Consider the following 57,671-nt stretch of genomic DNA (forward strand, 5'->3'; position numbering starts at 1 on the left):
GCAGCAGCCAAATCGGCTTTGCTGCCGAGTGTGGACTTGAGCCTTCAGGGCAGTTATACGGGCAACGCCTTCATGCTGTCGCGAGGCTTTTCGGGCAATGGAACGACCGATTACATTGTACCGGGCGTGGGAACTGTCCCCGTGGCAAACGGCAAGCAGGACACTCCCCATTGGGGAAACAGTTTTACGGCCCAGGTATCACAGGTTGTATATGCCGGCGGTGCTATCCGTTCGGGTATCCGAATGGCGGAACTGGGCAAGGAAATGGCGGAACTCGATGTAGAAAAAAACCGCCAGGAGGTACGTTTCTTGTTGACGGGTTATTATCTTGACCTCTGCAAGCTGGACAATCAGATAGAGGTGGTTCGCCAGAATATCGCACTGACGAAGAAGGAGATTGAGCAAATGAAAGCCCGTCGTGAGGAAGGTACAGTTTTGCAGAACGACATCACCCGCTATGAACTTCAGTTACAGAGTCTCGAACTCACACTGACAAAGCTCACCGATGCTTCTACCATCATCAACCATCAGTTGGTCACGACACTTCATTTACCGGAACAGACAGTTATAGCCCCCGATAAAAATGAACTTGACACCGAAATTAATGCGCTCTCGGCAATCGCGGCCCAAGAGACATGGCAGCAGACAGCAGCAGAAAACAACCTGGGCATCCGTCAGGCAACAGTTGCCACCAATCTGGCGGAACAGAAAGTGAAGCAGGTCAAAGCGGAATCATTGCCTTCGGTAGCCGTTGTGGCAGAGAATCAGCTCTATGGACCCTATACGCAAGACCTTATTCCGAAAGATTGCAATGTAAACGTGTGGTTTGTCGGGATAGGTGTAAAATTCAGCCTTGGCAGTCTCTGGAAGAATAAACACAATATCCGCAAGGCACGTATCGAACACCGGCAGTCGCAGGAAGCACTCGCCCTGGCACATGAAGAGGTGGAGAATGGAGTGCAGGCAAACTACACCAACTTGCTGACATCCTACACCGAGGTGAAGACACAGCAGAAGCAGGTGGAGCTTGCCAATCAGAATTACTCCGTGGTGCAAAACCGCTATCAGAATGATCTTGCACTCCTTACCGATATGGTTGATGCTTCCAACATGAAACTCTCTGCCGAAATGGCACTGGTCAATGCCCGAATCGGTATGCTTTATAACTTCTACAAACTCAAATACGTAACAAATACTTTATAATAATGGAAAAGAACAAGATATACGTTTATTTATATAATGCACTCATTGTGCTTTGCCTTCTGGGCGGAGCAGTTTATGTGTTCAGTCAGTTTATGCACTTCGGCAGTGGAGAATTTACCGACAATGCCCGTGTCCGCCAGAATATCGTGTCCCAGAGCAGCCGTGTACAAGGTTTTATCCGTGAGGTGCGCTTTACCGATTTCCAGCAGGTAAAGAAGGGAGACACACTCGTTATCATCGAGGATGCAGAATTCCGTCTGCGGCTGGCTCAGGCCGAAACAGACCTTCTCCGTGCGGAACAGGGCTCGAAGGGGACGGCAAGCAGCATCGTCACCACCAGAACAAGCATGACCGTTACCGAGGCAGGTATCGAATCGGCACGTGCGCAGATGGAGAATGCCATGCGTGAGGACAACCGTTTCAAGAACCTACTCAGTCTGGATGCCGTCACCCCACAACAATATGACAAGGTACATACGGCTTATCTGAGTGCCAAGGCTACCTATGAACAGGCGGTTCGTTCACGCCAGATGCAGTCGGCCGTTGTAGCCGAACAGGGACATCATCTTTCTGCTTCGGAGCAGGGAATCGAACTGGCCCGCCGTGCTGTCGACCTTGCCCGCCTTAATCTTTCTTATTGCTACATCATTGCCACTTGCGACGGTACTGTCGGCACGAAGGATATCCATGCAGGACAACTTGTCAATCCGGGTCAGACACTGATGAGTATCGTCGACAAGGATGAACGTTGGATTGAGGCGAACTACAAGGAAAGTCAGTTGCCGCATATCAAGGTGGGCAATAAGGTGGAGATTACAGCTGATGCCGTTCCGGGGGTGGAATATACGGGCACGGTGGAACGTATTTCCGATGCTACCGGCAGTGCCTTCTCACTGATTCCTATCGACAATGCCACCGGCAATTTTGTGAAGGTAGAACAGCGTGTTACCGTACGCATCAAGCTCGACACCGACCGTAATGTCACCAAGCTAAAGGGTGGTTATAATGTGGAATGTATCGTTAAGGAGTAATGCGCAATGGGACAATTAACTGAATTTTTTATGAAGAGTGCCGGCGGTCCTCCTCCCGGCATGGGCTTTTCCATGCCGATGATGAAAGGATGGGTACCTCGCCGTATCCAGCCCTGGCTGTACGTGCTGACCGCCCTTTGCTTTCAGTTCAGCGGGGGCGTTTACCTCGGTGCACTGGATGGTATCCGCGGCACCACCAACTTCATGATTGAGGATGTACTCTTCCTGCTTTATGCCACCCTTGCGGGCATGGCCGTGTATTTCCCTATGCTCTTCCGCATGAAGTTCCGTTTCACCAACCAGCAGTTGCTTTGCAGTTCTGCCATTGTTCTTGGCGTATGCAATGTGCTGACAATGCATTGCCAGTCGATGCCAGTACTGACGGTAGTGTGCTTCATTGCCGGAATGGCCAAGATACAAGGAACGTTCGAGTGTATGAGCAACATCCAGCTTTGGATTACGCCCCGGCGCGATTTTGCAGTCTTCTTTCCCGTACTTCACATTATCCTGCTCACAGCGATTGAAGGTAGCGGATGGCTGGCAGCCTGGTTCGGACATCATTTCACCTGGCAGATGATGCACGTCTTCACTATAGGTACCATGCTGTTCGTGCTGCTTACGCAAACCGTCTTCTGCCGCCCGTTCTGTCCCATGCCCCAGCGGCTGTCACTCAAGGGAATTGACTTTCAGGGAGCGTTGCTCATCTGCGGACTGATGCTGGTGGTGTCGTACATCGTGGTGTACGGCGACTATTTCATGTGGTTGGACACGTTCCACATCCGCCTCCTGACAGGTATTGCCATTGTGCTTTCCGGCATCGTGCTCTACCGTCTGCACTACTACCGCTACCCATACGTCGAGCTGAGTCTTTTCACACGACGCAACGTTGTTCCCATTCTCATTGTTACTTTCTTTGCCGAACTTGCCTTCGGTGCTGAACACACAATGGAAGAGATACTTTACAGTGAAGTCATCCGGCTGGATGAACTCACCAAAGAGGCGCAGTATATGTGGGTGCTTCCCGGTATGTACGCCGGCATCCTGCTGGACCTCTATTGGCTGAAAGTCAGGAAATGGAAGATATGGAAACTCTTCGGAACCGCTTTTATCTGCATTGCGTTCTATGGCATGTTGATGTACTTCACGCTGGACATGAATGCCAACATCGAGCAGTACCGGCTTGCCATATTCCTGCGGGGATTTGCCTATGCCATACTTGCCCCCGCGTTGATGTGGGCCTTAGACGAATCGGTACCCAGCCTTGAACAGTTTTTCATGGGCCTGTTCGTGTTCAACATCCTACATATGTATCTGGCCGGGGCGGCTGGCTATGGCATTTATACCACCATCTTCTCGCACTTTATGAACGAAAACATGATGAGCTACGGACAGCAACTCACCCTTACCCACCTGGATATGGCGCACTTTGATTTCGGCGGGTACATCGGACACGACTTCCTGCACTCCATGATGATGGTGGCTATAAAACAGGTATACGGCTATGTCATCTGGTTTGCCCTGGCGCTTGCAGCCCTCTTCCTGCTGTGCGACATCCCCACTGTCCGTACAAATATCCGGAAAGTGCCACGCTGGCCGGTTTATGCCATCGAGTATCTGGCAAGGAGGAAGTAAGAGGCTATGCACTATATGGCATTCCCGACATGGGCGACATCAACAGTCGCAAGGGACGGCCATTGAAATCATCCGTAAACAAAGAGGCTGCATCAAAATAGAGGTATCTGAAACTCTCCTCCTTCTGGAAGGAGGGGAGTTAAAATAGCCTCACTTCATTTTGATGCAGCCTCTTATGCAATCGAGCCTAAATCCGTTACCTGCTTATTTATATTCCGCCCACGACTTGATGCGCAGGTCGTCGACCGACATCGTGCAGAAGGCATTGATGAAGGCGCTGGCCAGACGGGCGTTGGTGATGAGCGGGATGTTGAGGTCGATGGCCGCACGGCGTATCTTGTAGCCGTTGCTCAGCTCGCCCGCCGTCAGGTTCTTGGGGATATTGACCACCATGTCGATTTCCTTCTTGTGGAGCATGTCGAGCGCCTGGGGCTGGCCGTCCTCGCTGGGCCAGTAGACGCGGGTGTTCTCCACGCCGTTCTCGGTGAGGAACTTCGACGTGCCGCCCGTGGCGAAGAGCTTGTAGCCCTTGCGCTGCAGCTGACGGGCCGCCTGAAGCATGTCCACCTTCTGCTTTGTGGAACCGGTGGACAGCAGGATGTTCTGCTTCGGGATGCGGTAGCCCACGGAGAGCATGGCCTTGAGCACGGCACACGAGGTGTCGTCGCCGATGCAGCCCACCTCGCCCGTAGAGGCCATGTCGACGCCCAGCACGGGGTCGGCCTTCTGCAGGCGGTTGAAGGAGAACTGCGAGGCCTTGATGCCCACGTAGTCCAGATCGAAGAGGTTCTTGTCCGGCTTCTCCACGGGGATGCCCAGCATGACCTTCGTGGCCAGCTCGATGAAGTTGAGCTTCAGCACCTTGCTGACGAAGGGGAACGAGCGGGAGGCGCGGAGGTTGCACTCGATGACCTTGATGTCGTTGTCGCGCGCCAGGAACTGGATGTTGAAGGGTCCGGAGATGTTCAGCTCCTTGGCTATCTCGCGGCTGATGCGCTTGATGCGGCGCACGGTCTCCACGTAGAGCTTCTGCGGCGGGAACTGGATGGTGGCGTCACCCGAGTGCACGCCGGCAAACTCGATGTGCTCGGAGATGGCGTAGGCGATGATTTCGCCGTTCTGTGCCACGGCATCCATCTCCACCTCCTTGGCGTGCTCGATGAACTGGCTCACCACCACGGGGTGTTTCTTCGATACGTTGGCCGCCAGCTGGAGGAAGCGCTCCAGCTCTTCCTGGTTGGAGCAGACGTTCATGGCGGCACCGCTCAGCACGTAGCTGGGACGGACGAGCACGGGGAAGCCTACCTTCTGGATGAAGGCATTGATGTCTTCCATCGACGTCAGCGCACTCCACTCGGGCTGGTCCACGCCGATGCGGTCGAGCATGGCGGAGAACTTGTCGCGGTCTTCGGCATTGTCGATGCTCTTGGCAGAAGTGCCGAGGATGCGGACCTGCTGCGCGTCGAGGCGCAGGGCCAGGTTGTTCGGTATCTGACCGCCGGTAGAGACAATGACGCCGTGCGGGTTCTCCAGGTCGAGGATGTCCATGACACGCTCGAAGGTGAGCTCGTCGAAGTAGAGGCGGTCGCACATGTCGTAGTCGGTGGAGACGGTCTCGGGGTTGTAGTTAATCATCACACTGCGATAACCCTCCTTGCGGATGGTGTTCAGGGCCTGCACGCCGCACCAGTCGAACTCCACGCTGGAGCCGATGCGGTAGGCGCCCGAACCGAGGACGACGATGCTGCGATGGTCGCCCAGGTAGCGGACGTCGTTGGCCGTGCCGCTGTACGTCAGGTACAGGTAGTTGGTCTGCGCCGGATATTCGGCGGCCAGCGTGTCTATCTGCTTCACCACGGGCACGATGCCGCGCTCCTTGCGGTGGCGGCGCAGGGTGACGATGGCGTCTTCCATCTCGCCCTCCATGCCGATGGCGCGGGCCACCTGGAAGTCGGAGAAGCCCTGACGCTTGGCCTTGCGCAGCAGGTCGTCCGGCAGGTCGGCGAGCAGCTTGTGGTTGCCCGCCCACTCGTGCAGCTCCTTGGAGGTGCGCATGATGTTCATCAGCTTCTCCAGGAACCAGCGGTCAATCTTGGTCAGCTCGTGCACCTGATCCACGGTGTAGCCGGCGCGGAAGGCTTTCGAGATGACGAAGATGCGCTTGTCCGTCGGCTCGCGCAGGGCCTTGTCGATGTCGGGGATGACCAGCTCCTTGTTCTCCACGAAGCCGTGCATGCCCTGGCCAATCATGCGCAGGCCCTTCTGGATGGCTTCCTCGAAGGTGCGGCCGATGGCCATGACCTCGCCAACGGACTTCATCGAGGAGCCCAGCTCCTTGTCCACGCCGTGGAACTTGCCGAGGTCCCAGCGCGGTATCTTGCACACCACGTAGTCCAGCGCGGGCTCGAAGAAGGCCGAGGTGGTGCGGGTGACGGAATTCTTCAGGTCGAACAGGCCGTAGCCCAGGCCCAGCTTGGCGGCCACGAAGGCCAGCGGATAGCCCGTGGCCTTGGATGCCAGTGCCGACGAGCGGCTGAGGCGGGCGTTGACCTCGATGACGCGGTAGTCTTCGGACTGGGGGTCGTAGGCATACTGCACGTTGCACTCGCCCACGATGCCGATGTGGCGGATGATGCGGATGGCCAGCTCGCGCAGCTTATGGTAGTCGGTGTTCGACAGTGTCTGGCTGGGGGCGATGACGATGGACTCGCCCGTGTGGATGCCCAGCGGGTCGAAGTTCTCCATGTTGCAGACGGTGATGCAGTTGTCGAAGCGGTCGCGCACCACCTCGTACTCCACTTCCTTCCAGCCGCGGAGGCTCTTCTCGACGAGCACCTGGGGCGAGAAGGAGAAGGCCTTCTCTACCAGCACGTTCAGCTCCTCCTCGTTATCGCAGAAGCCCGAGCCCAGTCCGCCCAGCGCATAGGCAGCGCGGACGATGACGGGATAGCCCAGCGCGGCGGCGGCGCGGCGGGCGTCTTCGGCGTTCTCCACGGCCTCGCTCTTGATGGTCTTCACGCCGATTTCATTCAGCTTCCCGACGAACAGCTCGCGGTCTTCCGTGTCGATGATGGCCTGCACGGGGGTGCCCAGCACCTGGACGCCGTACCGCTCGAGCACGCCTTCCTTGTAGAGGGCCACGCCGCAATTCAGCGCCGTCTGCCCGCCGAAGGCCAGCATGATGCCGTCCGGCCGCTCCTTCTCGATGACCTTCTCGACGAAGTAGGGGGTGACGGGCAGGAAGTAAATCTGGTCGGCCACGCCCTCCGAGGTCTGCACGGTGGCGATGTTGGGGTTGATGAGGACGGTCTGGATGCCCTCTTCCTTGAGGGCCTTGAGTGCCTGCGAACCGGAGTAGTCGAACTCGCCGGCCTCGCCTATCTTCAGCGCGCCGCTTCCGAGCAGCAGGACTTTGCGTATGTTACTTTCTTTCATTGTCTTCTATTTTTTAAGATTCGATATGCCGGTACACGGGCGGCCGGCTTCCGCCTTGCGGGAGGTGGCCTCCCGATTTGCAAAAGGTAACCTTTTGAAGTGCAAAAGGTGGCCTTTTGGAGTACAAAAGGTGGCCTTTCGGAATGCAAAAGGTGGCCTTTTGCGCGGAGCGGGTCCAGCTCCCCGTCAGAGCAGGCGGACGAACTCGTCGAAGAGGAACTCCGTGTCCGTGGGTCCCGAAGCAGCTTCGGGGTGGAACTGGGCGGAGAACCAGGGGTTACGCTTGTGGCGGATGCCCTCGTTGGAGCCGTCGTTCATGTTGACGAACAGCGGTTCCCAGTCGGCGCCCAGCGTGTTGTTGTCCACCGCGTAGCCATGGTTCTGGCTGGTGATGAAGCAGCGGTCCGTGCCCACCATGCGCACGGGCTGGTTGTGGCTGCGGTGTCCGTACTTCAGCTTGTATATCCGCGCGCCTCCGGCCTTGGAGAGGAGCTGGTTGCCCATGCAGATGCCGAAGATGGGGAGCTTTTCATTGGCCATAGCTTTACGGATGTTCTGCACGGCGGCGTCGCACGTGTCGGGGTCGCCCGGCCCGTTGGAGATAAAGAGGCCGTCGAACTGCAGCCCGTTGAAGTCGTAGTCCCAGGGCACGCGGATGACCTCTACGCCGCGGCGCAGGAGGCAGCGCAGGATGTTGGTCTTGACGCCGCAATCCACGAGGACGACCTTCTTGAGTGGAGAGTTGAGAGTGGAGAGTTGAGAGTTGAGTTCTTCCTTCGGGGTGGAGACGGGGAAGGTCTTGCTCTCCCCTGCGGCGTAGACGATGATGTCCTTGCAGGAGACGCGGTCCACGTAGTTCACCTCTCCGTAATTATCCATTTTCCATTCTCCATTATCCATTGCGTCGTCGAAGACGATGCGCCCCATCATGACGCCATGCTCGCGCAGCACCTTGGTCAGCTCGCGGGTGTCGATGCCCGTGATGCCGGGCACGTGTTCGCGCTTCAGCCAGTCGGCCAGGCTCTCCACGGCGTTCCAGTGGCTGTAGTTCTCGGAGTAGTCGCTCACGATGATGGCCTCGGCGTGGATGCGCCCGCTCTCCATGAAGGTGGGCAGTCCGTTGCCTTCGATGCTGAAGGGCGGCACGCCGTAGTTGCCCACCAGCGGGTAGGTCAGGGTCATCAACTGGCCGGCATACGAGGGGTCCGTCAGGCTCTCGGGATATCCCGTCATGGCCGTATTGAACACCACCTCGCCTGCTACCGGCTTTTCATAACCGAACGACTGGCCGCTGAAGCGGGTGCCGTCGTCGAGGATAAGGGTTACGTTTCTCATATCTGTCTGTTGTCTATACTTGAATTCCTTACTTACAATTATCAATTATCAATTATCCATTAGAACTGATAGATCTGCTCGATGTAGTCGATGAAGGCCTTGTTGAGCAGCTTCACGCCGCCGGGCGTGGGATAGTTGCCGCTGAAGTACCAGTCGCCCGGATGGTTGGGGCAGGCCTCGTGCAGCCCTTCGAGGGGCTGGTAGACAATCTGCACCTTGGCACGGACGCTCTCGGGCTTGAGCAGCTCCACCATCTTGGCCGCTATCTCGTCGTCGGTAAAGGGGGCGTAGATGTCCTTCACGTAGTTCACCATCTGTTCCTTGGGCAGGTCGGCCTGCGCCTTGGCCTTGCGGTAGGCGGCGGCGATGACGTCCTTCATGTCGCGGTCGCGCAGCAGCTCGATGGCGGCACGGAAGGCGATGAACTCGCTCATGCGCGACATGTCGATGCCGTAGTAGTCGGGGTAGCGCACCTGCGGCGACGAGCTGACGATGACAATCTTCTTCGGGTTCAGGCGGTCCAGGATGCCGATGATGCTCTGCCGCAGCGTGGTGCCTCGCACGATGGAGTCGTCGATGATGACGAGGTTGTCCACGCCCGCCTCCAGGCTGCCGTAGGTGATGTCGTAGACGTGTGCGGCCAGGTCGTTGCGCGTGTTGCCCTCGGCAATGAACGTGCGCAGCTTGATGTCCTTGATGGCCACCTTCTCGCTGCGGATGCGGCGCGAGAGGATACGCTCCAGCTCGTCGTGGCTGGGGTTGTGGCCCAGGGCGGCTATCTGTTTCACCTTCTCCTCGTTCAGGTACTCGTCCAGCCCCTGAAGCATACCGTAGAAGGCCACTTCGGCCGTGTTGGGGATAAAGGAGAAGACGGTGTGGTCGATGTCGTAGTTGACGGCCTTCAGGATGCTGGGCACCAGTTTCTCGCCCAGCAGCTTGCGTTCGCGGTAGATGTCCATGTCGCTGCCGCGGCTGAAGTAGATGCGTTCGAAGGAACAGGGACGCAGCTCGCGCGGCTTGTTGATCTGCACCGTGCGCAGGCGTCCCGCCTTGCTGATGAAGACGGCCTGTCCCGGCTGCAGTTCGCGGATGCCGGCGGCAGGCACGTTGAGCACGGTCTGTATCACGGGACGCTCGCTGGCCAGCACAGCTATCTCGTCGTCCTGATACCAGAAGGCGGTGCGGATGCCCCACGGGTCGCGCACGGCGAAGCTCTCGCCGCTGCCCGTCAGGCCGCACATCACGTAGCCTCCGTCCCACTCCCGGCTCGACGTGCGCAGCACGTTGGCCAGGTCTATATGTTCTTCTATATAATGGGTGATGTCCATGCCCGTCAGTCCTTCGGCCTCGGCCAGGTTGAAGAGGCGTTCCACCTCGCGGTCCAGGCGGTGGCCCACCTGCTCGAGCATGATATAGGTATCGGCATACTTGCGGGGATGCTGCCCCATGGCGGTGATGCGGGCAAAGATTTCGTCCACGTTGGTCAGATTGAAGTTGCCGCAGAGAGCCAGGTTCTTGGCCCGCCAGTTGTTGCGGCGCAGGAAGGGGTGCACATACGTCAGGCCGGACTTGCCGGTAGTGGAGTAGCGCAGGTGGCCCATATAAACCTCACCGGCAAAGGGAAGGCATTTCTCGGCATAGCCGGCATCGGCCAGCTGCTCGGGCGTCAGGTCCTTGAAGTGGCTCTGCACGGTGGAAAAGATCTCGGTGATGGCTCCCGAACCCAAGGCACGCTCGCGGAACATGTATTCCTCGCCGGGATTGGCGGCCAGCTTGACACAGGCCAGTCCGGCTCCCTCCTGTCCGCGGTTGTGCTGCTTCTCCATCAACAAATAGAGCTTGTTGAGCCCGTACATCCACGTGCCATACTTCTTTTGATAATAGTCGAGCGGCTTGAGAAGGCGTATCATCGCCACGCCGCATTCATGTTTTAGTGGTTCCATATCGCTATCTGGATTGTTCTGTTGTCTTTTCCTGAATTCGGTTGCAAAGATAACGCTATTTTCAGACATATTGTCACGCTTTAATTGATTAATTCATCATATTTACACAAAACAGGCGGATATTCTATCAATATTGATCCCATTTATTATTCTTGCAGCCACTACAAACTTTCAATTTATAACATTTATCAATAAATATATTACAAATAAAAACAATACAGCATATATTCAGTTTCAATATAAAACAAGACGGCATCCGGCAGAATATTTGTCGGAACAAAGAGCGGAAACAGAAACGCAAATAGAAAGAATAATGCCTATATTTGCAATCAAATAGACACAATTAACAAGATTATAACATAAATACGAAAGATATAATGACAAATCAAGAGCATTTAAACAAATCACCCAAGAACATTCTGAAAGGAACCGATTACCGACAGCACGGATTGTACGCACCAGCCTACGAACACGATGCCTGCGGTGTGGGAATGATTGTCAACCTGAACGGCAGCAAATCGCACGAACTGGTGGATTCTGCCCTGCGGGTGCTGGAAAACATGAAGCACCGCGGAGCGGAAGGAGCCGACAACAAGACCGGCGACGGCGCCGGCATCATGGTACAGATACCCCACGAATTCATCCTGCTGCAAGGCATCCCGGTACCCGAGAAAGGCAAGTATGGTACCGGCCTCATCTTCCTGCCCAAAGATCCGAAAGAACAGGAACACATCCTGAGCATCGTCATCGAGGAGATAGAACGTGAAGGGCTCACCTTGATGCACCTGCGCGCCGTGCCGGTAAATCCGGATGTCCTGGGACAGAGCGCACGCGAGACGGAACCGGATATCAAGCAGGTGTTCATCACCGGAACCACCCAACCGGAAAATCTGGAACGTACGCTCTACATCATCCGCAAGAAGATAGAGCGGCGCATTCACCACAAGGATTTCTACATCGTGTCCCTGTCCAGCCGCACCATTATATATAAAGGTATGCTGTCGTCCACCCAGGTGAGGACATACTTCAGCGACCTGACACAGCCCTACTTCACCAGCGGACTGGCTATCGTCCACTCGCGCTTCAGCACCAACACCTTCCCCACATGGAGCCTGGCCCAGCCCTTCCGCCTGCTGGCCCACAACGGCGAAATCAATACCATCCGAGGCAACCGCGGATGGATGGAAGCCCGCGAAAGCGTACTTTCTACCCCTACACTGGGTAATGTGAAAGATATCCGTCCCATTGTCCAACCGGACATGAGCGACTCGGCCTCGCTGGACAACGTACTGGAATTCTTCGTCATGTCCGGCCTGAGCCTGCCGCACGCCATGGCGATGTTGGTGCCCGAGTCGTTCAACGACAAGAATCCCATCAGTGAAGACCTGAAGGCCTTCTACGAATACCATTCCATCCTGATGGAGCCCTGGGACGGCCCGGCCGCCCTGCTCTTCAGTGACGGGCGCTATGCAGGCGGTATGCTGGACCGCAATGGTCTGCGCCCCGCCCGCTACCTCATCACGCACGACGGCATGATGGTAGTGGCCAGCGAAGCAGGTGTCATCAGCTTCGAAGCCGAAAAAATCAAGGAAAAAGGACGGCTGCAACCGGGCAAAATTCTGATGGTGGACACCGAGGAGGGACGCATCTATTACGACGGCGAGCTGAAGGAACAATTGGCAGCCGCCAAGCCCTATCGTCAATGGCTTTCGGCCAACCGTATCGAACTGGATGCCCTGAAGAGCGGACGCAAGGTAGCCAATACCGTGGACGACTACAACCGGCGTCTGCGCGCTTTCGGCTATACTTGCGAAGACGTGGAGCGCATCCTCGTGCCCATGTGCAGCAACGGCGTGGAGCCTACGGCCTCCATGGGTAACGACACGCCTTTGGCTGTGTTGAGCGACCAGCCACAACTGCTGTTCAACTACTTCCGCCAGCAGTTTGCCCAAGTGACAAACCCTCCCATCGACCCCATCCGCGAGGAACTGGTGATGTCGCTCACGGAGTACATCGGTGCCGTAGGCATGAACATCCTGCTGCCCAGCGAGACGCACTGCAAGATGGTGCGTCTGCCCCATCCCATCCTGAACAATACGCAGCTGGACATCCTCTGCAACATCCGCTACAAAGGCTTCAACACCGTGAAGCTGCCCATGCTTTTTGAAGCTGCACGAGGCAAAGCAGGCCTCCAAGAAGCAATTGACCGCTTGTGTAAGAGTGCCGAACAGGCCGTGACGGACGGTGCCAACTACATCATTCTGTCTGACCGCGGCATCGACACCCGGCAGGCAGCCATCCCCTCGCTACTGGCCATCAGCGCCGTACACCATCACCTCATCAGCGTGCAGAAGCGTGTACAGACAGCTCTTATCGTGGAGAGCGGCGAGATACGCGAAGTGATGCACGCCGCCCTGCTGCTGGGCTACGGTGCCAGCGCCATCTGCCCCTACATGGCTTATGCCGTGCTGGACGACCTGGTGAAGAAGGGCGAGGTACAGATGAACTACGAGACAGCGGAGAAGAACTACATCAAGGCCATCTGCAAAGGACTTTACAAAATCATGAGCAAGATGGGTATCAGCACCATCCGCTCCTACCGCGGTGCCAAGATATTCGAGGCGGTGGGTCTGAGCGAGGAACTGCTCAAAGGCTACTTCGGAACCTCCACCTCCACCATCGGCGGCATCCGTCTGGAAGAGATTGCCAAAGACTACATCACCTTCCACAACAACGGCTTCACACCCGCAACGACAGATCCGCTCCTGCCTTATATCGGACAAATGTCCTATCGCAAAGACGGAGAACACCACGCCTGGAATCCGGAAACTATCAGCGCCCTGCAATTGGCCACCCGCACAGGCAGCTACAAGAAGTTCAAGGAATTTACCCGTGCTGTAGACGAAAAGCAGAGTCCCATCTTCCTGCGCGATTTCTTCGGCTTCCGCCGCAACCCGATTGACGTCGAACAGGTGGAGCCGGTGGAAAGCATCGTGAAACATTTCGTTACGGGCGCCATCTCGTTCGGTGCCATCAGCAAAGAGGCACACGAAGCACTGGCACTGGCCATGAACGAACTGGGCGCACGCAGCAACACGGGCGAAGGTGGCGAGGACAGCACGCGTTTCCACGACACGATGGACGGCATCAGCCTCTCCAGCAAGACGAAGCAGGTGGCATCGGGACGTTTCGGCGTGACGGCAGAGTATCTGGTAAACGCTGAGGAAATACAGATCAAGGTGGCCCAGGGTGCCAAGCCGGGTGAAGGCGGACAGCTGCCGGGCTTCAAGGTAGACAAGGTCATTGCCCGCACACGCCACTCCATTCCGGGTATATCGCTTATCTCACCCCCACCTCATCACGATATCTATTCCATCGAAGACTTGGCACAGCTCATCTTCGATCTGAAGAACGTGAACCCGCGCGCTGCCATCAGTGTGAAACTGGTAGCCGAAAGTGGTGTAGGTACCATCGCCGCCGGTGTGGCCAAGGCGAAGGCCGACCTCATCGTCATCTCGGGTGCCGAGGGAGGTACGGGTGCATCACCGGCCTCGTCCATACGCTATGCGGGAATCTCACCGGAAATAGGTCTGAGCGAAACACAGCAGACACTGGTACTGAACGGCCTGCGCGGACAGGTACGCCTGCAGACCGACGGCCAGTTGAAGACCGGCCGCGACATCATCAGCATGGCCCTGCTGGGTGCCGAGGAATTTGCTTTCGGCACCACAGCCCTCATCGTACTGGGCTGCGTAATGATGCGCAAATGTCATTCAAACACCTGCCCTGTGGGTGTGGCAACCCAAGACCCCAAGCTGCGGGCCCACTTCCGCGGACACTACAAATACGTTGTAAATTACTTCCGCTTCCTGGCACAGGAAGTACGCGAGTATCTGGCTGATATGGGCTTCACCCGTCTGGAGGATATCGTGGGCCGTACCGACCTCATCGAACTGCATCCCGCTGCCAAAGGCACGAAAGCCAGCCTGCTGGATTTCAGCCGCATGCTATGCCATGTAGGTAGCAACGCCGCCCTGCACCATTGTACCGAACAGCAGCACGACATCGCCCACGTGAAGGACGTGGAGATACTGGTAGCTGCCGCGCCCGCCCTGGAAAGCCGCCGCGAAGTGTCGCTGGAATATGCCATCGGTAATACCGACCGCGCTGTAGGTGCCATGTTATCAGGAGCCGTAGCCACCCGGTATGGTAACGATGGCCTGCCCGACGGTACCATCAGCGTGAAGTTCAAGGGGTCGGCCGGACAGAGCTTTGGCGCCTTCCTGGCCCACGGAATCAGTTTCAAGCTGGAAGGTGAAGCCAACGACTATCTGGGCAAGGGCCTGAGCGGAGGACACATCGCTGTGTTACCACCCGTACGCAGTAACTTTGCCGCCGAACAGAATACCATCGCAGGCAATACTCTGCTCTATGGAGCCACCAGCGGTGAAGTCTATATCAACGGACGGGCAGGTGAACGCTTTGCCGTGCGTAACTCGGGAGCCATTGCTGTCGTCGAGGGTGTGGGCGACCACTGCTGCGAGTACATGACTGGAGGCCGCGTCGTGGTGCTTGGACAAACGGGACGCAACTTTGCCGCAGGTATGAGCGGCGGTGTGGCCTACGTATGGGACCCGAAAGGAACCTTCGACTACTTCTGCAATATGGATATGGTGGAACTATCGTTGCTCGAAGATTCCACTGCCCGTAAGGAATTGCACGAACTTATCCGCCAGCACTATCTCTACACCGGCTCGGCCTTGGCCCGCACCATGCTAGACAACTGGCCGCGCTACGTAGAAGAATTCATCCAGGTAACACCTATTGAATACAAGAAGGTATTGGCCGAGGAACAGATGCGCAAGCTGCAACAGAAGATTGCAGAGGTACAGAGAGATTATTAAATAACAAAGGAGTTAGAGAAGTTAAAGAAGTTAGAGAAGTTAAAAGCCAATACTTTTGTCAGTGTTTTTCCCCCTCAACCGCAAAACTATCGGCTTTAACTTCTATAACTTCTAACGAAGTGATAACTCCTCTAACTTCCTCAACCACGAATGAAGTGATAACTTCCTATTAAAATCATAACAATATGGGAAACCCGAAAGCATTTCTCACCATTCCGCGCCAGGAAGCGGGATACAGACCGATACACGAACGCATAAACGATTATAGCGAAGTAGAACAGACACTGAATACCAGCGAACGCAAGCTGCAGGCCAGCCGCTGCATGGACTGTGGCGTCCCTTTCTGTCACTGGGCCTGCCCCTTGGGTAACCGCCCGCCCGAGTTTCAGGATGCTCTGTGCAAAGGCGAATGGCAGAAAGCCTACGACATCCTGAGCCGTACGAACGACTTTCCTGAATTTACGGGGCGTATCTGCCCTGCCCTGTGCGAGAAATCGTGCGTGCTGAAACTCTCGTTCGACGCCCCTGTCACCATCCGTGAAGACGAGGCCGCCATCATCGAAGCTGCTTTCCGTGAAGGATATATCCAACCGAAGCAGTACGAACGCAACGGACGCCGCGTGGCCGTCATCGGTTCGGGACCAGCCGGACTGGCTGCCGCCAACCAACTGAACCGTCGTGGCTACGAGGTAACCGTTTTTGAACGGGACGAACAGGCTGGCGGTCTGTTACGTTACGGCATCCCCAACTTCAAACTGGGCAAGAACATCATCGACCGCCGCCTGCAGATTATGGAGGCCGAAGGCATAAAGTTCCAACTCAATACCTCCATTGATCTGGCCTGCCTGCCCGAAGGTTTCGATGCTTATGCTGTCTGCACCGGCACACCCCAGGCACGCGACCTCGCCATCCCCGGACGCGACCTCGCTGGTATCCACTTTGCCATGGAGATGCTGGCACAACAGAACCGCATCCTGGCCGGGCAGACATTCGACGCGAAAGAGCGCATCACAGCCCGCGGCAAGCACGTACTGGTCATCGGTGGTGGTGACACGGGCAGCGACTGCATCGGAACCTCGCACCGACAGGGCGCCCTGAGCGTGACACAAATCGAAATCATGCCCCAGCCACCCGTAGGACACAATCCCGCTACCCCCTGGCCACAATGGCCCGTGGTACTGAAGACCAGCTCCAGCCACGAAGAAGGATGTACACGTCGCTGGAGCCTGAACTCCAACAAGTTTATCGGGAAAAACGGCCGTGTCACCGGCGTGGAGGTAGAAGAAGTGGAATGGCTGCCTGCACCCGACGGCGGACGCCCCCTGATGAGACCTACAGGGAAAAAGGAAATCATAAAGACGGACTTGGTACTGCTGGCCATGGGATTCCTCCGTCCACAGCTACCCGAGTTACCGAAGAACGCTGTCGTGGCAGGCGATGCAGCCACAGGTCCCAGCCTGGTAGTAAAGTGTATTGCTGCCGGAAGACGTGCCGCTCAAGACATCGACCGGATGCTGAGCCATTAAGTATTATAACAACCATTAAAATTTTCAGAAATTATGTGTGGAATAGCTTGCATTTTCAATATCAAACAACAGACACCCGAACTGAGACAGAAAGCACTTACCATGGCGAAACGTATCCGACACCGTGGCCCCGACTGGAGCGGAATCTATTGCGGCGGATCGGCCATCCTGGCTCATGAGCGCCTGTCCATCGTCGATCCGCAAAGCGGCGGACAGCCCCTGTATTCACCCGACCGCAAGCAGGTTCTGGCCGTCAACGGTGAGATCTACAACCATCGAGACATCCGCAACGACTTTGACGGCGAATACCAGTTCCAGACGGGTAGCGACTGCGAGGTCATTCTTGCCCTCTACCGTCGTTATGGCACGGACTTCATCGAACGCCTGAGCGGCATCTTCGCCTTTGCTCTCTACGACGAAGAACGCGATGAATTTCTCATTGCCCGCGACCCCATCGGCGTCATACCTCTTTATATAGGCCGTGATACCGACGGCACCGTCTATTGTGCCAGCGAACTGAAAGCCCTTGAAGGACTGTGCAACGAATACGAACCTTTCCTTCCCGGCCATTATTATTGGAGCCGCGAAGGCGAGATGCGCCGCTGGTACAAACGCGACTGGACGGAGTATGATGCCGTAAAAGACCGTTATACTTCACAATCCGCTGACAAAGCTTGGCGCACCCAGGTAGCCGACGTACGTTCCGCCCTTGAAGATGCCGTACGACGCCAACTGATGAGCGACGTACCCTACGGTGTCCTGCTTTCAGGCGGACTGGACTCATCCGTCATCTCTGCCGTAGCCAAGCTCTACGCCGACCGCCGTATCGAAACCAACGGACAGCAGGCTGCGTGGTGGCCGCAACTCCACTCGTTCGCCGTGGGCCTGAAGGGTGCGCCCGACCTGGAAAAAGCACGCCTCGTTGCCGAGCACATCGGCACCGTCCACCACGAAATACACTATACCATCCAAGAAGGTCTGGACGCCATCCGTGACGTCATCTACTACATCGAGACCTACGATGTCACTACAGTACGTGCTTCTACGCCGATGTATCTGCTGGCCCGCGTCATCAAGTCGATGGGCATCAAGATGGTACTCAGCGGCGAGGGAGCTGACGAAGTGTTTGGCGGTTACCTTTATTTCCACAAAGCTCCCAATGCACAGGCTTTCCACGAGGAGACCGTCCGCAAGCTTTCCAAGCTCCACCTCTACGACTGCCTGCGAGCCAACAAAAGCCTCTCGGCCTGGGGTGTTGAAGGCCGCGTACCCTTCCTCGACAAGGAATTTCTTGACGTGGCCATGCGCCTGAACCCGGCGGCCAAAATGTGTCCCGGCCATACCATCGAGAAGAAAATTGTCCGTGAAGCCTTTGCCGAACTGCTGCCCCAAGCCGTGGTCTGGCGGCAAAAAGAACAGTTTTCTGATGGTGTAGGCTATTCGTGGATTGACACGTTGAAAGCTTTAACTTCTGCAGCTGTCAGTGATGAACAGATGGCTCATGCTTCCGAGCGTTTCCCCATCAACCCGCCACAGAACAAAGAAGAATATTATTATCGTAGTATCTTCGAAGAGCATTTTCCCAGCGAATCGGCTGCACGGAGTGTGCCCAGTGTACCCAGTGTGGCCTGCTCCACCGCCGAAGCCTTGGCCTGGGACGCCTCGTTCCGCAACCTGAACGACCCCAGCGGCCGTGCCGTAGCCGGCATACACGAAGCCGCATACTGACAAATACGACACTTTTTTTCTATCTCTAATTTAAAGGTCAAGGCGCACGACCGTCCTCAGAACTTAAAGGACAGTCGATGCGCCTTATTTCATTTTATCACATTAAGCGAATAAAATATTTCAGATTAAAACAAACAGGCCGTATATCGATTATAAAAACAAAGCAAACAAGAATAATTCTAGAAAAAGGGAAGCAAAAACAATGCTAATTTCTCAAATTGTCATACATTTGCATCAAATAAAAACAAAAAGAAACACATAAAACAAATAATTAAAGCAAAATGGCAACAATCAGATTTTCTAAAATGCATGGTGCAGGAAACGACTACATCTATGTAGACAGCCGGAAATATCCTATAGAAAATCCGGAAGAGCTGGCCAGAAAATGGAGCTGCCCGCATACGGGCATCGGCAGTGACGGCCTGGTACTGATTGGCCGTTCAGAAAAAGCCGATTTCAGCATGCGTATTTTCAACGCCGACGGTTCTGAAGCCCGCATGTGCGGCAATGCCTCGCGCTGCATCGGCAAATACGTCTACGAAACTGGGCTTACGTCGAAAACAGAGGTTACGCTGGAAACACTTTCCGGTATCAAAGTGTTACAGTTACATCTGACAGACGACAAACTGGTCGGAAGCGTTACAGTCGACATGGGACCGGCTTCAGACATCCACACCGTGGAGCTGGGCGAAGGTTACAATCCCCAAGAAGGAATCGCGGTATCCATGGGCAACCCGCACCTCGTGCTCTTCACAGACAATCTTTCGCAGCACGAGATTACGACGACAGGCCCCCTACTGGAATGCCACCCCCTCTTCCCCGACCGCGTAAATGTAGAGTTTGCCCAGATACGTTCCGACGGCAGCATCCGCATGCGGGTATGGGAACGCGGTTCGGGCGTCACGCTGGCCTGCGGAACGGGAGCCTGCGCCACAGCCGTAGCAGCCGCCTTCAGCGGACGAACGCGTGGAAAAACGACCGTTGAGATGGACGGGGGCAGCCTGACTGTCGAACAAGACCCTACCACAGGACATGTGCTGATGACAGGACCTGCGGTGCACGTATTCGACGGTGAAATAGAGTATTGACAAATTATCCAACTTAAAACAAAGATAAAGATATGGCACTTGTAAACGAACATTTCCTGAAACTTCCGGGCAGTTATCTGTTCTCGGACATCGCCAAGAAAATCAACACGTTCAAGATTACACATCCCAAGCAGGACATCATCCGGCTGGGCATCGGCGACGTCACCCGCCCCTTGCCACCCGCCTGCATCGAGGCCATGCACAAGGCTGTGAATGAGATGGCAGACGAAAGCACGTTCCATGGCTACGGCCCCGAACAGGGATACGACTTCCTCATCGAAGCCATCCTGAAGAACGACTTCGCCCCACGGGGCGTACACCTTTCGCCATCGGAAATCTTCATCAACGACGGTGCCAAAAGCGATACGGGAAACATCGGCGAACTGCTGCGCTGGGACAACAGCATGGGCATCACCGACCCAGTCTATCCCGTCTACGTAGACAGCAACATCATGTGTGGACGTTCGGGCGTGCTGGGCGAAGACGGCGCATGGAGCAATGTCACCTACTTGCCCTGTACGGAGGAAAACGGCTTCGTACCTGAACTGCCCAAACACCGCATCGACCTGCTCTACCTGTGCTATCCCAACAACCCCACCGGTACGACCCTGACCAAGACCGAACTGAAGAAATGGGTGGACTACGCACTGGACAACGACACGCTCATCGTCTTCGACGCGGCCTACGAGGCCTACATCCGCGAAGACGACGTACCCCACTCCATCTACGAAGTGAAGGGGGCCAAGAAGTGCGCCATCGAGATACGCAGTTTCTCGAAAACGGCAGGTTTCACCGGCCTGCGGTGCGGCTACACCGTGGTGCCCAAAGAGCTGACCGCCGCCACCCTGACCGGCGACCGCGTAGCCTTGAACAAGCTGTGGCTACGCCGCCAGTGCACCAAGTTCAACGGCACCAGCTACGTCACCCAGCGTGCCGCCGAAGCCATCTATACGCCGGAGGGAAAGCAGCAAGTGAAGGCCAACATCGACTACTACATGCAGAACGCCGCTACCATGAAAGCGGGACTGGAAGCTGCAGGCCTGAAGGTCTACGGCGGAGTGAACGCTCCCTATCTCTGGCTGAAGACTCCCGACGGTGTCGGTTCATGGCGTTTCTTTGAGCAGATGCTCTACGAAGCCAACGTGGTAGGCACACCCGGCGTAGGCTTCGGCCCCAGCGGCGAAGGCTTCATCCGCCTCACCGCCTTCGGCCGCCACGAAGACTGCCAGGAAGCCATGCGGCGCATCCGCAAATGGTTGGCCTGAACGGAAGCCATGCCCCCCGAACACAGAAGAAGTTCTTCTCTGTCCGCAGAAGAAGTTCTTCTCCGAACGCAGAAGACACCCTTCTCCGAACGCAGAAGACATTCTTCTCCGAACGCAGAAGACGGTCTTCTCCAAAATGTGGAAAATTACAGACACAGTTATCAACCAACAAATACAACACATTATGTCAAAACTGAGATTCAGAGTAGTGGAAACGGCCTTCAAGAAGAAGCCCGTTCCCGTAGAGATTCCCAAAGAACGTCCGTCGGAATACTTCGCCAAGTATGTATTCAACAGAGAAAAGATGTTCCGTTACCTGCCGAGCAAAGTATACGACAAACTGGTGGACGTCATCGACAACGGTGCCCCGCTGGACCGCAGTATTGCCGACGAAGTGGCTGCCGGCATGAAGAAATGGGCCATCGAAATGGGAGCCACACACTACACCCACTGGTTTCACCCGCTGACCGAAGGTACGGCCGAAAAACACGACGCCTTCGTGGAACACGACGGCAAGGGCGGCATGATGGAGGAGTTTACCGGCAAGCTGCTCGTACAGCAGGAGCCCGACGCCTCCAGCTTCCCCAACGGCGGCATCCGCAACACGTTCGAGGCCCGAGGCTACTCGGCCTGGGACCCCTCGTCGCCCGCCTTCATCGTGGACGACACGCTGTGCATCCCCACTATCTTCATTGCCTATACGGGCGAATCACTCGACTACAAAGCCCCGCTCCTGAAGGCCCTGCGTGCTGTGGACAAGGCAGCCACCGACGTCTGCCACTACTTCAACCCCGACGTCAAGAAGGTCAATGCCTACTTAGGTTGGGAACAGGAATACTTCCTGGTAGATGAAGGCCTCTACGCCGCCCGCCCCGACCTGCTGATGACCGGCCGGACACTGACCGGCCACGACTCGGCCAAGAACCAGCAGCTGGAAGACCACTACTTCGGCGCCATCCCTCCGCGTGTGGCTGCCTTCATGAAGGAGCTCGAAATCGAAGCCCTCAAGCTGGGTATTCCCGTCAAGACCCGCCACAATGAGGTAGCTCCCAACCAGTTCGAACTGGCCCCCATCTACGAAGAATGTAACCTGGCCGTCGACCACAACATGCTCATCATGGCCCTGATGCGCAAGATTGCCCGCAACCACGGCTTCCGTGTGCTGCTTCATGAGAAACCTTTCAAGGGCGTCAACGGCAGCGGCAAGCACAACAACTGGTCGCTGGGGACCGATACCGGCATACTGCTGATGGCTCCCGGCAAGACGGCCGAAGAGAACCTGCGCTTCATCACCTTCATCGTGAACACACTGATGGCCGTCTACCGCCACAACGGCCTGTTGAAGGCCAGCATCTCCAGTGCCACCAATGCACACCGTCTGGGCGCCAACGAAGCACCTCCCGCCATCATCTCTTCCTTTCTGGGCAAGCAGCTTTCACAGGTATTGGCCCACATCGAGGAGAGCGACAAGGACGAACTCATCAGTCTGAGCGGCAAACAGGGCATGAAGCTGGATATCCCGCAGATACCCGAACTGCTCATCGACAACACCGACCGCAACCGCACCAGCCCCTTCGCCTTCACCGGCAACCGTTTCGAGTTCCGCGCCGTAGGTTCGGAAGCCAACTGTGCCAGTGCCATGATAGCCCTGAACGCCGCTCTGGCCGAACAGCTGACCGACTTCAAGCACGACGTGGATGCCCTTATCGAAAAAGGAGAAGACAAAGTATCGGCCATCCTCGACGTCATCCGCCGCGATCTCAAGACATGCAAGCCTATCCACTTCGACGGCAACGGCTACAGCGACGAGTGGAAGGCCGAAGCCGCCCGCCGCGGACTGGACTGCGAAACGAGTGTACCCGTCATCTTCGACAACTACCTGAAAGAAGACAGCATTGCCATGTTCGAAAAAACAGGCGTCATGACCCGCAAGGAACTGGAGGCGCGCAACGAAGTAAAGTGGGAAATGTACACCAAGAAAATCCAGATTGAGGCTCGTGTATTGGGCGACCTGGCCATGAACCACATTATCCCCGTAGCCACCCAGTACCAGACCGGACTGGTGGACAACGTCTACAAGATGAACGGCCTTTTCCCTGCCGACAAGGCAGCCAAACTCTCGGCCAAGAACCTGGAACTCATCGAGGAGATTGCCGACCGCACCGCCTTCATCAAGGAACACGTCGATGCCATGATCGAAGCCCGCAAGGTGGCCAACAAGCTGGACAGTGAACGTGCCAAAGCCGTGGCCTACCACGACTACATCGTCCCGATGATGGAAGAGATACGTTACCACATCGACAAGCTCGAACTGATTGTCGACAATCAGATGTGGACACTGCCCAAATACAGAGAGTTATTGTTCATCCGATAGATTAGTTGATTTTCTTTATTAGTTGTTTTAAGTTTATGCAGGGGAAGACATCCGCGAGGACTTTCTTCCCCTTTCATTTTTCGTTAATAAGACCAAAATATCGGCTCATCATACTACCCGGTATTGCACAATTCCATTATATTCTCCATATTTGTAACGATTACAAATAAGTATTATTTTAAAAAGTCAAAACATGAAAAAGCTTATCGGATTTTTATTGGTATGGCTGTGCGCATCAGCCGCCGTAGCACAAAACAAAAGTTTTCAACTCTCCAGCCACATTTTGGACATCAATCTCGGAAAACCTGCATCCGGAGTGAAAATCAGTCTGTCCCGACTCCAGGCTGACCAACAGAACTGGATGACCATCGAAGAGAAGGTGACCGATGAAAACGGTAGAATCAAGGATTTCCTGGAGGAAAACGGAACCGACCACCGGGGGGTCTATAAGCTGACCTATCACGTCGCTTCCTATTTCAAGTCACAAGGCCAGGAAACTTTCTATCCCTTCATTGAAGTGGTGTTTGAAATCAGGGACGACAAACATTATCATGTCCCCATTACGCTTTCTCCCTATGGCTACTCCACCTATCGGGGTAACTGAAAGGGCCAAACAAAAAAAGTTGGCGGATAAAGCCTAAATCGAAAATAATTCCTACCTTTGCCGCCACGATTTCGGTTTCGCTGCCTCTATCGCTTCGGAGCGTACGATGAAAAGGGAATCAGGTGAAACTCCTGAACAGACCCGCTGCTGTAAGTCCTCCCTCCCGGGAAGTCTTTGGAAAGACCCGAGCCACTGTTCTACTCACAATATTAGAGGGAATGGGAAGGCATCCAAAGATGGGACAAGTCAGAAGACCTGCCAAAGTCGACAAACGTTTTAACGCTTTCGGGGAATAAAGCGGTGAAACATAGAGCCGGAAGTCCTGCCGCCTGATAGCCTGCGGGACAACCGTTTCTCCATGTCCACATTTTACTGCTGTTTCCCGGCCATTTTTATTTGGAAGTTATAAAAAAATGAAAAGAGGAGAAACAGTACACTATTCCTATGTCAGACTGCTCACGATATGGCTTTGTCTCTTGACGGGTACAACCTACTTGATGGGACAACAGAAAGTCCGTCTTTCCGGGCAGGTGACCGATATCCAGGGCCGTCCCATCGAACAGGCCACCATAGCCATCGAAAACACGTCGACAGGCTGTTACAGCCAAGCCGACGGACGTTATGAACTTGCCGTGATGCCGGGCGAGCAGACGGTGGTCGTCTCGTTCATCGGGTACGAGACACAAAAAACGTCTCTGAAAATCACAAGTTCCACAACACTGGACTTCCAGCTGAAAGAAAACAATGTAGGCCTGGGAGCTGTGGAAATATACGGCAAAAGTCAGACACAGAAACTGAAGGAAAGTGCTTTTACCGTCAATGCTCTTGATGTAAAAACAATGGCATCATCCCTGAGCAACCTGAACGACCTGGTAAACCGTACGACTGGCATCAAGGTACGCGAAGAAGGCGGTGTGGGTTCAGACTTCGACCTGTCCATCAACGGCCTTTCGGGCAACTCCGTCCGCTACTTTCTGGACGGCATGCCTTTGAGCAGCAAAGGCAGTGATGTAACTCTGGCCAACCTGCCCGTAAACATCATCGACCGCATCGAGATCTATAAAGGAGTAGTTCCTGCCCATCTGGGAACAGATGCTTTGGGCGGTGCCGTCAATATCATCACCAAGCAAGAACAGAAAAATTACCTGGACGCCTCTTACGGCATAGGTTCTTTCCACACACACAAAGCCGACCTGAACGCACAGTTTGTAGAGCGACGGACGGGACTCATCATCCGCCCCACCATCGGAATCAGCTATTCAAAAAACGACTATAAGATGAAAGACGTCGAAGTGTGGGACGACGAGCAGGACCAATATATTTATGCCGACCGCAAACGCTTTCACGACGACTACTTCTCGCTACTCGGACAAGTGGAAATCGGCTTTGCCAACAAGTCATGGGCAGATGCATTCTTTGTCTCGGGTTCCTATTCGAAAGTCGACAAAGAACTTCAGACGGGTTCGGTACAGACCGTCGTCTATGGAATGGCCGAACGGCAGACCGATGCCTGGAATCTGTCGGCACGCTACCGGAAACGGAATTTTCTGGTCGAAGGACTTCAGATGAACGCCTCCCTCTCGCATACCTGGGACCACTCGCTGACGGTCGATACCGCCTACCGCAAATACAACTGGAACGGCGACTACATTGCAAGCTCCCGTAATGAAATCACCGGAAACAAACGTTCCATGCGCTACTACAAACGCCCCATGACGCTGGTCCATGCCAACACCGACTATGCTCTGAACAACCATCACAGCCTCAATCTGGACTATTCAATGAACCGGACGGGCAACAATCGATATGACGACCTTGATACCGACTTCGAACCGTCGAACGACGTGCTGACAAAGCACATCATCGGTTTCTCCTACCATCAGTCCTTTTTCAACGACCGCTGGAACACGACCTTCTTTGTCAAAGACTATGTGAACCATGCCGACATCCGACAGACTGATTCGGGAGCCACGACAGGCTCCAACAACGTACATGGTTCCATCACCAAAAACTACCTGGGCTACGGAGCCGGTACCCGCTTCATCTTTACAGAACCCTTTGCCCTGAAAGCCTCTTTCGAGCACAGTGTACGCCTGCCTATAGCCCGCGAGCTACTGGGCAATGGTTCTACGGTCTACGCCAACGTAGCACTGGAACCGGAGCAAAGCGACAATGTCAATCTTGGCTTTTTCGGTACCTGGCATCCGGCTGCCGGACACACACTCTATTATGAAGCCAACGGATTTCTGCGCAACGTGGACAACTTCATCCAAGTACAAGTCATCGAAAAGGAAGGCATGCTGCAATATCAGAACGTGCCAGCCGTACACATCAAAGGTGCCGAAGGAGAGCTCCGCTACACCTGGCAGAACAAGCTCCAACTCTCGGGCAACCTCAGCTATCAGGACGCACGCGACCAGCAGCAATATAAGACCGACGGCAAGCCCTCGGCCACCTATGACAACCGCCTGCCCAACCGCCCCTGGCTGTTCGGCGGTGCCGAAGCAAGCTATACGTTCCATAATGTAGGGATGCCCGACAGCCGTCTGCGTCTGAATTTCAACTATCAATGGGTACATTGGTACTTCCTGACATGGGAAGCCTATGGTTCCTACGAGAACAAATCGCGCATCCCCACGCAGCACATCTGCAATGCCGGCGCATCCTATTCCTGGAAGAACGACCGCTACAGCCTTTCATTGGAATGTAGCAACCTGTTGGACTATACCGCCTATGACAACTACAAGTTGCAGAAACCGGGAAGAGCGTTTTTTGCCAAATTCCGACTTTTTATCAATTAACCCTAACTATAATTTTTTATCAACATGAGAAAATTCAAACATTTCCTGAGTACAGGTATGGCTATCCTGATGGCCGCGTCTTTTACCGCATGCTCCGACGACTCCAACGGAGACAAGGGAGGGAACTCCGGTAACAACAACCTTGATTATCATTTCGACCTCTTCATGAGTGTAGGCAAACATGGCGGTATGAGCCAAGGCGACGGAACCATCGTACGAAGCGTGTCCGACCTGAGTGCAACAGCAGACAAAATATCCATTGAAGGCATCGGATCGGAATTCGAATCGGACGGAAACACCTATACCATGGAAGCCATTGTCAAAGGGAAGTATTATTACGAAGTGCCCTACCAGCCAGCCGACCGTTTTGTAAAACTGGAAGTGAACTACGACCCGAAGACCGGCAAAAATGCCCTCAACGTCGTGGCACAACGGCCCTTTGCCGAAGGATACACTTTCAAGGCCCGTTCGTACACACACGCCTGGCTCGATGACAAGACACTGATTGTCATGGCAGCCAACGGCGATGCCGACCAAATCATTTGGACGAAACTCAATGCAGACGACATGAAAATAATCGACAGTGGCACACTGAGCGAAATTACTGCGCCCAATGGATATCCGGTACTCACTACCTCCGGCATCCTGACCTATCGTCAAAGCGACCAGAAGCTCTACTACTTCTATTTTGCCAAAACATCGAAACGCAACGGAAAAGCCACTCCCTACTTCTATACGGCTGTCATCAACCCCACAACCATGAAAGTGGAAAGCAACGAGCCCAACAACATTGCCCAGCAAATGGCCGGAAGCGCCTATGGCGAACTGATGCAGAATTGTGTCATGTACGACGAGAACGACAACCTCTACCTCGCCACCTTCACGCCCGATGAGAACGAGAAAGAAATCGGCCACCTGCTCCGAATCAAGAAAGGTGAAACCCAGTTCGACTCCAGCTACGACGGCTATCCCAATGCCGACGGCAAGCTGCTGACCCTCCAATATCTGGGTAACGGCAAGGCATTGGCCTACGCCCGCAACGATGCCGGTGACCCGCAGGATGGTACACTCAACATCGACTCCTACTGCCACTACTATACCATTATCAACCTGGCCGACGGAAGCCGCGAACGCCTGAAATACAACGGTACTGAAATTCCTTATAGCGCAGGCCGCTTCTCACAACGCACAGCCGTTGTCAACGGGAAAGCCTATATCGGAGTCAATACCCGCGAAGAATCCGGCATCTATATCTATGACATCGCAACCGGTAAAGTGGAAAAAGGAGCTGAAGTAGACAGTGGGTTCTATTTTGACATCCTTCGCGTTATGAATAATCAATGACATCCGACGGCAAAATCAAAATCAAATCAGTGAAACAAAGGACAGACGGACAGAAGAAAAAGTTTCAAAAGTTGCATTGACAACGAAACTAGTAGTTTCAAACCTGTTCCGTTTCTTGAAACCATCGGTTTCATTAAAGGAAACCACCGGTTTCATTCAATGAAACTAGTGGTTTCATCCTATGAAACTATTTTGATGCCTGTGAGAGGAAAATCTGAATCCAGAGCAGAATAACCGTAATATGGTTACAAAAAAACTGCATTTGTCTACATATCGTCCCGCTGTCTTTGCCTACCTTTGCACATACGTTTGAATAAAAGACTATAGAACATAAAAATTTACATTTCATGACACTCTCCGAATTTCTATCGTATGTGCAAACCGGCAAGGCGCTTAATACTGAACCCATCCATCGCCTGATGAACGACATGAGCGAAGAAGCCCGGCGCATCACCTTCCGCCTGAACTCCGCCTATCATACCCCTGAAGAAGTCAGGGCACTGCTGTCCGAACTCTTCGGCAAACCGGTCCCCGACACGCTTCGGGTCTTCCCTCCCTTCTATTCAGACTTCGGGAAAAACATCACAGTAGGCGAAAACGTATTCATCAATGCCTGCTGCCATTTCCAGGACCACGGCGGAGTAACGCTGGGCGACGGTTGCCAGATAGGGCACAACGTCGTATTCGCCACGCTCAACCACGGCCTGCAACCTGAAGACCGCGGCACCACCTACCCTGCTCCCATTGTTTTGGGCAAGAACGTATGGGTAGGCTCCAACGCCACCATCCTCCAGGGAGTCACCATCGGCGACAATGCCGTCGTGGCCGCCGGAGCTGTTGTGACCAAAGATGTTCCGGCCGACGCCATCGTAGGTGGCGTGCCTGCCCGTTTCATCAAGAGCATCCGATAATATGGACAGTGGGCCGATTGTTCGACGAAAAAGACGTATATTTGCCGAACATTATGGAACCCAAAGAAATGAAACAACCGAAAATAATCGTTGCCGGTATAGGACCGGGCAGCGAACAAGACATCACTCCTGCCGTCAAGGCCGCCCTGCAAGAGGCCGATGTGGTGGTAGGCTACAAATATTATTTCCAGTTTGTCGCTCCTTACCTGAACAGCAGTACCCAATGCGTGGATACAGGCATGAAACGCGAACGGGCACGGGCCGAACAGGCTTTCGAACTGGCCGAACAAGGCAAGACCGTCTGCGTCATCAGTTCGGGCGATGCCGGCATCTACGGCATGACGCCGCTCGTCTACGAAATGAAGCGCGAGCGGGGCAGTGCGGTCGAGGTCGTATCCCTGCCCGGCATCAGTGCCTTCCAGAAGGCTGCCTCCCTGCTGGGCGCTCCGGTAGGACATGATTTCTGCGTCATCTCCCTCAGCGACCTGATGACTCCCTGGGAGCGCATCGAGAAGCGCATCCGGGCCGCTGCCCAGGCCGACTTCGTGACGGCTGTCTACAACCCCAAGAGCGAAGGACGCTACTGGCAGCTCTACCGCCTGAAGGAAATCTTCCTGCAAGAAGACCGGTCGCCCCAGACACCCGTGGGCTACGTGCGCCAGGCCGGCCGACCCGAACAGGAGGTACACATCACCACACTCCAGGACTTCGATCCCGAAGAGGTGGACATGTTTACCGTCATCATCATCGGTAACTCCCAGTCCTACGAATGGCAGGGAGCATTCGTCACACCACGCGGATATTATCGGGAAGAAAGTGCTTCAGGAGCTTCCGTCGGGCAGGACATCATGATACGCAGCTTCCGCACCATCGAACGCGAACTACAGCATCCCGACATTCCCCTCGACCACAAGTGGGCCCTGCTGCATGCCATCCACACCACGGCCGACTTCGAGATGGAGCATCTGCTGTATACCGACCCTCGAGCCGTGTCGACCCTGTACGAACAGATAGCCTCCGGCCGCCTGAAGACCATCGTCACAGACGTGACCATGGCTGCCAGCGGCATCCGCAAAGGCGCCCTGCAACGCCTGGGTGTGGAGGTGAAATGCTACCTGAGCGATCCGCGTACAGCCGAACTGGCATCGGCCAAAGGCATCACCCGTACGCAAGCCGGTACCCGCCTGGCCGTTGAGGAACACCCCGACGCCCTGTACGTCTTCGGCAACGCACCCACCGCCCTGATGGAGCTGTGCGACCTGATACGCAAGGGTAAGGCACACCCGGCCGGCATCGTGGCCGCTCCTGTCGGTTTCGTACATGTGCAGGAATCCAAGCACATGGTCAAGCCCTTCACCGACATTCCAAAAATCATTGTAGAAGGACGCAAAGGCGGAAGCAATCTGGCCGCCACCCTCGTCAACGCTATCCTGTGCTATAACGACGCCGAACAACTGCGCCCCGGCCGAGACGTATAACACAGGCAGAAAACAGACTTCATTATGGAACAGAAATTCATAGTCATCGGCATGGACGACCGCCCGCAGCCCTACTTTCCTCCCGAAGTACAGGAGCTCATCCGCTGCGGGAAAGTCTTTTCGGGCGGTATCCGTCACCACGAAATCGTGTCGTCCCTGCTGCCCGACGATGCCCGGTGGATAGACATCACCGTGCCGCTGGACGACGTTTTTGCCCGCTACGAAGCCCACTTCGCTTCCGAAGGCAGCCCGCTGCTGGTCTTTGCCTCGGGCGACCCGCTCTTTTTCGGCTTCGCCAATACCATCCGGCGGAAGATGCCAGAGGCAGACATCCGCCTATTCCCGTCGTTCAACTCCCTGCAGACGCTGGCCCACCGGCTGGTGATACCCTACAACGACATGCGCACCGTGTCGCTCACCGGCCGCCCCTGGCAGGAGCTGGACCGTGCCCTGATAGAGCGTGCTCCGCACATCGGCCTGCTGACCGACCGAGAACATACGCCCGACGCCATTGCCCGACGCCTGCTGGACTTTGGTTACAACGGTTACACGATGTACGTGGGCGAACACCTGGGCAACCCGTCCCAAGAACGCATCCGGCAGATGAGCCTAGAAGAAGCCTCACAAAGCCGCTTCGAGCACCCCAACAACCTGATGCTTGTAGCCCGCCAACCGCTTCCTCCCCGCCCCTTCGGTATCCCCGACGAGGCTTTCGAACACCTGGACGGACGGGCACGCATGATTACCAAGGCGCCCATCCGTCTGCTCACGTTGCAGGCACTCGAACTGTCGGGCCGCCACGTCCTGTGGGACATCGGTTTCTGCACGGGCTCTGTGTCCATCGAAGCCCGCCTGCAGTTTCCTCATCTCAAAGTTGTGGCGTTCGAAGTGCGTCCCGAAGGCCGGCATCTGATGGAAGTGAACAGCCGCCGCTTCGGCGTGCCGGGCATCACGGCCCTTATCGGTGACTTTCTGCAGGCCGATTTAACAGACCTTCCACGTCCGGACGCCGTGTTCATCGGAGGCCACGGAGGTCGGCTGGACAACATGCTGTCCCGCATCCGCGAAGTGCTCCTGCCGGAAGGCTGCATCGTGCTCAACTCCGTATCGGCCGAAAGCCGCGAAGCCTTCTGCACGGGCATCCGCGACCTGGGCATGAAGCTCTGCCCAGCCCTGCACGTGGCACTGAACGACTACAACCCCATCGATATCCTGAAAGCTACCTTTTAACGTCAAAACTTTAGCATTAGCATGAAAACAGCGATTCTCATCATATCCGAAAAAGGTCTGGGCATAGCCCGGCAGCTTGTACGCGAATTTCCGCAGACGACCCTTGTCAGTACCACGGTGCAGGCAGACGACTGCCAACCGATAGACAGCTATGACCTTTTCCTGAAAGAACATTTCCACCGCTTCGACGCCTTCCTCTTCATCGGAGCCATGGGCATCTGTGTGCGCAGCATCGCCCCCTATATCCGGGACAAGCATACCGATCCTGCCGTAGTCTGCATCGACAGTACCGGCCACTACGTCATCCCCGTGCTTTCGGGCCACATCGGTGGGGCCAACGAACTGGCGCAGAACGTGGCCGGAGCCCTGGGAGCCGAAGCCGTTGTCACGACACAAAGCGACCGCACCAGTCTGTGGGCACTCGACACGCTGGGCCAGCCGTATGGATGGACCTGCCTGCCCGCCGACTCCGAAGGACGCACCCTGCAGCCTACGGATGAAAGCCACCGCGCCTTGAACCGACTCATCGGTCTGTTCGTCAAGCAGGTGCCTACCCTGCTCTATATCGGTGTGCGTGTGCCGGGTGTAGAAAAGCTGGAACAGAGCTGCCCATCCCATGTCACCCTCCGCTACGGCCGTTTCGAAGACATCGACCTGAAGCCCTACGAACTGCTGTTGCTCCTGACACCCTTCTGCCACAACACGGCCGGAGTGCCCACCCTCTACTACATTCCACGGGTGCTCCATGCGGGCATCGGCCTGGCCCACGAAGCCGGCCCTACCGACGAAATCATCACCTGCCTGAACGATACCCTCCTGGAACACCGCCTCCAGCCGGCCGCCATTGCCGACTATGCCACCATCTGCGAAAAGCGCGAAGAGCCTGTAGTCAAGCAGCTCCAGACCCGGCAGACCGTGCACTTCTATACAGCCGACGAACTGAAGACCGTCGACGTGCCTACCCCGAGTGAAGTGGTGCAGAAGCACATGGGCACTCCCAGCGTCAGCGAGGCGGCCGCCCTGCTGGCCTCGGACGGCGGTCGGCTGGTACTGAACAAGCAGAAAGGCAGTAACTATACGCTGGCCGTAGCTGTAAGTCAAGATGTATTGACCGACCACGGCCACATCGAGATTGTAGGAGCCGGTCCCGGCGACCCCGACCTGATATCGGTACGCGGACGGCAGATGCTGGAGAAGGCCGACCTGATACTCTACGCCGGCAGCCTGGTGCCTCGCGAGCTGACCCACTGCGCCAAGCCCGGCGCCACGGTGCGTAGCTCCGCTTCGATGAACCTGGAGGAACAGTTTGCCCTGATGAAGGAATTCTACGACCGCGGGCAGTTCATCGTCCGCCTGCACACGGGCGACCCCTGTATCTACGGAGCCATTCAGGAACAGATGAACTACTTCGACCGCTACGGCATGAGTTACCACATCACGCCGGGCATCTCGTCCTTCCAGGCCGCCGCAGCAGCATTGAAATCGCAGTTCACCATCCCCGAGAAGGTACAGAGCATCATCCTGACCCGCGGTGAAGGACGCACCCCCATGCCTCCGCGCGAGAAACTGCACCTCATGGCCCGCTCGCAGAGCACCATGTGTATCTTCCTCAGCGCCGGCATCGTAGACCAGGTACAGGCCGAACTGCTGCAGGAGTATCCCGAAGACACTCCCGTGGCCGCCTGCTACCACCTGACGTGGAAGGACGAACGCATCTACCGTGGCGTATTGAAAGATCTTGCCCGCATCGTGAAGGACAACCAACTGACATTGACCACCATGATCGTGGTGGGCGAAGCTATCGACAACCGCCAGGGCCTCTCGCGCCTGTACGCTCACGAATTTGCCCATCTGTACCGCAACGCCACCGACCGATAATCGTCTCATCCCTAACCAGATACCTGTATGATTCTTATCTTAGGCGGAACTACCGAAGGCCGGACAGCGGCCAAGACCCTGGAAGAGGCTGGACAGCCTTTCTACTACTCCACCCGTGGTGACGAGCAGGAAGTAACCCTGCATCACGGCATCCGGCTGCAAGGTGGCATGGATACCGAAGCCTTGGCCGACTTCTGCCGGCAGCACGACATCCGGCTGCTGGTGGATGCTGCTCACCCCTTTGCCGCACAGCTGCATCAGAACGTGGCCGAAGCCGCCACGCAGTTGTCCCTGCCGGTCATCCGCTTCGAACGCCTCTACCCGCCCCGTGAAGCCTGCCCCGTGGAATGGATGGACAACTACCCCGAAGCCATGGAACAGATACGCCAGGGACATCCGTCGTCTTTTCTGGCCCTGACTGGCGTACAGAGCATCGGAAAAATGGCTCCGCTATGGCAGGAAGCCGACTTTCCCTGCTACTTCCGTATCCTGGACCGAGACAGCTCGCGCCACCTGGCCAACCGTCAGGGATTTCCCCGCGAACGCCTCCTGTACTACCACGAAGGCGAAGACGAACGGCAACTGCTGGAACAGCTCCGTCCAGACGTTATCCTACTGAAAGAAAGCGGATTGTCAGGAGGATTTAAAGAAAAGGTTGAAGCGGCCGCCTCGCTCGGCATCCGGATACTGGCCCTGCGCCGACCGCCGCTGCCTACCTCCTTCATCACCGTGACAGGCAGGCACGGACTCCGTCGGAAGGTGGAACAACTGCTGCCCGACTTCTATGCGCAGCACACGGGACTGACGACCGGTACCTGCGCCACCGCCGCTGCCGTAGCCGCCACATGGGAAGCCCTGCACAACGGCGACGAGAGACGGCCCGACGAATTTCCTGTGGTGCTGCCCGACGGCGAGATACTCTCCGTCGCCGCCCGCACGAGCAGCCGCACCGTCTCGGCCGACGGACAGACCGTCTGCGCCTCGGCCAGCGTTGTCAAGGATGCGGGCGACGACCCCGACATCACCGATGGCCTGACGATAGAAGCCCGCGTCGTGCTGCATCTTTCGGACCGACCATGCGCCTCCGACACCTTACCCGTCGACATCGACGGCGGGGCGGGCGTGGGCCGCGTCACCCTGCCCGGACTGGATGCCGCCGTGGGCCAGGCAGCCATCAACGCCACGCCACGCCGCATGATAGCTACCGGCATCCGCTACCTGCTCTCCACCCTGCCCAAACAGTCCCAGCATCCCATCCGGGCCGAAGTCATCCTCTCCGTCCCCCAAGGTGAAGAAATAGCCCGACGCACCTTCAACCCGCGCCTGGGTATCGTGGGCGGCATCTCCATCATCGGTACTTCGGGCATCGTGAAACCATTCTCTACAGAAGCCTTCATCCACTCCATCGCCAAGTCCATGGATGTGGCTCGTGCCACGGGCAGCCCGCGTGTCGTCATCAACTCCGGTGCCAAGAGCGAACGCTTCGTCCGTGCCTACTACCCCGACCTGCCTCCGCAAGCCTTCGTACACTACGGCAACTTCATCGGCGAGACGCTGAAGCTGGCCGACAACCTCCGCGTACCCCGTGTTACACTGGGTGTCATGATTGGAAAGGCCGTCAAGCTGGCCGAAGGCCATCTGAACACACACAGCCGCCAGGTGACGATGAACCGCGATTTCATCGCCTCGCTGGCCCGCGAAGCCGGATGCAGTGGAGACATCTGTACCCGCATCGGCAGCCTCAACCTGGCCCGCGAACTGTGGACACTTATTCCGCAGACTATTATACCCGTCTTTGCACACACTATTCTGATGCATTGTTATCATCACTGTGCCCCTTTACTGTCACACGGCGAACTGACCATCCTCCTCATTTCGGAAGAGGGAAAAATCTATTCATCTTCCGTTCGTACCAATTGAACAGAACTTGCATACAACATACAAAAAGAATGTAGACAATCTGTTTCCTTCTTGTCTACATTCTTTTATCAAAACATATATATTCTGTCCACCGACAGAATTTAAACGGAACATACCCTAAAGTCTCATCGGCCTGTAGCCTGCAAATAAGTCCGTTTCTTTACCTCATACTGCATGCACGATTCGACATATTTGTCCCGACTTTGCTGATAGAGAGTCTGCGCATCCAGCAATTCGCTCATCGCGCATGTCCCTGCCGCATAATAATCCGTGTTAAGTCTCAAGTTTTCGTCGGCCTGTTCTATGGACAGAAGAGCTATCTCCATTTGTTTGTAAGCATCGTTCAGTTCGTTCCAGGCATTCTGCATACGGATAACAAGCATCTGACTTTGGTCTTCCAACTGATTCTCGGCATTCTGCACACGGAGTTTGTCCCGTTTCATCTCGTGCGTCCCGCTCCACCAACCGGTCAGCGGAACACTGACAGTCGCAAACCCGACCCAGAACGACTGGTCTCTGTCCATCAGGTTTTCATATACATAGCCACCACCTATAGCCACCGTCGGAAGATGCTTGCCCACGGTCAGCTTCCGTTGCAGACGAGTTGCCTTCAAGTTCTGCTGCAGCAGATGATATTCTTCTGTCAGCAGAAGAGAAACATCCGGATTCCGGTACAGGCTGTCCGGCCGTTCCGGAAGTTTCCAACCGATATTCATTTGCACATCAATGCTGTCTGTTGGATGTCCAATGTATTGTGCAAGCATATTACGCGACAAGGCAAGTGCATTTTCCACTTCTATACGCCCGCTGCGGGTTTCATTCTGCCGAAGCTGCACCTGTAAAAGATCATTGCGCGTAGTAAGTCCCGCATGGACGACAGCCTCAACATCCGCGTTCAACCGTTCCAATTGTTTTTCTACTGTAGAAATGGTCCTTAATTTTTCCTTCAAAGTCACAACCTGCCAAAAATATTGCTCGGTTGTCAGCCTTACTTCTTTCTCCGAAAGGTTACGCTGCAAACGTTTCACCTCGACATTGACCTCGGCGAGTTTGTTACCATGAACTATCTGACCACCGGTAAAAAGAGGCAGACTGGCCGTAACACCGCCCATCACTCCATCCTTCATCATCGAGATACCCTGTCCGGGGGCCATTTCCATCTGCAAGAGACCTTGATCAGCCACAAAAGCCCCTCCTCCGGCCATTACACTGGGGAAATAATTGGTAAAGGCTGACTGACGGTCCTGACGGGCCGCATAAAGATCATTGACGGCATTTTTAATGCGTACATTATTGCTCAAAGCTTCTTGAATACATTCGTCCAATGTATATGTATGCTGGGCACGCAATGACAGGGGCATACATAAGCCTGTTACCATTCCCAGATACAGAAACATAATTTTATTTTTTACTTTCATAATTTCATGTCGTTTACTCGTTCATATCTGATAAAAGCTCCCTATCGGATTATTGTTTTTCCAAAGCCTCACTTCTGACCCTTCGTCCCGTACTACCGCGGAAAATCAACAGATAACAAACAGGAAGGACAGTCAACAGAAATACCATGGTAATCAGGGTTCCGTAACAAATAACCGTACCCATCGGCATCCACAAACCGCTTTTACCCAGTATCATCGGTATGACACCCATGGATGCGGCAGCCGATGTCAGAAAAATGGGACGCATACGCCGGCGGGCCGAATGATAGATGGCATCACGTACCCCCAGGCGTTCAACGGTACGCAATTCTTCGGCATAATCAATCATAATGATGCCGTTTCGCACAATAATACCCATCAGACTGATGATACCCAATGTACTGGTCATACTGAAATCTACCCCCTGAATCAAGACTCCGACTGCAGTACCGAACAGGCAAAGTGTCATACTGGCAAAAATAAGCAGAGCGATGCTGATACGACGGAAATGAGCCAGCAGAATAAAGAAGATGATAAAAGCAGCAATGGCCAGAGCTCCCATAATAGGCGGTAAATTTTCATTGTCCTGCTCACGGTCACCTCCATAGGCAAGTTCCACTCCTGCAGGAAGCGGAATCTCTTCCAGACGTTTCATCAGTTTTGCAGTGAAGGCCGTCGGATTTACTTCACGACGCACGTCGGACATCACCGTAATGGTATAAACACCGTTCCTACGGACAATCTGTCCATCCTCCGAACAGGGCTCCATAACAGCCAGCTGACGCAAAGGAACATAAGACAGCCCTCCTGCTACAGGTATCAATTCTCCATTCAAATCAGAAAAAGAGGCACTATCGGCCTTTTCGCTCTTCAAGGTTACAGGGATGGCATAATCTCCTTCCCACAGATTGGCCATCGGCAGACCATTTCCATAACGCATGGCCAATGTCGTTTCCAACTGTATATTGTTGATACCAAGACGGGTAGCTTCATCTTCCTTCATCCGTAACCGGACGGTCGTCTGCGGTTCGCTGAAGTTGGTCTGTGCAAGCTGTGTTTCAGGCATGTTACGCAGCAAAGCAAGATATTTCCCGGCAATGTTCTTCAATGTATCCAGATTGTTACCGCTCAAGCGCAATTCCACAGGATAGACAGCCTGGCTGAAACTGATTTGCTTGAAACGGACCCTGGCTTCGGGAAAAGCGTTGGTGTATCGCGGAGCGTACTCATCGAGTAGCTGTACGGTTTCCTTGTTACCGGTCGTGTTGACAATCAGCTGCGCATAATTGGTACCTCCCAACTGAGGAGCGTATGCCGTATGAAACCTTGGCGAAGAGCAACCAACAAAAGCCGTAACAGAAAGTACACGCGGATCACGGCGAAGCAGGTGTTCTACACTATCGGCTACCAAAGCCGTCTTCTCTACCGCCGAACCTGTAGGCAGATATATTTCGACAGCAAACTGGTCACGGTCGGCTACAGGCATCAGACGTTGGGGCAACTGCCCCATCAGCACAATTCCGACAACAATGGAAACCAAACCCGAGAACAACGTGATATACGGATGGGCAAAGCAGACGTCAAGCAACCGGTTATAATATTTCTGAAGTACGGAAAGAAACGAAAAACCTTTCTGTACGCCAGGTATCGGTTTACGGATAAACCAAAACTGCATAAACGGTACCAACAACATGGCCACCAGCAGCGATACGCCCAAAATAAGTGTAATGGACCATGGAAAGCTGAGCAGGAAGTCGTGTATCATTCCCTTGATAACGATCAAAAAGGGAAAGAACGTAATACTGATAGCCAGCGTAGCCGAAAATATGGATTTGAAGAAATGTGTGGCACTTTGAATGGAGGCATGCCAACGGGACATACCTTCACCCAGCTTCTCGAGATAACTGTCGATGATCACAATCGAATTGTCTACAATCATACCCAATGTGACGATAAGTGCCGCCAACGTCACCGTATTCAGTTCGATACCAAAAGCATAGAACAACCCTAAAGAGATGAATATGGTAATGGGGATGGTAGAAGCTGCCACCAAAGCCACTTTCAAAGGTAAGAGCAACATAACGATAACGACCACAGCCCCGATGGCGATAAGCAACTCGTGCAGGAACGTATTGACGCTGTCGCCCACCACCCGGGCCTGGTCGGTAATGCGGTACATATTCACTTCAGAAGGTAATTCCTTCTTGAAAAGAGTCAGTACATGATCCACTTCTTCGCCCATACGAACGATGTTCTGCCCCTTTTTCATCTCGACACTGAGCAGAATACACTTCGTCCCGTTATTGGTAATATAGCTGTCGGCGTGAGGATATTCCTTCACAACACGTGCCACATCCTTCAGACGTATGTTGTGTCCTGACGGATCGTTGTAAACAATCTGTTCACGAATATCGGAAAGTGTATTGAAAGATTTCTCCACATGGATTGGCAAGACGTAATCGGGCGTCTGTATCCGGCCGCCCGAAGTTACGAATCCCTTGGCAAACAGTCCGGCCGCAATAGTCTGCTCGTTCAGACCATATTGCGACAGACGGGCCGGATCGAGATAGACTGAAATCTGCTCCTTGCGTTCTCCGCTCACCGTCAATCGGCCTACGCTTTTGATACGGCGCAACCGGTCCATCAGTTCATCCATATAGCCATGCAGTTCACGATAAGTTTTGTCCTTGCTTTCCATGGTGATAAGCAAAGCCGAGGTATCGCCGAAATCGTCCATCACCTGTATGGCCAGTACATTGGAAGGCAGTTGCGATTTGAACATGGCCACTCCGTGCTTGAACTTGCTCCAGAATTCATCCTTATTGTTCAGGTCATCGTTCAGTTCCACTTGAACAAATACCATACCGTCACGGGTTGTCGAGAAAGTCTTTTCCTTCTTCACTTCCTTGTAAGTAAAGATATAGTCCTCCAACGGTTTGGTTACCTGTTCCACCATTTCTTCTACGTTGATTCCCGGTGCCACAGCCACTACCATTCCCTGACGGATAGTGAAGTCGGGAAACTCATTCTTCTGCATCTCAGGCAAACTGTATATACCGAATGCCACCAGACAGCATGTCACCAGAATCACTATCTGACGATAGTGCATGGCCCATTCCACTACGTTACGTTTCTTTTCCATCATCATCACGCCTCCTTCATCGTGTCAGTTTTGTGCCTTCGCACACTTTCTGTTGTCCTTCTACAATGATTTCATCGCCTGCCACCAGTCCCGAAAGGACTACTACTCCCTGGGGGGTAAATTCACCACATTCTACAAACCGTTTGGTAGCCGTTCCGCCAGCATCAACCCAAACAAAACTACGGTTATTCTCATCGATTTGTAAAACGGAAGCAGGAATGATACATACTTCTCCTTCAGAACCAGTCAAGAGAGTCACCTGTGCTACCATGCCCGGCATCAGTCCTCCAACCGGCTTTCCAGGCTTTATCTTCACCAGATATGACCGTGACAACGGATGAGCCTTCACTCCTTTTTCCGTAACCACCCCTGAAAATTTTCCGCCTTTCAATGCCGGCACAGTGACAAATGCCTGCTGCCCGACCTTGACATCGGCAATTTCTGTCTCCGGAACCGGAATCGTAACCTGTAGCTCGTCATCAGTCACCAGCTTCACTACAGGTACACCGGGGGCTACATTCTGCCCCACCTCCGCCAGTTTTTCAGCAACGACCCCGTCAAAAGGAGCATACAGTTTACAGTCCTCCAGGTTCTTGCGGGCTATTTCCTCCATGGAACATGCCTGGCGGTATCTGCTCTGTACCTCTATCCATTTGATTTCAGCCAGACTACCTTTCTTATATAGTTCTTCCATTCTGCGATAGGCATCCTCTGCCTGTTCCAATGAAGCTTTAGCCGCACGATAGCTGCTTTCCATAGAAGTCCGGTCTGTTTCGGCCAACAATTGACCTTTTTTTACCCGACTTCCCATACCTACTCGCATATCTTTCAATACCCCCATCACAGAAAAGCTGAGTACACTTCCGTTTTCTTCTTCCACTGTTCCCGAGAAACCATGATTCTCCGCCAGCAAAGAAGGTTCTACCTTCATTGTCCTTACTTTAACCGGTTCCACTACTTCCGATAACTCTTTAGAGGTGTTCCCACACCCTGCACACATGCCCAGCATCATCAGCATAGTCATGCAGTACGTTGTCTTGATACGTTTCATTTTCAAAATCATTTTATCCTTTTTGAACAAATCAGGTGCAAAGTAAGAGGCTTCAGAAAAAACTACGGGAATTTATTCTTCTACAAAAATGTCCCATATTTCCTGCGACAAGTAAGATATTCCATCAGGAACATTTCTACAGAAAATTCAACCAACGTTTATTGGAAAATATTCTGTTCTTTTGTGACATAAACAGATTAAAATACAATTATGGAACAAAAAATGATTGTAGGCAATGCAGAACAATTGGAACAAGAACTGGTAGAAAAAAATACCATCTATCACGATGACCGCATCATGATTATCGACCATCTGCATGAAATGGACCTTCTTCCGGCTCCCCCCGTACGCTTGGAGTCTTATATGGCCATTTTATGCCTGAAAGGAAAAGGCCAGGTAGCAGTTAACAACAAATTTTTCGATGTATGCAAGAATGACATCATGATTTGCCATCCACAGACCATATTAGAACACAGTATGGTCAGCATAGACTTTGAGTGCTGCGGTTTTTGCCTCTCGCCCGAATATGTCAACCAGATTATTCTTATCTCTTCGGGCACATGGAATTTTAAGATGTTCATCGAAAAACATCCCATCATCTCCTTGTCCGAGGAAGAAAGTATCATTTTCCATCAATATTACAGCCTGCTTCGCTCCAAACTCCTCGGAACTCCCCACCGTCATCAAAAAGAGCTGATAGACGCCTTACTACAGGCTTTCATTTATGAATTTTCCGATTCTATGGAACGTATCATTCGCCTTTCACCTCCATCCTATAATTCTGCGGAAAACCTTTTCAACCAGTTCACAGAAATCCTCTCTGCTGCTTATCCCAAACCACGAAGCGTGGCCTTTTATGCAGACAAACTGCATGTAACCCCCAAATACCTGTCTGCCGTCTGCAAAAAGGTCAGTGGAAATACAGCCTCCGCCCTCATCGAACAATATGTGATGAAAGACATCCAGTATCTCCTGAAGAAAACAACCAAAAGCATCAAGGAAATAGTCAACGAACTCGATTTTCCCAACATTTCTTTCTTCGGGAAATACGTCAAACAGCATGTAGGCGTATCACCCAAACAATACAGGGCCGAGTCATGAAGCGATTATAGGGAAAACATCAATTATTGTTATACAAAAAAGGAGCTACGACTTATCGTAACTCCTTGATTTCTTGCTGTCGGGGTAGCGGGATTCGAACCCACGACCCCCTGCTCCCAAAGAAGCATCCATCTTGTAGCGTATCTTTCTGTTAATAAATAAATTACATTCTCTTATATTCTTGTTTAGGATAAGTTTTTGAACATCTTTCTATTTGAATGCCTTCCCTATCCTATCGCCTGTTACCCATCCATCACCGAACTATACAACATTTAAAAAATCATTTTAAATGCTCAGATAGATTAGATCGGGATTTCTTCAGACATTCTATTATATCATCCAACTTATCTATTTTCATAGACACAAATGACCTGTCCGTATAGTTTCTGGTACGCAAATAAAAAGTCCAGACCTTTTCTTTCCTCGCCACAGGATTTTCCTTGCTAAATACACCAAACTCTACACCATCACGAGTTTTGTACTCACATTCCATATAATTATCGTATGTATTTACTACAACATTAGATTTGATATATTCCATAGAAGAAATACATCCTGACAACTCATCAAAGTCCAAAGTACCTATATAGGAAGAAGATGAATATTCTGTAATGACACGCAACGCACCTGTTTTCTCCCCGGAAGACAGATTAGTTATAACTATCGTTTGAAATGATACGCCACCTACTCGCCCAATATCAAAAAAGTCCTTTTGCAACAAGACTCCATCCTTTTCAAGTAATTCTACTGTTTTACTCTTTGAACTATTGGTTTCTTCTTGCGCAACTAATACCGAGCAAGTTATCACAAGTACAAATAATAAAATAAATTTCTTCATAACTCAAATATTTAGTTTGTTCTTTAACTCATTATACAAATCAGGATTTCTCATGTCCTCCCAATAAAACTTTCTATATCGGCTTCTACTGAATCCGTTCTTGTTATCATAAACCATAATGCACTCCTTATCACACAAGATGATTAATGAAGACAAAAGCAACTTGGCATAAGAGAATGCCTGAAGAAAGGCTGATTCTATCTCATGGTTGTTCTTCATATAGTATTTTGCTTCAATCAACACCTTTGCTTTTTCTTCTTCTGACTTGTTGTCATAATGAAGCGCATAATCCGGGAATATACGATGTCCTCTCCCTGCATGGATTGGCAACTGTCGAATGTAGTCTTTATGCTCATACCACCCCATTTCATTCAACAATGGCTCCAGCAGTTTTTTCTCTACATCCTTTTCCTCCTTAATTACTATTCCTTCCGGCAATGAAGGTGCGTATATTTGAGGAAGTACGGATGTGTCAAATCCTTTTGCTTCTATCATCCTCATGAGTTCTGCATAATCCTTTCCCGTAACCTGCCATCCATTAACGCCTTGAAAGTTCTTTCTGACAAGCGGATGGTCTGAAAAGTATTCGTCGGCTTTCAGTTCCTTTAAAGAGATATGCGGAATGTCTATTCTGTCCCCTATATAGGTGCTACTATAATAATGGAAGAACGGGTCTATCACTCCGTCAACCTGTGCTATCCATAAACAGGTGATTGCGCTTACCGGTGATGTTTCATAGTGTATAATGATGTCCCCTTTCTTTGTCTCTTTGTTGGATTGCCAAAAGCCAGTAGTCCAATGCGTACCATAACCATCAATCACTCCTCCAATAAACCATGCAGCAGATGGTTTAGGCATTTCCTTCTTGTTATCAATTCCTAAAACACTTGGAACATGATCGTACAGGAATGCACCCAACTCAGCTGGTGATAGTTCATTTTCTGTCCTGAATTGATAGAAAACTTTGCAGAGCTCCCAATAATACATGCACCTTGCTCTATAATCAGGTTTCTTGGGAATTGGAGGCAATTCTATTTCAAAGCAATCAGCAAGTCTTGTAAGCTGGTAAAAATCATCAATATAAAGATATGGGAAGAAATATTCTCCGAACAAATAGTTCAATTCCATTGACAAAAATGGTACGAACTCAAGCATTCGGTCAAAGTCGCCAATCTTCAGAATTTCTTCCGATTCTATCATTAGCCCGGTGGATATAATTTCCTCATACAACTTTCCTGCATCATCCAGAGAGTTTAATTTAATCCCATCGTATTCTGAAACCTTATAACACCAAAAGTCCTCCAATATTCCACAAATCATTTCTGAATTGAAAGAATCCTTGATTTTAGGATTGTACTTCTCGAACAGGCGTTCCTCTTCTATCCACTCTCTTCTGTCTGAAAATGCAGCTATAGCGGATTTCCCTTCAGGAGAGTTCTTGTACAAGTTCCAAAAATATTGATTGAATTTCATGCCTATAACTGTGTTTTGACAGACAAGATATTTTCTACGATGAACATCTTTCTGATTTTCCCCTTGTGAAGTTTTATATCATCATATTGCGGATTCTCACTCCGCAGGATGATATAATTATCCTCGTCCGGCTCGTATCTACGTATATACTTAATCATACGATATTCATCTAACAAGATAAGATACATTTGCCCATAGAAAATATCCTCCCAACTATGAATTTCTCTGATTACAACCATGTTTCCATCGAAAATTCGTGGTTCCATGCTGTCTCCGTTTGCCCGTACAATCTGTGAACCCTTATTGATTCCGGGAAGGTTTACCGAGCCTATGATATTATCTTGTGTGAAGGAAATATCCCTTTTATCGGTACCGCATGTTGCATCAATGTCATAGACTAATGTCCCTGAATAATCGCCTTCCTTTATATCGTTTGGGGAAATGGAAGATCCAGACTTGAGTGGGGCTGCCTCTTTAATCATTTCTCCCTCGCCATATAACAGCCAGTCACGATTTAATTCAGGATAAGAAGTCAGAACATTGTTTAGTTTTTCAGAACCAAACCCCTTTCTCATAGATGTAACATAACCTGTTGACAAATTGCATTTCGATTCAAATTCTTTCATGCTAACACCCTTGTACTTAATGAATTCAATGGTTCGTTCTTTTATCGTCTTATTCATATGGCAATACTTTAAAAATGTTAAATCAGAGCACAAATCAGAACAATGTTTTGTTATATCAGAACAATGTTCTATATTTGCATCAGAAACGTAACATCGATACGAAACAAAGATAGTAAATAACATTAATAATACACACGATTATGAAAAGAAATGTATTACACGAGATTATGAGCCTTGCTTGGCAGTTTGTAAAACGCAATGGCTTTACGATGAGTGAGGCACTGAAAGTAGCTTGGGCGAACATGAAACTGAAAGCTGCAATGAAGCAAAGAATAGTAAAGTTCTACTTCACGAAGGTGGACGGTTCTGTTCGCGAAGCCTATGGCACACTGAAAGAAAACCTGATCCCCGCCACATCAGGTGAAAGCAAAAGAAAGAACGACACCGTACAGGTGTACTTCGACACTGAGAGACAAGAATACAGATGCTACAAGAAAGCTAACCTTTTAAATATCGCATGACTATGACACGCTACGAAATCGAACGAGAACTGGACAGCCTTTACAAGGACTTGAACATCGCCCACAATGCCGACGAACAGACCGTTTGCAGAGTATTCAATACCGACACAAAGAATGAGGCCATCCGAGCGATAACTGACGAGATAGACAACTATGAATCAGCCCTTGAAGAATATGACCAGCCCAATGATGACGGCATGGACTACGATGCCTTGTGCCGGGTGCAAGGGATAGCACGGTACGCATAACCGAATTACCCTGCTGACGGATTGAACGGCAACTGGCAGCGAGGGCCGGGCAGGGTTCTACTTGATTGGTTCTTTGACGTAATGGAAATTTTAGGTGTACTGCTACACCTGACGCAAAGGGGTTCGACTGAGTAGCGATAGCGGCACGGTGAAAAGTATGCGAGTAAGGGACTGACAAGAAGCAAACGCAGCGCATTAATCACCGCGAGAACAAAAACGACTTATACGATTGCAGGTGGCCGTAGGTCGGCTACAAAGACAATCTTAACTGATTAGACACCAGCAAGAACTATATATATCCCGTAGGCCCACCGGCCTAGTAACCCAACAAAGCGAAAGCCATAGACATCGGAACTGGGGCGGGAACTCACCCGGAAACCGCAGAAAAGGTCAGTGCTATTGCCTTGCCAAAAGCCGTGGGGGACGCGAAGTGCGCACCGCTATCCCCTTACCCTCGCAAGGGCGGTTTTCTTAATCATTAATCAACATGAAAGCAAAGATATTATCCACCATCATGGCTGTGTCATTTATTGTATGCGCAGTCACCATTGCTGACCTCAGCATCCTGTTTTGGATGTCCCTAACCATTTTCTCTTTCTCGTGCCTGTATGCCAACAAACACGAGAAATCATTATCCGCCGAACTGGACGATCTTTTCGGTAAAGATGACGAACTCAGATGAATTTAGTGTGAAATCCAAGGTGTGTGGTCTGTGAAGATAATACACCTGAAAAAGGGTGATTAGCTCAGTCAGGTAGAGCGGCGCAAATTGGTTTTGTGTGTTTCCCATAGTTTATAAAGGTTAGTTAGTTATTGCGCAGGTCACGGCGTTCAAGTCCCGTATCACCCACCCTATTTTAAAACCTAACAGATATGATTAGAGAAATTGCAGTAGATGAAAACTATCAAACGGTACGCCTGTTTGACAGCATCGAGAAAGGGGATATTTACAAAGTCCCCTACGACAGGAAGAGACACAACGGTATCAAGCTGGAGGCTTCGCGCCGCAACCGAGACCTTCGCCTGATGGGTAAACTAAAGAACAAGATGGATGTGAAATACCGCGTGTCGGCCACTGAATATCCGGGCTACACTTCCATCATGTGCATCAAGTAAAGGAGGTGCCTATGGTAAACGAAGATGTTTTGAAAATCGTCCTCAATGACAAGACCTTTGGCCGCGACCAGGCGGCGGACATCGTGGGTGGGCTGTCCCGCCTGATGAAGTTGGTTGGGCAAGGACTTATTCGGGCCGAGAAGCGGACGAACAAGCAAAACGGGAAATGGTTCTGTAATGCTTGGGATGTGATTAAACATGCGCAACTGAAATAAACTAATATGGAAGAAAAGAAAAACCTGTACGAGAAAATCCAGCTCGTATCAAACGAAATCAAGAATATTGAAAAGAATATGACCGTAGGCAAAGGGAACTATGCCTACAAGGCCGTACAGGATATTGATGTTACCCTTGAAGTAAAGGAGGCCGAAACCAAATATGGCCTGATCAGCATCCCAATCAAACAGGAACTGGTAAAATCCGAAGTGGTCCGTATAGTGAAAGAAGGCGGCGGCGAGACAATAAACTACGTGGACATTGTGAAGATGACCTTGAGAATTATTAATCTCGATAACACTTCGGAATATATTGACGTGGAGAGCTTTGGCCGCGGACTGGACCCCGGCGACAAAGGATTTGGCAAGGCATCGACTTACGCACGTAAATACGCCCTGCTGAACGCATATAAGATTGCCACCGGTGAAGACCCGGACGAAAACAAGTCAAAGCCGCAGACACCTGTCACGATTGACGAAGTGAAGAATGCCGTTGTAAACTACATGATGACCGACAGCAACTTTACGCAGAACTTACTTTCTTTTTTCAATGTTGGCAGCTCAGAAGACATGACAGCCGAACAATTCAAGATGGCATATAACAACCTTAAGAAGAAAGGAAAGATATGACAGAAACCATGTACATCGGAAGCGGAGACGTTCACGCCCTTATGAGCGGAAAGGACACCAAGTCGCACATCGCCCTGATGCAGCGTTTCGTCAGCGGTGTAAAACCTTACTACAACGCCTTCGCCAGCCCAATAGACGCACTGAGAACAGGAGCTATTCTTGAAAACAGGTATCTGCTCACTTTACCTGACAACTACTTTGCCCAGTACGTTGTCCGCTCGGACGAAATGGACGTGTTCAAATGTAGCATCGACTTTGCCCGCATCGACAAAGGCAAGCTGACAGACTTCGACGAATTGAAGACACTATACCTCTCGGACTACCTTGACTTCATCGAGCCTATCAAGCACGATAACCGCGCCCTCGTAGAATACGTCCGAAAGAAGCACAAGGCTTATTATTACCAGGTGCAGGAGCAGCTCTTCTGCACGCACCTCAGTAGTTGTAACCTCGTTTTCCTGTCCGTCACCACTTATGACGACGAGACTAACCGTAATCGAGACATCCAACCCAACGAGTATTGCAAAGTGCGTATCGATCGTGACGAGCAGGCCATTGAAGAAATCAAGAAACGAGGAAAGATTTTCCAACAGATAAAAGACTTTTATACGAACTGATATGGCAAACCAAGTTACCGGACGGATGCTGACCATCGGCCAAACCGTCCAAATACCATCCAAAACCGGCGGAGACCCGTTTCTGAAACGTGAATTTCTGCTTGATGCAACCACTTATGATCCCTACACGGGCGAACGCAGTCAATATGAAAACGTCCTCCCATTGGAAGTTAGTGGCGACAAATGTGCCGAACTCGACCACTTCTGTATAGGTGATGTGGTGACCGTTTCTTTCGCCCTACAGGGCCGCCAATGGCAGACGCAGGACGGACAAACGAAACGAATGACCTCTATTCGCTGTTACAAGCTCGAAGGCAGGACGGCAACACAGACCGCGGTACCCCACCCCGCCCCTCAACCTTCGTCACCGGCAGCTGCACCGCCGCAAAACTTCCCGCCGCACGTCGATGCGGCTGGCAACCCCAAGGACGACTTACCCTTTTAAACCATGAGCATTTTCAATCTCCAGAACGAATACGACGTTCCAAAGTTCAAAGCATACGTCAACAAACTATTTCAAGAGCGGGCGGTGGTCGAAGTGAAGAAGAAACTTCCCAACCGCACGCTCGCCCAGAACAGCTACCTGCACCTGCTGCTCGGTTTCTTTGGGAGCCAGTATGGGTGCAGCCTCGAAGAGGCCAAGATAGACTTCTATAAACGAACCTGTAATCGAGACCTCTTCGAACGTAAGACGGTCAACAAGATGGGACGTGAAGTGACCTATCTGCGAAGTTCGGCAGAGCTGACAACCGGTGAAATGACTTTGAGCATTGACCGTTTCCGTAACTGGAGCGCATCCGTGGCCGGTATCTACCTGCCTGCCGCCAACGAACAGCAAATGCTGGTATATGCACAACAAGAAATCGAACGTAATAACGAATTTATTTAGCCATGAAAGACTTATTTGGGAACGACATAAACGCCTCTAAAGTCTACAGACGAGACAGCATGGGAAGGTTTGCGGATGAACGAACTGCCAAATATGAACGAGCTGTTAAAGAGGCCGGGATATATAAACAAATGTATCTCGCAGCCCAATCCCGAATGAGAGGATTAGCTAAAATATTGAGGATGAAAGATGAACTAATTTCTAAATTGAAAAACAATGGATAAATTCTTAGGACAAGAAATTCCCGAACAGGAACGATGGCGCTTTCTTCAGGACAACGCCGATGCAGTAGAGAAAATCGGCTATACACACCGATTCACCCCCGAAGAACTGGCTCAGAAGAAAGAAACCTTGGCCGAGGTATCAATAACAATCAACGATGTTGAGATAGAGAAGAAAGAGGCCATGGAGAGTTTCAAAGAAAGATTGAAACCTCTGAACGAAGCAAAGCAAGAACTTTTGGACCACATCAAAAGAGGTTCGGAGTTCGTAGAAAATGAAGAGTGTGCCAAAATCATCTACCATGAAGAAAAGATGGTAGGATTCTACAACAGGCTTGGCGAGCTGGTGTACAGCCGTCCCATTATGCCACAAGAAATGCAGAAGACCGTATTTAGTATTAACCGTAAGACTGGAACAGATAATTAGTTATGAGCGAAAACAAAATTAATTTGGTCGTACCGAAAGAGTACAACGGTACACCTATCGAGGTAGTATTGAGAGAAGGCAAGGCACCCGTAGCTCTTGATCCGAAAGAGCCGAAAAAGGTCAGTATAGCCGGGACAATCGACGCACCTCTGAAATGGCTGGAAAAGCGTGTCGAGCTGATTAACCAAAAGAAAACCCATATCATTGTAAATCGTGATAAAATGGGGATGGCTTTGACCATTGACGAAACGGACTACTATCAGACGGAAATCGGAGGCGTTCTCCAGCCATCCAAGGAAATGCAGGAGTTCGGTATCAATACCGACAAGAAGTGGGAACCCATCAAATTGTCCCAGTTCTTCAAGATGCACCGCGCCTTCTTCAAGGACAAATCACAAAATATGGTACTGGTTTCCACTTTGAAGAATTTCAAGGCCAAGGTAAATCAGGACATTGAACGCAGTAAAGAGGAAAACGGAAACAAGACGGACAACTATTCGCAGGTTGTTGATTCCAACCTTCCTAAATCATTCAAACTGAATATTCCTCTTTTCAAAGGATTCACCTGTGAAGAAATCGAGGTCGAGATTTATGCCGATGTAGATGGACGGGAAGTTTCTCTCTCTTTGGTTTCTGCTGGTGCAAATGAGGCCATTGAAGAATACAAAAACAAGGTGATTGACGAACAGATTGAAGCAATCAAAGGCGTTGCACCTGACATCGTAATAATCGAAGTGTAACTGACAGCCCGGAAAGACGGGCATCTGGTATCGTGGCGGAATTGGTAAACGCGTCTCAAAATGAGATGGCATAAGGTTGAGAGTGGCCATGTTAAAGCCTTTGTAAGTCCTTGCAGGTTCGACTCCTGCCGGTACCACAAACTAAAAACATGAATTATGCCGTATTATATCAAGAAACCTAAAAAGAAGAAAGAAAAGCCCTTGCCATTATTCGACAAGGTAGGTATCAAGGTAAAGAAGAAGCCGGATTTAGTAGCTAAACTCGACAAAGTTTTCAGCCGCTATATCCGGCTTCGCGATTGTATGCCGAACGGATATTTCCGCTGTATCTCATGCGGCCAGATAAAGCCTTACGAACAGGCGGATTGCGGCCATTATCATTCGCGCCGCCACATGTCCACACGTTTTGACGAGGATAATGCCCATGCAGAATGTAGGTCATGTAACCGTTTCAGCGCAGATCATCTGATTCGATATGAAACAAACCTGAAGGCTAAAATAGGCCAGCAACGTTTCGACAAGCTAGCATGGAAAGCCGGTCAGACACGGAAGTGGACCGACTTTGAATTAATCGAACTCACCAAGTATTACAAGACTTTAGCCGACAAACTGAGTAAGGAGAAAGGACTATGAACGAACTGCAACCAGGAACTTTCGTAATAATGATGAAGAATACTGACGGCTCATTTTCTCCTGTTGGCATGACCAAGGAACAAGCCTATATCGTTCTTTCCTTCCTCAGTCAGTTGAGCACGGACGATCCATTTATTGTAAAAGATAGCGAGAAATATGTACAAACTACGTGACTACCAACAGCAGGCCAGCGATGCCGCCGTCCGATTCTTCGGTGATAAGAAGATGAAGCGCAACGCCATTATGGTACTGCCCACCGGTGCCGGGAAAAGCCTGGTGATAGCCGATATCGCCAACCGCCTCGAAGGGCATACGTTGGTATTTCAGCCAAGCAAGGAGATTTTGGAACAGAACTACCAGAAGCTATGTTCGTACGGTGTACTGGACTGCTCAATCTACTCCGCCTCGTTCGGACGAAAAGAAATATCGCGCATTACCTTCGCCACCATCGGCAGTGTCAGCAACCATACCGAGTTGTTCCAGCACTTTCGAAACATCATCATCGACGAGTGCCACCTAGTCAACCCCAAAGAAGGAATGTACAAGGAATTCCTCTCGATGCTGCGATGCAAGGTGCTGGGGTTGACAGCCACGCCTTACCGCCTCTCTTCGAGCCGCGACTATGGTGCAATGCTGAAGTTCATCACCCGCACTGTTCCCCGCGTATTCTCCGAAGTCATCTATCAAGTTCAGATCTCCACCCTGCTTGACATGGGCTACCTCTCGAAACTGAACTACTACCCGATGAACCCCGTGGGCTGGAACGAACTCAACCTGAACGTGAACACTACCGGGGCTGACTACACAGACAAGTCTGTTGTCCGCGAATACGAGCGCATAGACTTTTACGGTTTTCTGGTGAGTATCGTCCGCCGGCTGCTCAACCCCAAGGTGGGCGGCAAGCGCAAGGGCATCCTTGTCTTTACCCGCTTCCTGAAAGAGGCCGAAAGGCTCACACGCTCCATTCCCGGCACGGCCATCGTCAGCGGAGAAACCTCGAAGGCATCCCGCGAAATGATACTCCAGCAGTTCAAGGCAGGCGAAATACCCGTCGTAGCCAATGTCGGGGTACTTGTTTGTGGTTTCGACTATCCGGAGTTAGATACTATTGTTATTGCAAGACCAACTATGTCATTAGCACTTTACTATCAAATCGTAGGTAGGGCTATTAGACCGCATCCGAATAAAAAGGAGGGCTGGATAGTAGATTTAGCTGGTAATATAAAAAGGTTTGGTAAAGTAGAAGATTTACGTCTTGTAAATGATGGTAATAACAAATGGTCTGTTTGGAATAAAAATAAGCAGTTGACAAACGTAAGATTTTAAAAGTTTTGTTTGGCATTTTAGAAAATTGGGGTATCTTTGCGGTGTTCAACGCCAAAGAACATTTTTATTTATTGCAAAGGTTCATGGATTTTTTATATCCATTCGACAGATTGTATCTAATGATATAGGCTGTTCGTATTCCCATGTTGGCTATGTATCTTTGCGATATATGGTGTTCTTTGGCGAGAACGGGAAGCGAACAGCTTTCTTTTTATACATAACTCAAATTTCAACAACAATGCCAAAGAACTTGAAATTAGAGAATGGGAGAATTATATGTAACCCACAATCTACGCCAAACAGTGCGAAAACTGTGTCTTATCGTAAATTTGAAATAGAGAAGAACGCCAAAAACGAAGCTTACTATTTCATTATATCCAACGGACTTTTAGAAGAATTTATGAAGTTCTGCAAGAACTATCGTTCAAGTGACCCACACAAGGATTGCTTGAAAGTTTTATTGTCTAACCTCTAATTCATCTTATTCATGGAAGAAGTTTGGAAAGATATAGCCGGATATGAAGGACTATATCAAGTAAGCAATCTGGGGAGAATAAAAGCGTTTGCTAAAAAAGGATTGCCACAAGATAAGATACTATCATGCGCAAATTCAAATGGCTACCGAATGATCTATTTGCGTAAAGATGGTAAAAGGAGTTATCACTCTGTTCATAGGTTGGTAGCAAAAGCATTTATACCTAACCCTAAAAAAATGCCTTTCGTTAATCATAAAAACGAAAAGAAATCAGATAATAGAACTGAAAATCTGGAATGGTGTGATGCTAAATACAATACTAATTATGGTACTTCTATTAAAAGGAGGGCAAAAGCGCAAACAAATAAGCACGGGTCAATCCAAGTTATACAATTATCATTACAAGGCGATATAATAGCCGAATATCCATCTATGATGGAGGCAGAAAGAAAAACAAACATACCAGCAAGGGCTATATGTGCTTGCTGTAAAAACTATCAAAAATCAGCATTTGGATATATATGGAAATATAAAAACAATGGGGTGTAGCAAATGCGCCCCAACCATATTTTAAACCATGAAATGCTTTTAAAAAGCGAAATATAGAAGTTAACCAACGTAAGATTTTAAAAAAGATATGGAAGAAGGATTTTTGAGGCTGAGCCGCAGGTTTTTCTCGAATGAATTGTGGAAGGCAGCCCGGGTGTTTTCGGAATGCGAAGCGTGGCTTGACTTGATTCAGTCAGCACGATTTGAGGCAACCGACAAGGCGTATAGCGAACTCATCGGGGGTCGAGAAATCTCTTATTCAAGAGGTCAATATCCGGCAACCGTGTCTTTTCTGAAAAAGCGTTGGGGATGGAAAACGGAGAAGCGCGTACGATGCTTTCTCGATCGCCTGAAAAAGAAGGGAATGATCACTACAGACTCTTCGCAGGGAATGAACATCATCACCCTTTGCAAATACGATGAATACAACCCACTTCCCAAAGACGAAGGGCAACGGTTGGGGCAAGCGTCAGGGCAAGCCGAGGGCAAAGATGCGTATGTGAAAATCAGCGACTTACGCGAATTTGGGTCAATGCTTGGGGCAGAACTAAGGGCAAGCATAGGGCAAATAGTGGAAGAAACCATGAGAAACTACCCAAAACAGGGGCAAACCAAGGGCAACAAGAAGAAGAAAGAAGAGAGTAATAATATTTATCCCCCCACACCCCCCGAGGGGGAGGGTATAAACAAAAAAGCTCGTCTTGCTTTCGAAGAGCATTACAGGCAGGTATTCGGTAACGACTACTATTGGACGGCCAAAGATGCCGGCGCGATGTCCAAGTTGTTGCAGAAATTGCGCTTTCAGCGCGAACAGAAGCAGCTGGATGTTTCGGACGATTCAATCATCTATGCCCTTTGCTACTTGCTGTCTTCTATCAACGAAGGCTGGATATTCGAGAACTTCAGCGTGACGAATATCAATTCGAAATTCAACGAGATTGTATCACAAATCAAGACCGCGCACAATGGAAACAGTCGCAGCAGTTATTCAAGCAAACAAGAGGCCAACGCCTACGCTCTCAGTCTGCTACAACAGCATAAGCGAGAACTCGAAGAAGGCATGGCTAACGAAATGGAAAGGCCGTTCTGACGTAGAGCGGGTATTTTCCCCGATGCAATGGGGATATACTTTGCAGAACGCAGAACGTGCTTACATGGCCGACTGCCCCACGCTGATGCAGTACGACGCACTGTATGGAGAAGGCTCTTCGGCCTACTGGATAGAGCTTCAGGTCTTCGGGCTTTTCGGGGCATCCTCCAGCAAGGACAGCAGCATGGCCGACGGCATTCGGATATTTAGTCAGGCGTTTGCGCAGGAAGTACGCCAGTACAAGCTGTCCGAACTGATGCTGTTCTTTGCCCGCTACAAGGCCGGACGATACGACAACAGTTACGCCAGCTTCGACACCAAGCGCATAGGCAACGCCTTCTTCAATGAATTCTTGACACAGCGCAATTTCGAGATTGACGCGGCCGTCAGGAAGCAGCAGCAGGAAGAAAGCCTGAAACGTAGGGAACTGCCAGAAGGTTACACCATCCCCGAAGGCTACAACCCATACACCTGGTATCTGGAGCGTAAGCGTCGTGGAGAGATAGGCAATCCACCCAAAACAGAAAGCCCATGAGACTGACTATCTGCTGGACGCGCAAAGGTCGCGTAAAGGACTGTTACGACAGCATCCGCGAAAAATTCGGCCTTCCCGACTACATGACCGTGAACCACGAAACGCCTTGCGATATCCGTGAGGAAGACCTAGAGCTGTTGAGGATGTGCGAGAACAGAGGATTTTTGATGATAAGATTTAAAAACATACGATTATGATTCAACTTTTATATGTCGATCTGTTTTGCGGTGCCGGAGGAACCAGTACAGGAGTAGAAAATGCGCGATATGCCGGTGAACAATGCGCCAAGGTGATAGCTTGCGTCAACCACGATGCAAACGCCATCGCCAGCCATGCGGCCAACCATCCCGAAGCGCTGCACTTCACGGAGGATATCCGTACATTGGAGTTATCTCCTTTGATTTCTCACATAGAACGAATGAAGAAGATTTATCCGGATACGTTGGTCGTGCTGTGGGCATCGCTGGAATGCACCAATTTTTCCAAGGCAAAGGGAGGCCAGCCACGGGACGCGGACAGCCGGACTTTGGCCGAACACTTGTTCCGCTACATCGAAGCCATCGACCCGGACTACATCCAGATAGAGAACGTTGAGGAATTCATGTCTTGGGGCGACATGGACGAACATGGGCACCCTATCAGTAAGGACAAGGGCCGTTGCTATGAGAGGTGGAAAAGGAACGTGAAGCGATACGGCTACGACTTCGATTGGCGCATCCTGAACGCTGCCGACTATGGTGCCTATACCACCCGCAAGCGTTTCTTCGGCATCTTTGCCAAGCGTGGCCTGCCCATTGTATTTCCGGAGCCTACACACTGCAAGGATGGCAAAACAGATATGTTCGGACGGCTGGAGAAGTGGAAGCCTGTCAAGGAAGTGCTCGATTTCTCCGACGAGGGAGATAGCATCTTCTGCCGGAAGAAGCCGCTGGCCGAGAAGACCCTTGAACGTATCTATGCCGGACTGATTAAGTTCGTAGCCGGAGGAAAGGAAGCTTTCATCGTGAAGTACAACTCAATGAGCCGGACGGGAAAATACCAGGCTCCGAGCGTTGACGAACCTTGTCCGGTTGTAGCGACACAAGGGCGGTTGGCATTGGCTAAGGTAAACTTCCTTTCCAAACAATTTAGTGGACATCCTGAAAGCAAAAATATTTCTGTGGATGAACCAGCCGGAACAATTACATGTAAAGACCATCATGCTTTCGTATCGGCCTATTACGAAAACGGGCATAATCATTCGGTACAACTACCTGCGCCGACGGTCACAACCAAAGACCGTTTATCCTTAGTAATGCCGTTCTTTATGAATTACTATTCCGGAGGAGGCCAATTGGGAAGCGTTGAAACCCCATGCCCGGCCATAATGACGGTGCCCAAGCAGAACCTCGTAACTCCAGTTCTTATGAGACAGGTTGCTCTCCGTAAACCTTGGATAATGAACACGGCTTTTTCCAATGTAGGAAGCAGCATCGAACAACCTTCACAGACCGTCACCGCAAACAGAAAATGGTTCTATCTGATGAACCCTCAGTTTGCCAGTGCAGGCGGTTCGGTTAACAATCCATGCTTCACATTGATTGCACGGATGGACAAGATGCCGCCTTATCTCGTAGCCGCCGAGGGAGGTATAGGGATACAGGTTGCTCCTGGGGACAGCCCGATGACCATCAAGATTAAGGAGTTCATGGCTCTCTATGGGATTATCGACATCAAGATGCGGATGCTTAGGATTGCAGAACTAAAGAAGATTATGGGTTTCCCGGAAGACTATGTGCTGATTGGACCGCAGTCAGACCAAAAGAAGTTTATCGGCAATGCGGTGGAGGTGAATATGGCTCGTGTGCTTTGTGAGGCGATATGTAAGGAGATTGTTAGGAAACGAAAAGTTGCGTAATTCGGCTTTACGTAAAGTTTATGTAAAGCGAATAAATCAAAAAAAGTATTATGGGAAAACTGAAAGTCTATTACGGCTGGGCAAAAATAGGGAACGTCCGTAAAAAGCGTTCCCTATCTGTAATGTTCGAGAATGATATACAAGGATGCAGAAGTGACCGAGGGCAAAGGTGTTTGAGGACAATACAGGACACCGTAATAGAACGATACCAGACGGATGAAGAAGAGAATGAAGGTAGGAAGCAGAACAGAATATTCACAGAA

At 51.7% G+C, this 57,671-nt stretch carries 48 protein-coding genes, 2 tRNA genes and 1 riboswitch (1 of these 51 running past the window's edge); of the genes, 41 read left to right on the forward strand and 9 right to left on the reverse strand.

The genetic code is table 11. The features are described 5' to 3' along the window. The 3 genes from RDO88_RS08500 to RDO88_RS08510 all read left to right on the forward strand — a co-directional run. Positions 1–1,203: TolC family protein (locus RDO88_RS08500; protein WP_307758966.1), on the forward strand; the 1,203-nt coding region annotated here is incomplete at its 5' end. Positions 1,204–1,205: 2 nt separating this feature from the next. Continuing rightward, positions 1,206–2,234 carry an efflux RND transporter periplasmic adaptor subunit gene (locus RDO88_RS08505; RefSeq protein WP_307758967.1) on the forward strand — a complete coding sequence of 343 codons (1,029 nt, stop codon included), beginning with the start codon at positions 1,206–1,208 and terminating at the stop codon, positions 2,232–2,234. 6 nt (positions 2,235–2,240) lie between these two features. Beyond that, on the forward strand, positions 2,241–3,866 hold the full coding sequence (locus tag RDO88_RS08510) for a hypothetical protein (RefSeq protein WP_307758968.1): 1,626 nt from the start codon (positions 2,241–2,243) through the stop codon (positions 3,864–3,866). A gap of 204 nt (positions 3,867–4,070) precedes the next feature. On the opposite strand, the gene carB is transcribed toward RDO88_RS08510, so the two are convergent. The 3 genes from carB to RDO88_RS08525 all read right to left on the reverse strand — a co-directional run bounded on the left by carB (position 4,071) and on the right by RDO88_RS08525 (position 10,579). Continuing rightward, the gene (gene carB / locus RDO88_RS08515; protein ID WP_307758969.1) at positions 4,071–7,301 is read right to left on the reverse strand and encodes a carbamoyl-phosphate synthase (glutamine-hydrolyzing) large subunit; all 3,231 of its coding nucleotides are present in this window, start codon (positions 7,299–7,301) and stop codon (positions 4,071–4,073) included. A gap of 186 nt (positions 7,302–7,487) precedes the next feature. Further along, the gene (carA, locus tag RDO88_RS08520; RefSeq protein WP_307758970.1) at positions 7,488–8,636 is read right to left on the reverse strand and encodes a glutamine-hydrolyzing carbamoyl-phosphate synthase small subunit; all 1,149 of its coding nucleotides are present in this window, start codon (positions 8,634–8,636) and stop codon (positions 7,488–7,490) included. A 59-nt stretch (positions 8,637–8,695) separates the two neighbouring features. After that, on the reverse strand, positions 8,696–10,579 hold the full coding sequence (locus RDO88_RS08525) for an amidophosphoribosyltransferase (RefSeq protein WP_307758971.1): 1,884 nt from the start codon (positions 10,577–10,579) through the stop codon (positions 8,696–8,698). 377 nt (positions 10,580–10,956) lie between these two features. On the opposite strand from RDO88_RS08525, the gene gltB reads away from it, so the two are divergent. From gltB to cbiD, 14 genes are all read left to right on the forward strand, one after another. Continuing rightward, positions 10,957–15,483 carry a glutamate synthase large subunit gene (gene gltB, locus RDO88_RS08530; RefSeq protein WP_307758972.1) on the forward strand — a complete coding sequence of 1,509 codons (4,527 nt, stop codon included), beginning with the start codon at positions 10,957–10,959 and terminating at the stop codon, positions 15,481–15,483. A 185-nt stretch (positions 15,484–15,668) separates the two neighbouring features. Then, positions 15,669–17,009, forward strand: coding sequence for a glutamate synthase small subunit (locus RDO88_RS08535; RefSeq protein ID WP_307758973.1), 1,341 nt, complete (start codon positions 15,669–15,671; stop codon positions 17,007–17,009). A gap of 33 nt (positions 17,010–17,042) precedes the next feature. Next, positions 17,043–18,737 carry an asparagine synthase B gene (gene asnB / locus RDO88_RS08540; protein WP_307758974.1) on the forward strand — a complete coding sequence of 565 codons (1,695 nt, stop codon included), beginning with the start codon at positions 17,043–17,045 and terminating at the stop codon, positions 18,735–18,737. A gap of 281 nt (positions 18,738–19,018) precedes the next feature. After that, on the forward strand, positions 19,019–19,825 hold the full coding sequence (dapF, locus tag RDO88_RS08545) for a diaminopimelate epimerase (protein WP_307758975.1): 807 nt from the start codon (positions 19,019–19,021) through the stop codon (positions 19,823–19,825). Positions 19,826–19,857: 32 nt separating this feature from the next. Further along, positions 19,858–21,090 (forward strand): LL-diaminopimelate aminotransferase, encoded by a 1,233-nt coding sequence (locus RDO88_RS08550; protein WP_307758976.1) that lies wholly within the window; start codon positions 19,858–19,860, stop codon positions 21,088–21,090. 184 nt (positions 21,091–21,274) lie between these two features. Further along, on the forward strand, positions 21,275–23,464 hold the full coding sequence (locus tag RDO88_RS08555) for a glutamine synthetase III (RefSeq protein ID WP_307758977.1): 2,190 nt from the start codon (positions 21,275–21,277) through the stop codon (positions 23,462–23,464). Positions 23,465–23,657: 193 nt separating this feature from the next. Beyond that, on the forward strand, positions 23,658–24,068 hold the full coding sequence (gene uraH, locus RDO88_RS08560; protein WP_307758978.1) for a hydroxyisourate hydrolase: 411 nt from the start codon (positions 23,658–23,660) through the stop codon (positions 24,066–24,068). 55 nt (positions 24,069–24,123) lie between these two features. Continuing rightward, positions 24,124–24,346, forward strand: a riboswitch (cobalamin riboswitch). A gap of 135 nt (positions 24,347–24,481) precedes the next feature. Further along, on the forward strand, positions 24,482–26,869 hold the full coding sequence (locus RDO88_RS08565; RefSeq protein ID WP_374043929.1) for a TonB-dependent receptor domain-containing protein: 2,388 nt from the start codon (positions 24,482–24,484) through the stop codon (positions 26,867–26,869). 24 nt (positions 26,870–26,893) lie between these two features. After that, entirely contained in the window at positions 26,894–28,213 is a 1,320-nt protein-coding gene (locus tag RDO88_RS08570) for a hypothetical protein (RefSeq protein WP_307758979.1), read from the forward strand. A gap of 347 nt (positions 28,214–28,560) precedes the next feature. Then, entirely contained in the window at positions 28,561–29,124 is a 564-nt protein-coding gene (locus RDO88_RS08575) for a DapH/DapD/GlmU-related protein (RefSeq protein WP_307758980.1), read from the forward strand. 68 nt (positions 29,125–29,192) lie between these two features. Beyond that, positions 29,193–30,602, forward strand: a complete 1,410-nt coding sequence (gene cobJ, locus RDO88_RS08580; RefSeq protein WP_307759049.1) for a precorrin-3B C(17)-methyltransferase — start codon at positions 29,193–29,195, stop codon at positions 30,600–30,602. A 24-nt stretch (positions 30,603–30,626) separates the two neighbouring features. Further along, the gene (gene cbiE, locus RDO88_RS08585; protein ID WP_307758981.1) at positions 30,627–31,832 is read left to right on the forward strand and encodes a precorrin-6y C5,15-methyltransferase (decarboxylating) subunit CbiE; all 1,206 of its coding nucleotides are present in this window, start codon (positions 30,627–30,629) and stop codon (positions 31,830–31,832) included. Positions 31,833–31,853: 21 nt separating this feature from the next. Continuing rightward, positions 31,854–33,710: a precorrin-4 C(11)-methyltransferase gene (cobM, locus tag RDO88_RS08590; RefSeq protein ID WP_307758982.1), complete on the forward strand. Its 1,857-nt coding sequence runs from the start codon at positions 31,854–31,856 to the stop codon at positions 33,708–33,710. Between the two features lie 27 nt (positions 33,711–33,737). Next, complete coding sequence (cbiD, locus tag RDO88_RS08595; protein WP_307758983.1) at positions 33,738–35,630, forward strand: cobalt-precorrin-5B (C(1))-methyltransferase CbiD; 1,893 nt, start codon at positions 33,738–33,740, stop codon at positions 35,628–35,630. 125 nt (positions 35,631–35,755) lie between these two features. On the opposite strand, the gene RDO88_RS08600 is transcribed toward cbiD, so the two are convergent. The 3 genes from RDO88_RS08600 to RDO88_RS08610 all read right to left on the reverse strand — a co-directional run bounded on the left by RDO88_RS08600 (position 35,756) and on the right by RDO88_RS08610 (position 41,241). Beyond that, entirely contained in the window at positions 35,756–37,027 is a 1,272-nt protein-coding gene (locus tag RDO88_RS08600; RefSeq protein ID WP_307758984.1) for a TolC family protein, read from the reverse strand. A 70-nt stretch (positions 37,028–37,097) separates the two neighbouring features. Then, the gene (locus RDO88_RS08605) at positions 37,098–40,190 is read right to left on the reverse strand and encodes an efflux RND transporter permease subunit (protein WP_307758985.1); all 3,093 of its coding nucleotides are present in this window, start codon (positions 40,188–40,190) and stop codon (positions 37,098–37,100) included. A gap of 16 nt (positions 40,191–40,206) precedes the next feature. Beyond that, entirely contained in the window at positions 40,207–41,241 is a 1,035-nt protein-coding gene (locus tag RDO88_RS08610; protein ID WP_307758986.1) for an efflux RND transporter periplasmic adaptor subunit, read from the reverse strand. Between the two features lie 210 nt (positions 41,242–41,451). Here RDO88_RS08610 and RDO88_RS08615 point away from each other — a divergent pair, with 210 nt between their 5' ends. After that, positions 41,452–42,342, forward strand: coding sequence for a helix-turn-helix domain-containing protein (locus RDO88_RS08615; protein WP_307758987.1), 891 nt, complete (start codon positions 41,452–41,454; stop codon positions 42,340–42,342). Between the two features lie 280 nt (positions 42,343–42,622). On the opposite strand, the gene RDO88_RS08620 is transcribed toward RDO88_RS08615, so the two are convergent. Genes RDO88_RS08620 through RDO88_RS08630 form a run of 3 tightly spaced genes read right to left on the reverse strand, consistent with a single transcriptional unit; the run spans position 42,623 to position 45,336 of the window. After that, complete coding sequence (locus RDO88_RS08620; RefSeq protein ID WP_307758988.1) at positions 42,623–43,180, reverse strand: hypothetical protein; 558 nt, start codon at positions 43,178–43,180, stop codon at positions 42,623–42,625. A gap of 3 nt (positions 43,181–43,183) precedes the next feature. Next, complete coding sequence (locus RDO88_RS08625; protein ID WP_307758989.1) at positions 43,184–44,653, reverse strand: PASTA domain-containing protein; 1,470 nt, start codon at positions 44,651–44,653, stop codon at positions 43,184–43,186. Positions 44,654–44,655: 2 nt separating this feature from the next. Next, on the reverse strand, positions 44,656–45,336 hold the full coding sequence (locus RDO88_RS08630) for a S24 family peptidase (protein WP_307758990.1): 681 nt from the start codon (positions 45,334–45,336) through the stop codon (positions 44,656–44,658). A gap of 143 nt (positions 45,337–45,479) precedes the next feature. Between RDO88_RS08630 and RDO88_RS08635 the strand changes: the two genes are divergently transcribed. The 23 genes from RDO88_RS08635 to RDO88_RS08745 form a co-directional block, all read left to right on the forward strand. Further along, a complete protein-coding gene (locus RDO88_RS08635) occupies positions 45,480–45,800 on the forward strand; it encodes an SH3 beta-barrel fold-containing protein (protein WP_307758991.1) in 321 nt (106 codons plus the stop codon). A 2-nt stretch (positions 45,801–45,802) separates the two neighbouring features. Then, positions 45,803–46,048, forward strand: a complete 246-nt coding sequence (locus tag RDO88_RS08640) for a hypothetical protein (RefSeq protein ID WP_307758992.1) — start codon at positions 45,803–45,805, stop codon at positions 46,046–46,048. A gap of 487 nt (positions 46,049–46,535) precedes the next feature. Next, positions 46,536–46,730: a hypothetical protein gene (locus RDO88_RS08645; protein WP_307758993.1), complete on the forward strand. Its 195-nt coding sequence runs from the start codon at positions 46,536–46,538 to the stop codon at positions 46,728–46,730. A gap of 53 nt (positions 46,731–46,783) precedes the next feature. Further along, positions 46,784–46,898, forward strand: a tRNA-OTHER gene (locus RDO88_RS08650). A gap of 23 nt (positions 46,899–46,921) precedes the next feature. Beyond that, positions 46,922–47,164, forward strand: a complete 243-nt coding sequence (locus RDO88_RS08655; protein ID WP_307758994.1) for a hypothetical protein — start codon at positions 46,922–46,924, stop codon at positions 47,162–47,164. A gap of 11 nt (positions 47,165–47,175) precedes the next feature. Then, the gene (locus RDO88_RS08660; RefSeq protein ID WP_307758995.1) at positions 47,176–47,379 is read left to right on the forward strand and encodes a hypothetical protein; all 204 of its coding nucleotides are present in this window, start codon (positions 47,176–47,178) and stop codon (positions 47,377–47,379) included. Between the two features lie 6 nt (positions 47,380–47,385). After that, entirely contained in the window at positions 47,386–48,009 is a 624-nt protein-coding gene (locus RDO88_RS08665) for an ERF family protein (RefSeq protein WP_307758996.1), read from the forward strand. After that, positions 48,006–48,626 (forward strand): hypothetical protein, encoded by a 621-nt coding sequence (locus RDO88_RS08670; protein ID WP_307758997.1) that lies wholly within the window; start codon positions 48,006–48,008, stop codon positions 48,624–48,626. The genes RDO88_RS08665 and RDO88_RS08670 overlap by 4 nt, the downstream gene beginning before the upstream one ends. 1 nt (position 48,627) lies before the next feature. After that, positions 48,628–49,071 carry a DUF3127 domain-containing protein gene (locus tag RDO88_RS08675; protein ID WP_307758998.1) on the forward strand — a complete coding sequence of 148 codons (444 nt, stop codon included), beginning with the start codon at positions 48,628–48,630 and terminating at the stop codon, positions 49,069–49,071. Positions 49,072–49,074: 3 nt separating this feature from the next. Next, a complete protein-coding gene (locus tag RDO88_RS08680; RefSeq protein ID WP_307758999.1) occupies positions 49,075–49,515 on the forward strand; it encodes a hypothetical protein in 441 nt (146 codons plus the stop codon). 2 nt (positions 49,516–49,517) lie between these two features. Continuing rightward, complete coding sequence (locus RDO88_RS08685; protein ID WP_307759000.1) at positions 49,518–49,739, forward strand: hypothetical protein; 222 nt, start codon at positions 49,518–49,520, stop codon at positions 49,737–49,739. Then, entirely contained in the window at positions 49,732–50,163 is a 432-nt protein-coding gene (locus tag RDO88_RS08690) for a hypothetical protein (protein ID WP_307759001.1), read from the forward strand. Before RDO88_RS08685 ends, RDO88_RS08690 begins: the two co-directional genes overlap by 8 nt. 2 nt (positions 50,164–50,165) lie before the next feature. Continuing rightward, a complete protein-coding gene (locus RDO88_RS08695) occupies positions 50,166–50,903 on the forward strand; it encodes a hypothetical protein (protein ID WP_307759002.1) in 738 nt (245 codons plus the stop codon). Between the two features lie 26 nt (positions 50,904–50,929). Beyond that, positions 50,930–51,040, forward strand: a tRNA-OTHER gene (locus RDO88_RS08700). A 19-nt stretch (positions 51,041–51,059) separates the two neighbouring features. Continuing rightward, positions 51,060–51,536 (forward strand): recombination protein NinG, encoded by a 477-nt coding sequence (locus tag RDO88_RS08705; RefSeq protein ID WP_307759003.1) that lies wholly within the window; start codon positions 51,060–51,062, stop codon positions 51,534–51,536. Next, the gene (locus tag RDO88_RS08710) at positions 51,533–51,709 is read left to right on the forward strand and encodes a hypothetical protein (protein ID WP_307759004.1); all 177 of its coding nucleotides are present in this window, start codon (positions 51,533–51,535) and stop codon (positions 51,707–51,709) included. Before RDO88_RS08705 ends, RDO88_RS08710 begins: the two co-directional genes overlap by 4 nt. After that, entirely contained in the window at positions 51,693–52,862 is a 1,170-nt protein-coding gene (locus RDO88_RS08715; RefSeq protein ID WP_307759005.1) for a DEAD/DEAH box helicase family protein, read from the forward strand. Before RDO88_RS08710 ends, RDO88_RS08715 begins: the two co-directional genes overlap by 17 nt. Before the next feature lie 487 nt (positions 52,863–53,349). Continuing rightward, entirely contained in the window at positions 53,350–53,886 is a 537-nt protein-coding gene (locus tag RDO88_RS08720) for an NUMOD4 domain-containing protein (RefSeq protein ID WP_307759006.1), read from the forward strand. Positions 53,887–53,974: 88 nt separating this feature from the next. Beyond that, positions 53,975–54,976, forward strand: a complete 1,002-nt coding sequence (locus tag RDO88_RS08725) for a hypothetical protein (protein ID WP_307759007.1) — start codon at positions 53,975–53,977, stop codon at positions 54,974–54,976. Between the two features lie 40 nt (positions 54,977–55,016). Further along, positions 55,017–55,511, forward strand: a complete 495-nt coding sequence (locus RDO88_RS08730) for a DUF6633 family protein (protein WP_307759008.1) — start codon at positions 55,017–55,019, stop codon at positions 55,509–55,511. After that, positions 55,508–55,708 carry a hypothetical protein gene (locus RDO88_RS08735; RefSeq protein WP_307759009.1) on the forward strand — a complete coding sequence of 67 codons (201 nt, stop codon included), beginning with the start codon at positions 55,508–55,510 and terminating at the stop codon, positions 55,706–55,708. Before RDO88_RS08730 ends, RDO88_RS08735 begins: the two co-directional genes overlap by 4 nt. After that, a complete protein-coding gene (locus RDO88_RS08740; protein WP_307759010.1) occupies positions 55,705–57,408 on the forward strand; it encodes a DNA cytosine methyltransferase in 1,704 nt (567 codons plus the stop codon). The genes RDO88_RS08735 and RDO88_RS08740 overlap by 4 nt, the downstream gene beginning before the upstream one ends. 50 nt (positions 57,409–57,458) lie before the next feature. Next, positions 57,459–57,671 carry the 5' portion of a hypothetical protein gene (locus RDO88_RS08745; protein WP_307759011.1) on the forward strand. The gene runs 195 nt beyond the window's last position, so 213 of the gene's 408 nt are visible here — the first part of the coding sequence; its start codon is at positions 57,459–57,461; its stop codon lies beyond the right edge, outside the window.

Origin of the sequence: uncultured Mediterranea sp. (genome assembly GCF_902493215.1) — a bacterium.
In the GTDB taxonomy this organism is placed as follows: Bacteria; Bacteroidota; Bacteroidia; order Bacteroidales; family Bacteroidaceae; genus Bacteroides.

Coding starts and splice junctions, on each gene's coding strand:
- RDO88_RS08505 (WP_307758967.1), top strand. CDS start 1,206: ATGGAAAAGAACAAGATATACGTTTATTTATATAATGCACTCATTGTG.
- RDO88_RS08510 (WP_307758968.1), top strand. CDS start 2,241: ATGGGACAATTAACTGAATTTTTTATGAAGAGTGCCGGCGGTCCTCCT.
- carB (WP_307758969.1), bottom strand. CDS start 7,301: ATGAAAGAAAGTAACATACGCAAAGTCCTGCTGCTCGGAAGCGGCGCG.
- carA (WP_307758970.1), bottom strand. CDS start 8,636: ATGAGAAACGTAACCCTTATCCTCGACGACGGCACCCGCTTCAGCGGC.
- RDO88_RS08525 (WP_307758971.1), bottom strand. CDS start 10,579: ATGGAACCACTAAAACATGAATGCGGCGTGGCGATGATACGCCTTCTC.
- gltB (WP_307758972.1), top strand. CDS start 10,957: ATGACAAATCAAGAGCATTTAAACAAATCACCCAAGAACATTCTGAAA.
- RDO88_RS08535 (WP_307758973.1), top strand. CDS start 15,669: ATGGGAAACCCGAAAGCATTTCTCACCATTCCGCGCCAGGAAGCGGGA.
- asnB (WP_307758974.1), top strand. CDS start 17,043: ATGTGTGGAATAGCTTGCATTTTCAATATCAAACAACAGACACCCGAA.
- dapF (WP_307758975.1), top strand. CDS start 19,019: ATGGCAACAATCAGATTTTCTAAAATGCATGGTGCAGGAAACGACTAC.
- RDO88_RS08550 (WP_307758976.1), top strand. CDS start 19,858: ATGGCACTTGTAAACGAACATTTCCTGAAACTTCCGGGCAGTTATCTG.
- RDO88_RS08555 (WP_307758977.1), top strand. CDS start 21,275: ATGTCAAAACTGAGATTCAGAGTAGTGGAAACGGCCTTCAAGAAGAAG.
- uraH (WP_307758978.1), top strand. CDS start 23,658: ATGAAAAAGCTTATCGGATTTTTATTGGTATGGCTGTGCGCATCAGCC.
- RDO88_RS08565 (WP_374043929.1), top strand. CDS start 24,482: ATGAAAAGAGGAGAAACAGTACACTATTCCTATGTCAGACTGCTCACG.
- RDO88_RS08570 (WP_307758979.1), top strand. CDS start 26,894: ATGAGAAAATTCAAACATTTCCTGAGTACAGGTATGGCTATCCTGATG.
- RDO88_RS08575 (WP_307758980.1), top strand. CDS start 28,561: ATGACACTCTCCGAATTTCTATCGTATGTGCAAACCGGCAAGGCGCTT.
- cobJ (WP_307759049.1), top strand. CDS start 29,193: ATGAAACAACCGAAAATAATCGTTGCCGGTATAGGACCGGGCAGCGAA.
- cbiE (WP_307758981.1), top strand. CDS start 30,627: ATGGAACAGAAATTCATAGTCATCGGCATGGACGACCGCCCGCAGCCC.
- cobM (WP_307758982.1), top strand. CDS start 31,854: ATGAAAACAGCGATTCTCATCATATCCGAAAAAGGTCTGGGCATAGCC.
- cbiD (WP_307758983.1), top strand. CDS start 33,738: ATGATTCTTATCTTAGGCGGAACTACCGAAGGCCGGACAGCGGCCAAG.
- RDO88_RS08600 (WP_307758984.1), bottom strand. CDS start 37,027: ATGTTTCTGTATCTGGGAATGGTAACAGGCTTATGTATGCCCCTGTCA.
- RDO88_RS08605 (WP_307758985.1), bottom strand. CDS start 40,190: ATGGAAAAGAAACGTAACGTAGTGGAATGGGCCATGCACTATCGTCAG.
- RDO88_RS08610 (WP_307758986.1), bottom strand. CDS start 41,241: ATGAAACGTATCAAGACAACGTACTGCATGACTATGCTGATGATGCTG.
- RDO88_RS08615 (WP_307758987.1), top strand. CDS start 41,452: ATGGAACAAAAAATGATTGTAGGCAATGCAGAACAATTGGAACAAGAA.
- RDO88_RS08620 (WP_307758988.1), bottom strand. CDS start 43,180: ATGAAGAAATTTATTTTATTATTTGTACTTGTGATAACTTGCTCGGTA.
- RDO88_RS08625 (WP_307758989.1), bottom strand. CDS start 44,653: ATGAAATTCAATCAATATTTTTGGAACTTGTACAAGAACTCTCCTGAA.
- RDO88_RS08630 (WP_307758990.1), bottom strand. CDS start 45,336: ATGAATAAGACGATAAAAGAACGAACCATTGAATTCATTAAGTACAAG.
- RDO88_RS08635 (WP_307758991.1), top strand. CDS start 45,480: ATGAAAAGAAATGTATTACACGAGATTATGAGCCTTGCTTGGCAGTTT.
- RDO88_RS08640 (WP_307758992.1), top strand. CDS start 45,803: ATGACACGCTACGAAATCGAACGAGAACTGGACAGCCTTTACAAGGAC.
- RDO88_RS08645 (WP_307758993.1), top strand. CDS start 46,536: ATGAAAGCAAAGATATTATCCACCATCATGGCTGTGTCATTTATTGTA.
- RDO88_RS08655 (WP_307758994.1), top strand. CDS start 46,922: ATGATTAGAGAAATTGCAGTAGATGAAAACTATCAAACGGTACGCCTG.
- RDO88_RS08660 (WP_307758995.1), top strand. CDS start 47,176: ATGGTAAACGAAGATGTTTTGAAAATCGTCCTCAATGACAAGACCTTT.
- RDO88_RS08665 (WP_307758996.1), top strand. CDS start 47,386: ATGGAAGAAAAGAAAAACCTGTACGAGAAAATCCAGCTCGTATCAAAC.
- RDO88_RS08670 (WP_307758997.1), top strand. CDS start 48,006: ATGACAGAAACCATGTACATCGGAAGCGGAGACGTTCACGCCCTTATG.
- RDO88_RS08675 (WP_307758998.1), top strand. CDS start 48,628: ATGGCAAACCAAGTTACCGGACGGATGCTGACCATCGGCCAAACCGTC.
- RDO88_RS08680 (WP_307758999.1), top strand. CDS start 49,075: ATGAGCATTTTCAATCTCCAGAACGAATACGACGTTCCAAAGTTCAAA.
- RDO88_RS08685 (WP_307759000.1), top strand. CDS start 49,518: ATGAAAGACTTATTTGGGAACGACATAAACGCCTCTAAAGTCTACAGA.
- RDO88_RS08690 (WP_307759001.1), top strand. CDS start 49,732: ATGGATAAATTCTTAGGACAAGAAATTCCCGAACAGGAACGATGGCGC.
- RDO88_RS08695 (WP_307759002.1), top strand. CDS start 50,166: ATGAGCGAAAACAAAATTAATTTGGTCGTACCGAAAGAGTACAACGGT.
- RDO88_RS08705 (WP_307759003.1), top strand. CDS start 51,060: ATGCCGTATTATATCAAGAAACCTAAAAAGAAGAAAGAAAAGCCCTTG.
- RDO88_RS08710 (WP_307759004.1), top strand. CDS start 51,533: ATGAACGAACTGCAACCAGGAACTTTCGTAATAATGATGAAGAATACT.
- RDO88_RS08715 (WP_307759005.1), top strand. CDS start 51,693: ATGTACAAACTACGTGACTACCAACAGCAGGCCAGCGATGCCGCCGTC.
- RDO88_RS08720 (WP_307759006.1), top strand. CDS start 53,350: ATGGAAGAAGTTTGGAAAGATATAGCCGGATATGAAGGACTATATCAA.
- RDO88_RS08725 (WP_307759007.1), top strand. CDS start 53,975: ATGGAAGAAGGATTTTTGAGGCTGAGCCGCAGGTTTTTCTCGAATGAA.
- RDO88_RS08735 (WP_307759009.1), top strand. CDS start 55,508: ATGAGACTGACTATCTGCTGGACGCGCAAAGGTCGCGTAAAGGACTGT.
- RDO88_RS08740 (WP_307759010.1), top strand. CDS start 55,705: ATGATTCAACTTTTATATGTCGATCTGTTTTGCGGTGCCGGAGGAACC.